General features: G+C 66.6%; 57 protein-coding genes and 4 tRNA genes (2 of these 61 running past the window's edge). 18 read left to right on the top strand and 43 right to left on the bottom strand.

The features are described from left to right. Window positions 1-860: the 5' portion of an alpha,alpha-trehalose-phosphate synthase (UDP-forming) gene (gene otsA, locus ACPTTF_RS05875; protein WP_423370536.1), read on the bottom strand. 520 nt of this gene lie to the left of the window's left edge; the window shows 860 of its 1,380 coding nt (coding positions 1-860); it begins with the start codon at window positions 858-860; the stop codon falls past the left edge of the window. Then, window positions 857-1,609: a trehalose-phosphatase gene (gene otsB, locus ACPTTF_RS05870; RefSeq protein WP_423370535.1), complete on the bottom strand. Its 753-nt coding sequence runs from the start codon at window positions 1,607-1,609 to the stop codon at window positions 857-859. The genes otsA and otsB overlap by 4 nt, the downstream gene beginning before the upstream one ends. A gap of 282 nt (window positions 1,610-1,891) precedes the next feature. Between otsB and ACPTTF_RS05865 the strand changes: the two genes are divergently transcribed. Genes ACPTTF_RS05865 through ACPTTF_RS05855 form a run of 3 tightly spaced genes read left to right on the top strand, consistent with a single transcriptional unit; the run spans window position 1,892 to window position 3,868 of the window. Continuing rightward, window positions 1,892-2,527 (top strand): SCO family protein, encoded by a 636-nt coding sequence (locus ACPTTF_RS05865; protein ID WP_166957667.1) that lies wholly within the window; start codon window positions 1,892-1,894, stop codon window positions 2,525-2,527. A 14-nt stretch (window positions 2,528-2,541) separates the two neighbouring features. Then, window positions 2,542-2,988 (top strand): copper chaperone PCu(A)C, encoded by a 447-nt coding sequence (locus tag ACPTTF_RS05860; RefSeq protein WP_166957665.1) that lies wholly within the window; start codon window positions 2,542-2,544, stop codon window positions 2,986-2,988. A 10-nt stretch (window positions 2,989-2,998) separates the two neighbouring features. Continuing rightward, window positions 2,999-3,868: a cytochrome c oxidase assembly protein gene (locus ACPTTF_RS05855; protein WP_166957663.1), complete on the top strand. Its 870-nt coding sequence runs from the start codon at window positions 2,999-3,001 to the stop codon at window positions 3,866-3,868. Between the two features lie 22 nt (window positions 3,869-3,890). Here the strand turns inward: ACPTTF_RS05855 and ACPTTF_RS05850 are convergent, their stop codons facing one another. Continuing rightward, window positions 3,891-4,376 carry a GNAT family N-acetyltransferase gene (locus ACPTTF_RS05850; protein ID WP_423370534.1) on the bottom strand — a complete coding sequence of 162 codons (486 nt, stop codon included), beginning with the start codon at window positions 4,374-4,376 and terminating at the stop codon, window positions 3,891-3,893. A 128-nt stretch (window positions 4,377-4,504) separates the two neighbouring features. Further along, on the bottom strand, window positions 4,505-5,377 hold the full coding sequence (locus tag ACPTTF_RS05845; RefSeq protein WP_423370533.1) for a pirin family protein: 873 nt from the start codon (window positions 5,375-5,377) through the stop codon (window positions 4,505-4,507). 109 nt (window positions 5,378-5,486) lie between these two features. Between ACPTTF_RS05845 and ACPTTF_RS05840 the strand changes: the two genes are divergently transcribed. Together ACPTTF_RS05840 and ACPTTF_RS05835 are read left to right on the top strand one after the other, a co-directional pair. Further along, window positions 5,487-6,404, top strand: coding sequence for a LysR family transcriptional regulator (locus ACPTTF_RS05840; RefSeq protein ID WP_423370532.1), 918 nt, complete (start codon window positions 5,487-5,489; stop codon window positions 6,402-6,404). 102 nt (window positions 6,405-6,506) lie between these two features. Continuing rightward, window positions 6,507-7,010: a GAF domain-containing protein gene (locus ACPTTF_RS05835; protein ID WP_021163091.1), complete on the top strand. Its 504-nt coding sequence runs from the start codon at window positions 6,507-6,509 to the stop codon at window positions 7,008-7,010. Between the two features lie 147 nt (window positions 7,011-7,157). Here the strand turns inward: ACPTTF_RS05835 and map are convergent, their stop codons facing one another. Beyond that, on the bottom strand, window positions 7,158-7,964 hold the full coding sequence (map, locus tag ACPTTF_RS05830; protein WP_423370531.1) for a type I methionyl aminopeptidase: 807 nt from the start codon (window positions 7,962-7,964) through the stop codon (window positions 7,158-7,160). After that, complete coding sequence (locus ACPTTF_RS05825) at window positions 7,964-8,200, bottom strand: ParD-like family protein (RefSeq protein ID WP_046545260.1); 237 nt, start codon at window positions 8,198-8,200, stop codon at window positions 7,964-7,966. The genes map and ACPTTF_RS05825 overlap by 1 nt, the downstream gene beginning before the upstream one ends. 148 nt (window positions 8,201-8,348) lie before the next feature. Here ACPTTF_RS05825 and ACPTTF_RS05820 point away from each other — a divergent pair, with 148 nt between their 5' ends. Together ACPTTF_RS05820 and ACPTTF_RS05815 are read left to right on the top strand one after the other, a co-directional pair. Continuing rightward, entirely contained in the window at window positions 8,349-8,969 is a 621-nt protein-coding gene (locus tag ACPTTF_RS05820; RefSeq protein WP_423370530.1) for a helix-turn-helix domain-containing protein, read from the top strand. A 58-nt stretch (window positions 8,970-9,027) separates the two neighbouring features. Then, window positions 9,028-9,576: a GNAT family N-acetyltransferase gene (locus ACPTTF_RS05815; protein ID WP_423370529.1), complete on the top strand. Its 549-nt coding sequence runs from the start codon at window positions 9,028-9,030 to the stop codon at window positions 9,574-9,576. Between the two features lie 96 nt (window positions 9,577-9,672). Here the strand turns inward: ACPTTF_RS05815 and ACPTTF_RS05810 are convergent. From ACPTTF_RS05810 to uvrC, 6 genes are all read right to left on the bottom strand, one after another. Next, window positions 9,673-9,746: transfer RNA gene (locus tag ACPTTF_RS05810), tRNA-Cys, on the bottom strand. A gap of 100 nt (window positions 9,747-9,846) precedes the next feature. Beyond that, a tRNA-Gly gene (locus ACPTTF_RS05805) sits at window positions 9,847-9,922 on the bottom strand. A gap of 51 nt (window positions 9,923-9,973) precedes the next feature. Then, window positions 9,974-10,049: transfer RNA gene (locus tag ACPTTF_RS05800), tRNA-Gly, on the bottom strand. A gap of 53 nt (window positions 10,050-10,102) precedes the next feature. Then, window positions 10,103-10,178: transfer RNA gene (locus ACPTTF_RS05795), tRNA-Gly, on the bottom strand. A gap of 149 nt (window positions 10,179-10,327) precedes the next feature. Beyond that, window positions 10,328-10,915, bottom strand: a complete 588-nt coding sequence (gene pgsA / locus ACPTTF_RS05790) for a CDP-diacylglycerol--glycerol-3-phosphate 3-phosphatidyltransferase (protein ID WP_423370528.1) — start codon at window positions 10,913-10,915, stop codon at window positions 10,328-10,330. 90 nt (window positions 10,916-11,005) lie between these two features. Beyond that, window positions 11,006-13,054, bottom strand: a complete 2,049-nt coding sequence (gene uvrC, locus ACPTTF_RS05785; protein ID WP_423370527.1) for an excinuclease ABC subunit UvrC — start codon at window positions 13,052-13,054, stop codon at window positions 11,006-11,008. A gap of 76 nt (window positions 13,055-13,130) precedes the next feature. Here uvrC and earP point away from each other — a divergent pair, with 76 nt between their 5' ends. The 3 genes from earP to ACPTTF_RS05770 all read left to right on the top strand — a co-directional run bounded on the left by earP (window position 13,131) and on the right by ACPTTF_RS05770 (window position 16,665). After that, window positions 13,131-14,324, top strand: coding sequence for an elongation factor P maturation arginine rhamnosyltransferase EarP (earP, locus tag ACPTTF_RS05780; protein ID WP_423370526.1), 1,194 nt, complete (start codon window positions 13,131-13,133; stop codon window positions 14,322-14,324). Window positions 14,325-14,452: 128 nt separating this feature from the next. Further along, entirely contained in the window at window positions 14,453-15,010 is a 558-nt protein-coding gene (gene efp / locus ACPTTF_RS05775) for an elongation factor P (RefSeq protein ID WP_047900193.1), read from the top strand. A 269-nt stretch (window positions 15,011-15,279) separates the two neighbouring features. Continuing rightward, window positions 15,280-16,665 carry a sigma-54-dependent transcriptional regulator gene (locus ACPTTF_RS05770; RefSeq protein ID WP_027788001.1) on the top strand — a complete coding sequence of 462 codons (1,386 nt, stop codon included), beginning with the start codon at window positions 15,280-15,282 and terminating at the stop codon, window positions 16,663-16,665. 191 nt (window positions 16,666-16,856) lie between these two features. Here the strand turns inward: ACPTTF_RS05770 and nagZ are convergent, their stop codons facing one another. From nagZ to ACPTTF_RS05660, 22 genes are all read right to left on the bottom strand, one after another. Continuing rightward, window positions 16,857-17,885: a beta-N-acetylhexosaminidase gene (gene nagZ, locus ACPTTF_RS05765; protein WP_423370525.1), complete on the bottom strand. Its 1,029-nt coding sequence runs from the start codon at window positions 17,883-17,885 to the stop codon at window positions 16,857-16,859. Window positions 17,886-17,901: 16 nt separating this feature from the next. Further along, a complete protein-coding gene (acpS, locus tag ACPTTF_RS05760) occupies window positions 17,902-18,330 on the bottom strand; it encodes a holo-ACP synthase (protein WP_166957641.1) in 429 nt (142 codons plus the stop codon). Window positions 18,331-18,402: 72 nt separating this feature from the next. Then, window positions 18,403-19,179 carry a pyridoxine 5'-phosphate synthase gene (gene pdxJ / locus ACPTTF_RS05755; protein ID WP_166957639.1) on the bottom strand — a complete coding sequence of 259 codons (777 nt, stop codon included), beginning with the start codon at window positions 19,177-19,179 and terminating at the stop codon, window positions 18,403-18,405. Further along, on the bottom strand, window positions 19,176-20,012 hold the full coding sequence (gene recO / locus ACPTTF_RS05750) for a DNA repair protein RecO (RefSeq protein WP_166957637.1): 837 nt from the start codon (window positions 20,010-20,012) through the stop codon (window positions 19,176-19,178). The genes pdxJ and recO overlap by 4 nt, the downstream gene beginning before the upstream one ends. Beyond that, complete coding sequence (era, locus tag ACPTTF_RS05745) at window positions 19,999-20,898, bottom strand: GTPase Era (protein WP_166957635.1); 900 nt, start codon at window positions 20,896-20,898, stop codon at window positions 19,999-20,001. Before era ends, recO begins: the two co-directional genes overlap by 14 nt. A gap of 60 nt (window positions 20,899-20,958) precedes the next feature. Then, window positions 20,959-22,173, bottom strand: a complete 1,215-nt coding sequence (gene rnc, locus ACPTTF_RS05740) for a ribonuclease III (RefSeq protein WP_423370524.1) — start codon at window positions 22,171-22,173, stop codon at window positions 20,959-20,961. A gap of 153 nt (window positions 22,174-22,326) precedes the next feature. After that, the gene (gene lepB, locus ACPTTF_RS05735) at window positions 22,327-23,220 is read right to left on the bottom strand and encodes a signal peptidase I (protein ID WP_174983024.1); all 894 of its coding nucleotides are present in this window, start codon (window positions 23,218-23,220) and stop codon (window positions 22,327-22,329) included. A gap of 16 nt (window positions 23,221-23,236) precedes the next feature. Then, on the bottom strand, window positions 23,237-25,030 hold the full coding sequence (lepA, locus tag ACPTTF_RS05730; RefSeq protein ID WP_166957629.1) for a translation elongation factor 4: 1,794 nt from the start codon (window positions 25,028-25,030) through the stop codon (window positions 23,237-23,239). A 197-nt stretch (window positions 25,031-25,227) separates the two neighbouring features. Continuing rightward, complete coding sequence (locus ACPTTF_RS05725) at window positions 25,228-25,464, bottom strand: glutaredoxin family protein (RefSeq protein ID WP_166957627.1); 237 nt, start codon at window positions 25,462-25,464, stop codon at window positions 25,228-25,230. A gap of 7 nt (window positions 25,465-25,471) precedes the next feature. Beyond that, on the bottom strand, window positions 25,472-26,971 hold the full coding sequence (locus ACPTTF_RS05720; protein WP_423370523.1) for a DegQ family serine endoprotease: 1,500 nt from the start codon (window positions 26,969-26,971) through the stop codon (window positions 25,472-25,474). A gap of 16 nt (window positions 26,972-26,987) precedes the next feature. Further along, window positions 26,988-28,040 carry a MucB/RseB C-terminal domain-containing protein gene (locus tag ACPTTF_RS05715; RefSeq protein ID WP_166957623.1) on the bottom strand — a complete coding sequence of 351 codons (1,053 nt, stop codon included), beginning with the start codon at window positions 28,038-28,040 and terminating at the stop codon, window positions 26,988-26,990. 5 nt (window positions 28,041-28,045) lie between these two features. Then, the gene (locus ACPTTF_RS05710) at window positions 28,046-28,663 is read right to left on the bottom strand and encodes a sigma-E factor negative regulatory protein (RefSeq protein ID WP_423370522.1); all 618 of its coding nucleotides are present in this window, start codon (window positions 28,661-28,663) and stop codon (window positions 28,046-28,048) included. An 86-nt stretch (window positions 28,664-28,749) separates the two neighbouring features. Next, the gene (gene rpoE / locus ACPTTF_RS05705; RefSeq protein WP_006490873.1) at window positions 28,750-29,349 is read right to left on the bottom strand and encodes an RNA polymerase sigma factor RpoE; all 600 of its coding nucleotides are present in this window, start codon (window positions 29,347-29,349) and stop codon (window positions 28,750-28,752) included. Between the two features lie 91 nt (window positions 29,350-29,440). Continuing rightward, the gene (locus ACPTTF_RS05700; protein WP_166957619.1) at window positions 29,441-29,905 is read right to left on the bottom strand and encodes a protein YgfX; all 465 of its coding nucleotides are present in this window, start codon (window positions 29,903-29,905) and stop codon (window positions 29,441-29,443) included. 11 nt (window positions 29,906-29,916) lie between these two features. Continuing rightward, window positions 29,917-31,149 carry a beta-ketoacyl-ACP synthase II gene (fabF, locus tag ACPTTF_RS05695; RefSeq protein WP_166957617.1) on the bottom strand — a complete coding sequence of 411 codons (1,233 nt, stop codon included), beginning with the start codon at window positions 31,147-31,149 and terminating at the stop codon, window positions 29,917-29,919. 167 nt (window positions 31,150-31,316) lie between these two features. Beyond that, window positions 31,317-31,556 carry an acyl carrier protein gene (acpP, locus tag ACPTTF_RS05690; RefSeq protein ID WP_004197638.1) on the bottom strand — a complete coding sequence of 80 codons (240 nt, stop codon included), beginning with the start codon at window positions 31,554-31,556 and terminating at the stop codon, window positions 31,317-31,319. A 144-nt stretch (window positions 31,557-31,700) separates the two neighbouring features. Continuing rightward, window positions 31,701-32,450 carry a 3-oxoacyl-ACP reductase FabG gene (gene fabG / locus ACPTTF_RS05685; protein ID WP_006476504.1) on the bottom strand — a complete coding sequence of 250 codons (750 nt, stop codon included), beginning with the start codon at window positions 32,448-32,450 and terminating at the stop codon, window positions 31,701-31,703. 36 nt (window positions 32,451-32,486) lie between these two features. Further along, window positions 32,487-33,419, bottom strand: coding sequence for an ACP S-malonyltransferase (gene fabD / locus ACPTTF_RS05680; RefSeq protein ID WP_166957613.1), 933 nt, complete (start codon window positions 33,417-33,419; stop codon window positions 32,487-32,489). 83 nt (window positions 33,420-33,502) lie between these two features. Beyond that, complete coding sequence (locus ACPTTF_RS05675; RefSeq protein WP_048249554.1) at window positions 33,503-34,492, bottom strand: beta-ketoacyl-ACP synthase III; 990 nt, start codon at window positions 34,490-34,492, stop codon at window positions 33,503-33,505. Next, the gene (gene plsX / locus ACPTTF_RS05670; protein WP_042975164.1) at window positions 34,493-35,599 is read right to left on the bottom strand and encodes a phosphate acyltransferase PlsX; all 1,107 of its coding nucleotides are present in this window, start codon (window positions 35,597-35,599) and stop codon (window positions 34,493-34,495) included. A gap of 128 nt (window positions 35,600-35,727) precedes the next feature. After that, window positions 35,728-35,907 (bottom strand): 50S ribosomal protein L32, encoded by a 180-nt coding sequence (rpmF, locus tag ACPTTF_RS05665; RefSeq protein ID WP_047900174.1) that lies wholly within the window; start codon window positions 35,905-35,907, stop codon window positions 35,728-35,730. Between the two features lie 98 nt (window positions 35,908-36,005). Continuing rightward, window positions 36,006-36,641: a DUF177 domain-containing protein gene (locus tag ACPTTF_RS05660; RefSeq protein ID WP_423370521.1), complete on the bottom strand. Its 636-nt coding sequence runs from the start codon at window positions 36,639-36,641 to the stop codon at window positions 36,006-36,008. A gap of 230 nt (window positions 36,642-36,871) precedes the next feature. Between ACPTTF_RS05660 and ACPTTF_RS05655 the strand changes: the two genes are divergently transcribed. Together ACPTTF_RS05655 and ACPTTF_RS05650 are read left to right on the top strand one after the other, a co-directional pair. After that, a complete protein-coding gene (locus ACPTTF_RS05655; protein ID WP_423370520.1) occupies window positions 36,872-37,504 on the top strand; it encodes a Maf-like protein in 633 nt (210 codons plus the stop codon). Continuing rightward, a complete protein-coding gene (locus ACPTTF_RS05650) occupies window positions 37,501-38,223 on the top strand; it encodes an SAM-dependent methyltransferase (RefSeq protein WP_423370519.1) in 723 nt (240 codons plus the stop codon). The genes ACPTTF_RS05655 and ACPTTF_RS05650 overlap by 4 nt, the downstream gene beginning before the upstream one ends. A gap of 59 nt (window positions 38,224-38,282) precedes the next feature. Here the strand turns inward: ACPTTF_RS05650 and ACPTTF_RS05645 are convergent, their stop codons facing one another. The 4 genes from ACPTTF_RS05645 to ACPTTF_RS05630 are packed head-to-tail and all read right to left on the bottom strand — an operon-like array spanning window position 38,283 to window position 41,355. Further along, the gene (locus ACPTTF_RS05645) at window positions 38,283-39,275 is read right to left on the bottom strand and encodes a S49 family peptidase (RefSeq protein ID WP_166957607.1); all 993 of its coding nucleotides are present in this window, start codon (window positions 39,273-39,275) and stop codon (window positions 38,283-38,285) included. Between the two features lie 12 nt (window positions 39,276-39,287). Beyond that, complete coding sequence (locus tag ACPTTF_RS05640) at window positions 39,288-39,689, bottom strand: Rieske (2Fe-2S) protein (RefSeq protein ID WP_423370518.1); 402 nt, start codon at window positions 39,687-39,689, stop codon at window positions 39,288-39,290. Next, the gene (locus ACPTTF_RS05635; protein WP_423370517.1) at window positions 39,686-40,345 is read right to left on the bottom strand and encodes an HAD-IA family hydrolase; all 660 of its coding nucleotides are present in this window, start codon (window positions 40,343-40,345) and stop codon (window positions 39,686-39,688) included. Before ACPTTF_RS05635 ends, ACPTTF_RS05640 begins: the two co-directional genes overlap by 4 nt. A gap of 5 nt (window positions 40,346-40,350) precedes the next feature. Further along, window positions 40,351-41,355, bottom strand: a complete 1,005-nt coding sequence (locus tag ACPTTF_RS05630; RefSeq protein ID WP_423370516.1) for an RluA family pseudouridine synthase — start codon at window positions 41,353-41,355, stop codon at window positions 40,351-40,353. Between the two features lie 722 nt (window positions 41,356-42,077). On the opposite strand from ACPTTF_RS05630, the gene ACPTTF_RS05625 reads away from it, so the two are divergent. From ACPTTF_RS05625 to ACPTTF_RS05600, 6 genes are all read left to right on the top strand, one after another. Beyond that, a complete protein-coding gene (locus ACPTTF_RS05625) occupies window positions 42,078-45,218 on the top strand; it encodes an Rne/Rng family ribonuclease (RefSeq protein ID WP_423370515.1) in 3,141 nt (1,046 codons plus the stop codon). A gap of 132 nt (window positions 45,219-45,350) precedes the next feature. After that, window positions 45,351-46,463 (top strand): GTP 3',8-cyclase MoaA, encoded by a 1,113-nt coding sequence (moaA, locus tag ACPTTF_RS05620; protein WP_423370514.1) that lies wholly within the window; start codon window positions 45,351-45,353, stop codon window positions 46,461-46,463. A gap of 28 nt (window positions 46,464-46,491) precedes the next feature. Then, window positions 46,492-47,109 (top strand): molybdenum cofactor guanylyltransferase MobA, encoded by a 618-nt coding sequence (gene mobA / locus ACPTTF_RS05615; RefSeq protein ID WP_423370513.1) that lies wholly within the window; start codon window positions 46,492-46,494, stop codon window positions 47,107-47,109. Window positions 47,110-47,214: 105 nt separating this feature from the next. Beyond that, window positions 47,215-48,513, top strand: a complete 1,299-nt coding sequence (gene glp / locus ACPTTF_RS05610) for a gephyrin-like molybdotransferase Glp (protein WP_423370512.1) — start codon at window positions 47,215-47,217, stop codon at window positions 48,511-48,513. 39 nt (window positions 48,514-48,552) lie between these two features. Beyond that, window positions 48,553-48,828, top strand: a complete 276-nt coding sequence (locus ACPTTF_RS05605; protein ID WP_006401288.1) for a hypothetical protein — start codon at window positions 48,553-48,555, stop codon at window positions 48,826-48,828. Then, the gene (locus ACPTTF_RS05600; RefSeq protein ID WP_423370511.1) at window positions 48,825-49,310 is read left to right on the top strand and encodes a GNAT family N-acetyltransferase; all 486 of its coding nucleotides are present in this window, start codon (window positions 48,825-48,827) and stop codon (window positions 49,308-49,310) included. The genes ACPTTF_RS05605 and ACPTTF_RS05600 overlap by 4 nt, the downstream gene beginning before the upstream one ends. Before the next feature lie 87 nt (window positions 49,311-49,397). Here the strand turns inward: ACPTTF_RS05600 and rmuC are convergent, their stop codons facing one another. From rmuC to pncB, 5 genes are all read right to left on the bottom strand, one after another. Further along, on the bottom strand, window positions 49,398-50,876 hold the full coding sequence (gene rmuC, locus ACPTTF_RS05595) for a DNA recombination protein RmuC (protein ID WP_423370510.1): 1,479 nt from the start codon (window positions 50,874-50,876) through the stop codon (window positions 49,398-49,400). Continuing rightward, window positions 50,873-51,862 carry a 2-hydroxyacid dehydrogenase gene (locus ACPTTF_RS05590; protein ID WP_423370509.1) on the bottom strand — a complete coding sequence of 330 codons (990 nt, stop codon included), beginning with the start codon at window positions 51,860-51,862 and terminating at the stop codon, window positions 50,873-50,875. The genes rmuC and ACPTTF_RS05590 overlap by 4 nt, the downstream gene beginning before the upstream one ends. An 81-nt stretch (window positions 51,863-51,943) precedes the next feature. Further along, window positions 51,944-53,374 carry a sodium:proton antiporter gene (locus tag ACPTTF_RS05585; protein WP_423370508.1) on the bottom strand — a complete coding sequence of 477 codons (1,431 nt, stop codon included), beginning with the start codon at window positions 53,372-53,374 and terminating at the stop codon, window positions 51,944-51,946. A gap of 43 nt (window positions 53,375-53,417) precedes the next feature. After that, the gene (locus tag ACPTTF_RS05580) at window positions 53,418-54,080 is read right to left on the bottom strand and encodes a LutC/YkgG family protein (protein WP_423370507.1); all 663 of its coding nucleotides are present in this window, start codon (window positions 54,078-54,080) and stop codon (window positions 53,418-53,420) included. Between the two features lie 88 nt (window positions 54,081-54,168). Next, window positions 54,169-54,621, bottom strand: partial view of a nicotinate phosphoribosyltransferase gene (gene pncB, locus ACPTTF_RS05575; protein WP_166957582.1) — the 3' end only. It continues 747 nt past the right edge of the window; only the last 453 of its 1,200 coding nucleotides appear in the window; its start codon lies off the right edge, out of view — the gene reads right to left on this strand; its stop codon occupies window positions 54,169-54,171.

Below are 54,621 nucleotides of genomic sequence, written 5' to 3'. Positions count from 1 at the left end.
TCGAGCAGCTTCTCGAACGCGCGGAAGCGCTCGACGAGCCCCTTCGAGTAATCGAGCCGGTCGACGCTCATGATCAGCTTGCGGCCGCGCAGCGATGTCGCAAGCGTGCGCACCGCCTTGCCGTGCTCGCCGGCCTGCGCGAGCGACGCGATTTCGTCCGGATGCACGCCGATCGGATACGCGGACGCGCGCAACGTCCGGCCGAATGCGCGCACCGTCGCCAGGTGGCCATCGCGCTCGATCACGCCGTCCGCTTCGGATTCGACGTAGTCGCAGAACGCGCGCAGGTCGGGTTCGGTCTGGAAACCTAGCAGGTCGAACGCACACAGCGACTCGACGAGATCACGATGCGGCGGCACGTTGACGAGCACCTGCGCGGCGGGAAACGGGATGTGCAGGAAGAAGCCGATGCGGTTCTTCACGCCGGCCGCGCGCAGTGCGCGCGCGAACGGGATCAGGTGATAGTCGTGCACCCAGATCACGTCGTCGTCCTGCAGCAGCGGCACGAGCTGCTGGGCGAGCCACACGTTCACGCGGCTGTAGCCTTCGAACTCGTGACGGTCGTACTGGATCAGGTCGGTGCGGTAGTGAAACGCGGGCCACAGCGTCGCGTTCGAGAAGCCGCGGTAATACTGGTCGTAATCGCGCCGCGACAGGCCGATGGTCGCGAACGTGACCGGCCCGTGCTCCTCGACGCGAATCTGCGGCGCGCCGGACGCGACGACCTCGCCGCTCCAGCCGAACCACATGCCGCCCGTCTCCTTCAGCGCATCGTAGACACCGATCGCGAGGCCGCCCGCCGCCGGTTCGCCTTCCGAAATCGGTGCGACGCGGTTTGAAACAATGATGAGGCGACTCATGCGTGCGGCTGCCCCGCACCGAGCCAGCGCGCGATCTGCTCGTGCAGTGCGTCGACCGACTCGAGCCGCATGCGGGCGGACGTCTCGCCCGCGCCGACCTTGATCGACAGGCCGCCGCGCGCATTGACCACCGCGAAGCCCTTCTCGTCGGTCAGGTCGTCGCCCGCGAACACCGGCAGGCGGCCCGCGAACGGCGGCTCGTCGAGGAAGGCCGCCAGCGCGCGCCCCTTGTCGACGCCTTTAGGCTTGATCTCGAACACCATCTTGCCGGGCTGCAGCACATACGCATCGGCATAGTCGGCGACGAGGCGCTCGGTTGCCGCACGCGCAGCCGCCTCGCGCTCGGGCGCGTTGCGGTAGTGCAGCGCGACGGCCGCGCCCTTGATTTCGAGCAGCATGCCCGGATGACGGTCGACGACGGCCGCCAGCTCGCGCTCGATGCGCAGCAGGCGTTCGTCGTTGAAGCCGATGCGCTGCGTGTCGCCGTTCGCATCGCGGCGCTCCGCGCCGTGCAGGCCGGCGATCGGCAGGCCGGGCATCTTCAGGAACGTGTCGAGGTTGTCGATGCCGCGCCCCGACACGATCGCGACCGCACCGTGCGAGCGGCGCTGCAGCTCGTCGAGCAGCGTCAGCAGCGACGGCGGAACGTGAATGCTGTCGGGCGTCGGCGCCAGCTCGACGAGCGTGCCGTCGAAGTCGAAGAAGAACGCGGTATCGGTCAGGGGCAGGGAAGCCGGAACGGATTGCATCGATTCGATAGTCTGAGGGTCGGCCGGCAAACGCCGCGCCGCCACTGCGCGAATGGAATTGTGCGCATCTTACCGCGCCTGCGCATCGAGATGGGCGAAACCGGCGCATCGCCGGCCTCGCGCCGCCGATTGCGTCAACTGCGACATATTGCCCCGCTCGCCCGCCCCGTACGAGTTTCGAAAGGACGCGGGCGCGCGAATTGCGCTACAGTCGCAACCGCCTGCCGCGCGACGCATGGCATCGCGCCGGCCGGTCACCTTTCCGTTCGATCGAGCCCCAGGATGTCGTCTGCCCGCCCAGCGCCGCACCGGCGCTTCTCCCGCTTCATCCGCACGGCCGCGGCCCTCGCCGCCGCCGTGGCGCTCGCCGCGTGCACGCACGACGAGCCGCGCTGGAACCTGACCAACGTCACCGGCCACCTGCCCGACCTGTCGTTCACGCTGACGGGCGGCGACGGCCATCCCGTCGACGCCGATGCGTTCCACGGCCAGGTCGCGCTCGTCTACTTCGGCTACACGCACTGCCCCGATGTCTGCCCCGAAACGATGGCGCGGCTGATGGAAGTGCTGGCGAAGCTCGGCCCGCAGGCCAACGACGTGCGCATCCTGTTCGTCTCGGTCGACCCGGCGCGCGACACACCGCAGGCAATGCAATCGTATGTCGCCGCGTTCGACGCCGCGCACGCGCGCGGCCTGACCGGCACCGACCGCCAGATCGAATCGCTCGCGAAACGCTATCGCGTCGCGTACCAGATGGAACAGCGCGACCCGTCCGGCGGCTACGAAGTCACCCACAGCTCGGCCGTCTACATCTTCGACGCAAGCGGCCGCGCCCGCCTGCTTGCGACCGACCGCGACTCGCCCGACGCCATCGCCGCCGATCTGCGCCGCATCATCGACACCGCCCCTACTACTTGAATTCATTTCACGACATGAAGACGAAGACGACACTCAAGACGCTCGCCCTCCTCGCCGCGCTGTGCGCCGGCGCCCACGCGTATGCCGCCGGCACGATCACCGCGCAGAACGCATGGGTGCGCTGGCTGCCGAACAAGCTGCCGGCCGGCGGCTACGTGACGCTCGTGAACACGGGCGACAAGCCGGTCGATCTCGTCGACGTCGACAGCCCCGACTATGGAATGGCGATGCTGCACCAGACCGTCTCGAACGGCTCGACGCAGAAGATGGAAATGGTCGACAAGCTGACGATCCCCGCGCGCGGCAAGGTCGACATCGCACCGGGCGGCTACCACTTCATGCTCGAGGAGCCGAAGCACGCGATCAAGCCGGGTGACACCGTGCACCTGCGCCTGAAATTCTCCGACGGCGAAACGGTCGATGCACCGTTCGCCGTGAAATCGCCGGCCCAGGCGAAGTGACGCGCGCGCGATGAACCTCCTGTACTGGCTCGATCCGTGGGAACCGTCGCCGACCGTGGTGATCGCGGTGCTCACCGCTGCCGTGCTGTTCGCGCGCGGCGTGAAGAAGGCGAAGGTGTCGCCGCTGCGGCAGTTCTCGTTCTGGTTCGGGTTGACGGCGCTCTACATCGCACTGCATACGCGGCTCGACTATTTCTTCGAGCACGAGTTCTTCCTGCACCGCGCGCAGCACCTCGTGCTGCACCACCTCGGGCCGTTCTTCATCGCGCTGTCGTATCCGGGCGCGGCGATCCGCGCGGGTATCCCGTTCCGCTGGCGGCAGCGTTTCGTGCGCCCCGCACTCGCGTGGGCGCCCGTGCGCGCGACGCTCGACGTGGTGTTCCATCCCGTCGTCGCGGTCGTGCTGTTCGTCGGGCTGATCTATTTCTGGCTGCTGTCGCCGATCCACTTCATCGCGATGCTCGACTGGCGTCTCTATCGTGTGATGAACTGGAGCATGGTGATCGACGGGCTGCTGTTCTGGTGGCTCGTCGTCGATCCGCGCCCAGCGCCGCCTGCGCGGCTGTCGCCGGGCCGCCGGATCCTGATCGTCGTTGCGGCGATCCCGCCGCAGATCGCACTCGGCGCGCTGATCTTCTTCACGCCGCACGAGCTGTATCCGATCTATTCGATCTGCGGCCGCGCGTTCACGTGGCTGAGCCCGTTGCGCGATCAGCAGATCGGCGGCCTGCTGCTGTGGATTCCCGGCTCGATGATGAGCGTGATCGGCGCGCTGATCGCGCTGCGGCACTGGCTGCGGCTGTCCGCCCGCGGCCGCCTGATCGATGAACGGGCCGCGCAGCGCGCGGCGCGGCCGTCGGTGGCGAACGCCGCGCACTGACTGCTGCGCGGCGCGGCGCGCATTACGCGCGTACGCTGCTCATCCACACGTGCGGGATGCCGTCCTCGTCGTGCACGTCCGAACTCGGCGTAAAGCCGAATGCCCCGTAAAAACGCTGTAGGTGGGCCTGCGCATGCAGGCTCACCGGCGTATCCGGCCACTGGGCGCGAATATGCTCGAGCGCGTGCGACAGCAGCCCGTTGCCGAGGCCCGCGCCGCGAAACGCGGCGGTCGTCAGCACGCGGCCGATGCGTACGTCGGTGTTCTGCGCATCGGGCAACAGCACGCGCAGATAGCCGGCGAGGCGCCCTGCCGGATCGAATGCGGCCAGGTGCCATGCGGCCTGGTCCGCGTCGTCGATGTCGCGATACACGCAGTTCTGCTCGACGACGAACACGGCGCTGCGGGCTTCGAGGATCGAATAGACTTCGCGCGCCGTCAGCGCGTCGAAGGATTTCCAGCGCCAGTCGAGATCGGCGGCGTTCGGGGATGCAGCGGATGCGTTCATGGTCGGTCCTGATTCGGGCGCGCCGGCCGGCGCGCGGGCAATCGCCGATTATGCCCCGAAGCGCACTCGCCGCGCGACCAGCTGCCCGTGCGCGCAAAAAAAGCCCCGCATTGCGCGGGGCTTGTCCATCATGCCGGCATCTGGCCGAAGCGGCCGCTGTTGAAGTCCTCGATCGCGGTGCGGATCTCCGCTTGCGAGTTCATCACGAACGGCCCGTAACCGACGACGGGCTCGTCGATCGGTTCGCCGCTCAGGATCAGCAGCTTCGCGTCGCCGTTCGCTTCGATCTCGACGTCGCTACCGTCGCGACCGAGCTGCACGAACTGAGCTTCGCGGGCGACCGTCTCGCCGTTCACCTGCACGGTACCGCTCAGCACGACCACCGCGAGCGTACGCCCTTCGACGACCGGGAACCGCGCATGGCCGCCGGCCACGAGCCGCACGTCCCACACATCGATCGGCGTATGCGTGCGGGCCGGGCCGCGCCGCCCGTCGAGCTCACCCGCGATAATCCGCGCACTGCCCGCGCCGTCCGGCAGCTCGACCACGGGGATGTCGGCGTTCAGCAGCGTCTGGTAGCCGGGCGCCCCCATCTTGTCCTTGGCGGGCAGGTTCACCCACAGCTGCACCATCTCGAGCGGGCCGCCACGCTTCGTGAACCCTTCCGAGTGGAATTCCTCGTGCAGGATCCCGCTCGCTGCCGTCATCCACTGCACGTCACCCGGGCCGATCACGCCGCCCGCGCCGGTCGAATCGCGGTGTGCGACCTCGCCGTCATAGACGATCGTCACCGTCTCGAACCCGCGGTGCGGATGCTGGCCGACACCGCGCGGCGCCGAGGCCGAGCCCGGCTCGAACGTGGCCGGGCCGGCGTAGTCGAGCAGCAGGAACGGGCTCAGGTGCGTGCCGTGAGACTGGTAGCTGAACATCGAACGCACCGGGAAACCGTCACCGACCCAATGGCCGCGCGGCGCACTGTACACACCCTGGATCTTCTTCATTGCCTTCTCCGAATTGCGGCGAAACACGTGTTTCGCATCCTGAACAGGAATATAGAGGTGGAACGATCGATCCGGTAGACTGCCAAAATCGCACTCAGCGTTCCATTACATGAACGATAAAGCGCGGGATCTGAACGATCTCTATTACTTCGTGCAGGTCGTCGAACACGGCGGCTTCGCCCCGGCCGGGCGTGCGCTGGACATGCCGAAATCGAAGCTGAGCCGCCGCATCGCGCTGCTCGAGGCGCGGCTCGGGATGCGGCTGATCCAGCGCTCGACGCGCCGCTTCACCGTCACCGACGTCGGCCAGACTTATTATGCGCATTGCCGCGCGATGCTCATCGAGGCCGATGCGGCAGACGAGGCGATCGCGCTGCTGCACGAGGAGCCACGCGGCATCGTGCGCGTCAGCTGCCCGATCGTGCTGCTCGATTCGCTGGTCGGCACGATGATCGCCGCGTTCATGGTCGCGTGCCCGCGTATCGAGATTCATCTGGAGGCGACCAACCGGCGCGTCGACGTGGTCGGCGAAGGAATCGACGTCGCGATCCGCGTACGCCCGCCGCCGCTCGAAGACAGCGATCTCGCGCTGCGCGTGCTGGCCGAGCGCGGCCAGTGCCTCGTCGCGAGCCCCGCGCTGCTGCGCGAACATGGCGCACCGGCCGTTCCCGCCGATCTCGCGCGCCTGCCGAGCCTCGATCACGGCGTCCCGCAGTCCACGCACGTGTGGCGGCTGCGCGGGCCCGACGGCGCTCATGCGGAAATCCATCACCAGCCGCGCTTCGTCACCGGCGGCATGCTCGCGTTGCGCGCGGCGGCCGTCGCAGGCGTCGGCATCGTCCAGCTGCCGACGATGATGGTGCGCGACGAGGTCGCGCGCGGCGAGCTGGCGACCGTGCTGCCCGACTGGGCGCCGCGCCGCGAGATCGTGCATGCGGTGTTCGCGTCGCGCCGCGGGTTGCTGCCCGCGGTGCGCGCGTTGCTCGATTTTCTGGCCGAGCGGTTTGCCGAACTCGAACCCGACTGAGCGCGCCGCGTCACCCGCAACCGGGCGCTGCAAACCGCGCGCGCGTGCCGTAGACTGCGGTACGCGCATCGCACACTCCACAATCCTGATCGCTTTCCCGCCATGTTCACGCTGTCCAACGACCCCAACGCCTCCAAGGCCGATCAATACGCGACGCTCGTCGAGCAGGCACGCGCGCTCGTCGAATCCGAACGCGACCTGACCGCGAACGCGGCCAACTTCGCCGCGCTGGTCTACCATTCGCTCGACCGTCTCAACTGGGCCGGCTTCTACTTCTTCGACGGGACGGAACTCGTGGTCGGGCCGTTCCAGGGCAAGCCCGCCTGCGTGCGGATCGCGCTCGGCAAGGGCGTGTGCGGCACGGCTGCGCAGACGCGCGAGACGCAGGTCGTGCGCGACGTGCATGACTTCCCCGGCCATATCGCGTGCGACGCCGCATCGGAATCGGAAATCGTCGTGCCGCTGGTGGCCGGCGACGGCACGCTGATCGGCGTGTGGGACGTCGACAGCCCGGTTGCGGCACGCTTCGACGAAGAAGACCGCCAGGGGATGGAGGCGCTGTGCCGCGTATTCGTCGAATCCGCATGGCAGAAGGCGCGCGGTTGAGCGGCGGCTAAGCCGCGTTCATCCACCGCGCAGCAGGTCGCCGCGTTCGCGCGTCGATCGCGCCGCACGACTTCGAACGAAACGGGCCCCGCAAAGGGGCCCGTTCCACTGTGCCGGTGCACCGCCCTTCGCGGCGCACGGCGGGCGTCAGGCGACGTGCGTGCCGGACAGCGCCGGGAACGCCTGCGGCTTCGCGTCCTCGGTCAGCACCTCGAAGCCCGTTTCCGTCACCACGACCATGTGCTCCCATTGCGCCGACAGCGAATGGTCCTTCGTGACGACCGTCCAGCCGTCCGCCAGCATGCGCGTGTCGCGCTTGCCCGCGTTGAGCATCGGCTCGATCGTGAAGATCATCCCCGGCCGCAGCGGCACGCCAGTACCCGGGCGGCCATAGTGAAGCACCTGCGGCTCGTCGTGATAGACGTCGCCGATGCCGTGCCCGCAGTACTCACGGACCACGCTGAATCCTTCGCGATGCGCGACCTGCTGGATCGCGTAGCCGACGTCGCCGAGCGTGGCGCCCGGACGCACCGCGCGGATGCCCGCGTGCATCGCCTCATAGGTCGTCGCGACGAGGCGCCGCGCGAGCTCGTTCGGTTCGCCGACGAAATACATGCGGCTCGTATCGCCAAACCAGCCGTCCTTGATCACCGCGATGTCGAGGTTCACGATATCGCCGTCGCGCAACGGCCGCGACGTCGGGATGCCGTGACACACCACGTGGTTGACCGACGTGCACAGCGTCTTCGGATAGCCGTGGTAGCCGATGTTCGCCGGGATCGCGCCGAGCACGTCGACGATGTATTCGCGGCAGCGTGCGTCCAGTTCGTCGGTGGAAACGCCCGGCTTCACGTGCTCGGTAATCATCGCCAGCACCTGCGACGCCAGCTTCGCGGCTTCGCGCGACTTGGCGATTTCCGCATTGCCGCGGATCGGGATTTCTCGCTTCGCCATTACGCCACCTGCTCGATGCCGTGTTCGACCGGTTCCGCCGGCCCCGCCTCGCCGCCCCGCGCTTCGGCCTCGATCAGCATCCGGCAGATGTCACCGTAGGACAGCGCCGGATTGAGTTCCGCCAGCATCCCGACGCGCAGCCAGTGTTCGGCCTGCGCGTTGATCGAGCGGCTCAGCGCCGTGCTGGTCGAGCGCAGCCGCTCGTGCATGTGCTCGGAAATCTTGATGATGCCCATATATCCCCAATTAAACGAAACGTAGTCGATTCGTATATTACGCTGCGCTCGGCTGGCAGGCAAGCCACGCGGATTCCGTCGAGCCATCGGTCGGCCGCCGTCAATGGCGTTGACATCGAATTCCAGTTTGCTGGAAAATAAATCCACCATGAAAGAATCCGTCACCGCCGTTGCCGACGACACCGGCATCAACGAACGCATCGCCCGGCGCGTACGCGACCTGCGCACCGTGCGAGGCTACACGCTCGATGCGCTGGCCGCGCGCTCCGGCGTCAGCCGTTCGATGATCTCGCTCATCGAACGCGCGTCGGCCAGCCCGACGGCCGTCGTGCTCGACAAACTCGCGGCCGGGCTCGGCGTGTCGCTGGCGGGGCTGTTCGGCGGCGATCAGGACGACACCCCCGCGCAGCCGCTGGCACGCCGCGCGCAGCAGGCCGAATGGCGGGATCCGGCGTCCGGCTATGTGCGCCGCAACCTTTCCCCGGCTGGCTGGCCGTCACCGATCCAGCTCGTCGAGGTGGATTTCCCGCCCGGCGCACGCGTCGCGTACGACAGTGGCGGACGTGAAAGCGCGCTGCATCAACAGGTGTGGATCATCAGCGGGCGCGTCGACGTCACGTTCGGCGAGGCGCTTCACGAACTTCACGCAGGCGACTGCCTGGCCATGCGGCTCGACCAGCCGCTGATTTTCAGCAATCCGTCGCCGCATGCCGCGCGCTATGTCGTCGTGATCTGCGATGCGTCCGCCGCCGGCGCGCGCAACCTCTGATGAACGAGTCGTCGCGCCAACTGCGCGCGCGACCTGCTTACTGCCCACAGGAGTCCATATGAATTCCCCGAAACAGCGCGACGACGTGCGCCTGATCGATTGCAGCGAAACCGAGCATGCGCCGGCCATCCTCGAGATCCTGAACGACGCGATCGCGAACTCGACCGCGCTGTACGACTACAAGCCGCGCCCGCCGGAAGCGATGGTCGCGTGGTTCGCAGCGAAGCGCTCGGGCGGCTTCCCGGTCATCGGCGCGGTCGACGCGTCGGGCACGCTGCTCGGCTTCGCGAGCTGGGGCACGTTCCGCGCGTTTCCCGCCTTCAAGTACACGGTCGAACACAGCGTGTACGTGCACCGCGACCAGCGCGGCCGCGGGCTTGGCGAGGTGCTGCTGCGCGAAGTCGTCCGGCGCGCACGGGAAGCGGAAGTACACGTGCTGGTCGGCTGCATCGATGCGACCAATGCGGGGAGCATCGCACTGCATGCGAAGCTGGGATTCGTGCACTCGGGCACGATCAAGGAGGCGGGCTTCAAGTTCGGCCGCTGGCTCGATGCGGCGTTCTATCAGTTGAAGCTCGAGACGCCGGCGCAACCGGTGGATGGCTGAGCGGATGGAGGCCGTCGCATGCACCCTGCTCGACGGCCGTGAAGCGACGCGAAAAAAAGAAAAGCCCCGCCGAAGCGGGGCTTTTCTCTTCCTACCTGGAGGCGCGAGCCGGAGTCGAACCGGCCTAAACGGCTTTGCAGGCCGCTGCATAACCGCTTTGCTATCGCGCCAAAAGCGGACTGTCCGGATGCCGTGAGGCAAGCGACAGATTCTTTATTCGAGGACCGGAAGTCCATCAAATAAAAAGGGAAGCTTGGCTTCCCCATTACTTGGAGCGGGAGACGAGTCTCGAACTCGCGACCTCAACCTTGGCAAGGTTGCGCTCTACCAACTGAGCTACTCCCGCATTGTCCTGCATCTGCAGCGCTTCGCCGACCAACACGCTGCCAGAAAAATCTGGAGCGGGAGACGAGTCTCGAACTCGCGACCTCAACCTTGGCAAGGTTGCGCTCTACCAACTGAGCTACTCCCGCATGTGTCCTGCATCTGCAGCGCTTTGCCGACCAACACGCTGCCAGAAAAATTCTGGAGCGGGAGACGAGTCTCGAACTCGCGACCTCAACCTTGGCAAGGTTGCGCTCTACCAACTGAGCTACTCCCGCATATTGCTGCGTTACTGCTTGCTTCCCCGTCACACACTTACTTCGTCGTGCAGCGGAGAAGCGAGATTATGTCGAAGGCACATTCGTGTGTCAAGGGCTTTTCCAGCCCTTTTTCCAAAAAACCCGCTTGGCCGGACGCGTGACGCGCATCATGCGCCGCCGCGCTCGCGAATTTGCGGCCATGCCAGCTTCATGTAGTACAGCATCGACCAGATCGTCAGCACCGCCGCGAGATACATCAACCACTGGCCCCACACGCGCGTGTCGATCGTGACGATGCCGAGCGGCAGCGGTCCGTAGAACAGCAGCATCGGAATCGCGATCATCTGGCATGCGGTCTTGAACTTGCCGAGCTGGTTCACCGCGACGCTCTTCGACGCGCCGATCTGTGCCATCCACTCGCGCAGCGCCGAAATCGCGATCTCGCGGCCGACGATCACGAGTGCGATCGCCGCGTCGACTCGCGAAATCTGCACGAGGATCAGCAGCGCGGCCGTCACCATCAGCTTGTCCGCCACCGGATCGAGAAACGCGCCGAACGACGACGTCTGGTTCCACTTGCGTGCGAGATAACCGTCGAACCAGTCGGTCAGCGCCGCGAGTATGAAGATCGCCGCCGCCGCGAGATTGCGGTGCGCGCCGCCCATCACCGTGTCCGGCAGATAGAACACGCCGACGACGAGCGGGATCAGCACGATCCGTACCCACGTCAGGAAAATCGGGAAATTGAACGGCATGGCATGCGGGACAGTAAAGGATTCGCAATTGTGCCGTGTCGACCGGCCTGCCACAAGAACGCTGGCAAGGCAGCCGGTCGCACGGCCGCGTCAGTGAAGCTGCTTGTAGATCTGCTCGGCGAGCGCATGCGAGATGCCCTCGACGCTCGCGAGTTCCTCGACGCTCGCGGCAACGACGCCGCGCAGCCCGCCGAATCGCGCGAGCAGCCGCTGCCGGCGCTTCGCGCCAACGCCCTCGAGCTCCTCGAGCCGCGACGTCTGGCGTGCCTTCGCCCGCTTCGCGCGCATGCCCGTGATCGCGAAGCGGTGCGCCTCGTCGCGGATCTGCGCGACGAGCATCAGCGCGGCGCTCTCCTTGCCGAGTTCGAGCGGCGTGCGGCCGTCCGCGAACACGAGCGTCTCGAGGCCGACCTTGCGCCCCTCGCCTTTCGCGACGCCGACCAGCATCGACGTGTCGAGCCCCAGCTCGGTGAACACCTGGCGCGCGATTTCGACCTGACCCTTGCCGCCGTCGATCAGCACGATGTTCGGCAGCAGGCTCGATGCCTCGGCCTGGCGCGTCGACTCGCCGTCGATGCCGGCCGCATCGTCGGCAGCCGCCGCCTGCGCCGCCTGCTCGACCATCTTCTCGTAGCGGCGCGTGAGCACCTGCCGCATCGCCGCATAGTCGTCGCCCGGCGTAATCCCGGTGATGTTGTAGCGACGGTACTCGCCCGACTGCATCTTGTGATGGTGGTAGACCACGCATGACGCCTGTGTCGCCTCGCCCATCGTATGACTGATGTCGAAGCACTCGATCCGTAGCGTCGCGAGATCGTCGCATTCGTAGCTGAGCGTTTCGGCCAGCGCACGCGTGCGCGCCTGCTGCGAGCCCTGCTCGGACAGCAGCCGCATGAGCGCGATCTGCGCGTTCTGTTCGGCCATCGAGAGCCACGCACGCCGCTGCCCCTGCGGCTGCCGCACCAGCGACACCTTGTGGCCGGCCTGCTCGGACAGCAGCTCGAGCAGGTCGCGGCTCGCGGGCGCATGGCTCACGACGAGCACGGGCGGCACGCGATTGCCGAGATAATGCTGCGCGATGAACGCGTCGAGCACCTCGGCCTCGACCGACGCCACCGCATCGCCGCGCGCGCGGCCGGTTTCTTCCGCCGGCAGGTCGGGCAATGCGCCGGCGTCGGCGGTCGCGTCGACCGCATCGGCCACCTCCGCCGGCTCGGACTCGTCGCCGAGACCGCCCTCGGCGAGGGTCAGCGCGCTTTCGACGTGCGTCGGGAAATAGGCCTTGTCGCCGAGATGCCGGCCGCCACGCACCATCGCGAGGTTCACGCACACGCGCCCGCCCTGCGCGACGACCGCGAGGATGTCGACGTCGCTGTCGCTGCCGACCTCGATCGCCTGCTGGTGCAGCACCGTCGCGAGCGAGCTCATCTGGTTGCGCACGGCCGCCGCCTGCTCGAATTTCAGCTCGGCCGCGAACGCGTGCATCTTCTGCTCGAGTTCCTTCATCACTTCGGACTGCCGGCCGAGCAGGAACCGCGCGGCGTTCGACACGTCGATTGCGTAATCCTCGCCGGAGATTGCACCGACGCACGGCGCCGTGCAGCGCCCGATCTGGTGCAGCAGGCACGGCCGCGTGCGGTTGCTGAACACCGAATCCTCGCAGGTGCGCAACTGGAACACGCGCTGCAGGATCTGGATGCTCTCGCGCACGGCCCAGGCGCTCGGGAACGGCCCGAAATACTGGTTCTGCTTGTCGACCGAGCCGCGGTAGTAGGCCATCCGCGGAAACCGGTGCGCAGTGAGCTTCAGGTACGGATACGACTTGTCGTCGCGAAACAGGATGTTGTAGCGCGGCGCGAGCGCCTTGATCAGGTTGTTCTCGAGCAGCAGCGCCTCGGCCTCCGAACGCGTGACGGTCGTCTCGATGCGCGCGATGCGCGTGACCATCATCGCGATGCGCGGCGACAGTTGCGTCTTCGTGAAATAGCTCGATACACGCTTCTTCAGGTCGCGCGCCTTGCCGACGTAGAGCACGGCGCCCGCCGTGTCGTAATAGCGATAGACGCCCGGCATGTGCGGCAGTTGCGCAAGGATCTTCTTCGGTTCGAACGGGGTATCGGCAGCTTCAGGGGATGTCATGCGTGATCCGGGCGCCTTGTAACGCGGAACGGGTCTATTAGAATCGCCAGTTTAGAGCATTCAACGGCCCGCTTCGATGCCACGCACCACCACTGCCCCCCTGCCCGCCGCGCCGCTCGCGCCGGGCGAACCGATCGCCTGCGACCTCTTCTGTACGGTGATCGACAATTTCGGCGACATCGGCGTGTGCTGGCGCCTCGCGCGCCAGCTCGCGCACGAGCACGGCTGGCAGGTTCGCCTGTTCGTCGACGACCTGCGCACGTTCGCGCGCCTGCTGCCCGGGGTCGATCCCGACGCAGGGCGGCAGACGGTCGACGCGATCGTGGTCGAGCACTGGCATGCGGAAGTCGGCGACTCGCTGGAAATCGCCGATGTCGTGATCGAAGCGTTCGCGTGCGAACTGCCCGGCGCGTATCTCGCGGCGATGGCGCGCCGCGCGCGCCGCCCCGTGTGGATCAACCTCGAATACCTGAGCGCCGAGGACTGGGTCGCGGATTTCCATCTGCGCCCGTCGCCGCATCCTCGCTACCCGCTGCTGAAGACGTTCTTCTTCCCCGGCCTGTCGGCCGGCACCGGCGGCGTCCTGAAGGAGCATGACCTCGATTCGCGCCGCATGGCCTTCGAAGCCGACGCGGCGGCACGCGACGCATGGTGGCGGCGCACGACCGGCGGCGCGCCGCCGGCCGCCGGCACGACGGTCGTCAGCCTGTTCGCGTACGAGAATCCGGCCGTCGACGCGCTGCTCGCGCAGTGGCGCGACGGACCGTCGCCGGTCGTCGCACTCGTGCCGGCCGGCCGCGTGTCGCCTGCCGTCGCGCGTTTTTTGGGGGTCGAGTCACTCGGCGCGGGCGCGCATGCGCGCAGCAGCAACCTGACGGCTCACGGGCTCGCGTTCGTCCCCCAGGCTGACTACGATCCGTTGCTGTGGGTGGCCGACATCAATTTCGTGCGCGGCGAGGATTCCTTCGTCCGGGCGCAGTGGGCACGCAAGCCGTTCGTGTGGCACATCTACCCGCAGGCCGACGACGTGCACCTGCCGAAACTCGACGCCGCGCTCGCGCACCTGTCGGCCGGCCTCGCCGACGCGCCGCGCGAGGCGCTCGAGCGGTTCTGGCACGCATGGAACGGCGCCGGCACGCCCGACTGGGCCGATTTCTGGCAGCACCGCGCCGCACTGGACGCCAACGCGGCCCGCTGGGCCGATACGCTCACGGCCGTCGGCGATCTCGCGGGAAAGCTGGCGGAATGCGCAAAATCTCAGTTAAAATAAGCGGTTATCCGACGGCCGACCACGCAAGCGCTTGCTTTTGGCGCCCACCGGAACGCGTCTGCTTGGCGCCTCACCCGTTGTGCAACGCTCAGGCACCTATTTATTTGATTTGATCAGGACAGTTTTTTATGAAAACCGCACAGGAACTCCGCGTAGGCAACGTCGTGCAGATCGGCAGCGACGCATGGGTCATCGCCAAGGCTGAATACAACAAGTCGGGCCGTAACTCCGCCGTCGTCAAGATGAAGATGAAGAACCTGCTGACGAATGCAGGCCAGGAATCGGTCTACAAGGCTGACGACAAGTTCGACGTCGTCGTGCTCGACCGCAAGGAAGTGACGTATTCGTACTTCGCCGATCCGATGTACGTGTTCATGGACGCCGACTACAACCAGTACGAAGTCGAAGCCGAAATGATGGGCGAAGCGCTGAACTACCTCGAAGACGGCATGGCTTGCGAAGTCGTGTTCTACAACGAGAAGGCGATCTCGGTCGACCTGCCGACGGTCCTCGTTCGCGAGATCACCTACACGGAACCGGCCGTCAAGGGCGACACGTCGTCGGGCAAGGTGCTGAAGAACGCCAAGCTCGCAACGGGCTTCGAACTGCAAGTGCCGCTGTTCTGCAACACCGGCGACAAGATCGAAATCGATACGCGTACGAACGAATACCGCAGCCGCGCGTAATCGCGAACGATGCCCGCATCGAACAAAGCGCCCTTCGGGGCGCTTTTTGTTTGTCCGGCGCCAACAAGCGAGCGCGGAGCGGTCTCATATAAAGCACAAAATCCACCGGTAAAGATATTCAATTTGTATCATCGGTAACTGTTTTATAGCGCCGGAGAAATAATGCTCGTTACGCGTTCAGCGGGGCATAAAATCAGTTTTTAATCTGACATGCGGCTGCGGCCCTGATGACCGACAGCCCGCCTCTCTTGACTCGACTCGCGTCCACCATGCCACACGCCCTGATTGTCGAAGACGATCCCAACAGTCTGTCCGGCCTCACCGCGCTGCTCGCCGCGGACGGCTTCTCGGTCGACACGGCCACGTCGCTCGCCGAAGCGCGCACGGCGCTCGGCCGCTCGATTCCCGATGTCGTGCTCGTCGACCTGAACCTGCCGGACGGCAGCGGGTTCGACCTGCTCCAGCACCTGCCGCAGCAACAGCCGAACGGCTCGCTGCCCGTCATCGTGCTGACGGGCAATGCGACGGTCGAGAGCGCCATCGAGGGCCTGCGTCACGGTATCTGGGACTACCTGCTGAAGCCGATCAACATTCCGCGCCTGCGCAGCCTGCTCGCGCGGATCCCCCGCCCCTACGAACTGATCGACGAAGTGCAGTCGTTGCGCGCATCGCTGCGCCATCTCGGCCGCTTCGGCGCGCTGGTCGGCCGCAGCGACGCGATGCAGCACGTGTACGACATGATCGAGCACAACGCACGCACCGAGACGGCCGTCCTGTTCTCGGGCGAAGCCGGTACCGGCAAGAAGCTGGCCGCGCGTACGCTGCATGACCTGAGCCGGCGCCGCAAGGGGCCGTTCGTGTCGTTCGACTGCAGGACGATCGCGCAGGCCGGCCGGCACGGCGCGTCGCTCGACAGCGTGCTGTTCGGCCATGAGCGCGGCGCATTCGACGGTGCCGAGCGCCGCGAATCGGGCCTGTTCGAGCAGGCCGGCGGCGGCACGCTGTTCCTCGACGAAATCACCGCGCTGCCGCTCGTGCTGCAGGAAGCGCTGCTGCATGCGCTCGATTCGCAGAACTTCATGCGGATCGGCGGCACGAGTTCGATCACGAGCGATTTCCGGCTGATCGCGACCACGCGCCGCCCGGCGCGCGAAGCGGTTGCGAACGGCACGCTGCGCGAGGATCTGTGGTTGCGCCTCGATGCGGCCTCCATCACGATGCCGCCGCTGCGCGAGCGCGACGGCGACGCACTCGCGATTGGCGACGCGCTGATCGACGAGCTGAACCGCGAAGCGCGCGCAACCGGCCGCAGCACGACCGACAAGCGCGCAGCGCCGGGCTTCGTGCGCGAATGCCTGTCCTACGAATGGCCGGGCAACGTGCGCGAGCTGCAGGAGCGCGTGCGCTTCGCATACGACGCATCGGGCGATTTCATCGAGACGCTGCGCGCGGGCGAGCCGAGCTTCTCGGCCGGCGCCGCGCTGAACGGCAGCAGCGTGCAGATCAAGGTCGGCACGCCGCTGTCGGACGTCGAGGATCTGCTGATCCGCGCGACGCTCGACGCCGTCGGCGGCACGCGCCACCGCGCGGCAACACTGCTCGGCATCAGCCCGAAGACGCTGTACAACAAGCTCCAGCGGATGAAGGTGAACTGAGCAGGCAGCGATGCTTTCAGGCACTGACGGAATCAGACCGTTAGTTGCGCCAAAAGAACCACGGTATCGGCCTGCTTGACGCCTGACGCTGCCCGGTTCGCGCCTGCCGTAACCCATGAAAAAGCCGCGCTATTGCGCGGCTTTTTGTTTCGGCGACCGGAATGGCGCATATCGCGCCATCCCCTCCCCGCTCAGGCCAGTGCGCTGCTCAACAGCGCCTGCGCCTGCAGATACTCGGGCTGCGCAATCAGCTTGTCCCACTTGAGCGCCTTGCCGCGCGCGCGCATCCGCTTGATGCGTCGCACCGACTCGTACGTTGCCCGCGCTTTCAGCCCGTTCAGCACGACCTCGGCCGCGTCCGGCTGGTTGCAGACGAGCACCATGTCGCAACCGGCAGCGAGCGCGGCGTCCGCCGCCTGCGTGAGCGTGCCGCCTTCGCGCGCGGCCTCCATCGACAGGTCGTCGCTGAAGATCGCGCCCGTGAAGCCGAGCCGCCCGCGCAGGATGTCCTGCAGCCACACGCGCGAGAAACCGGCCGGCCGCTTGTCGACCTGCGTGTAGATCACGTGCGCGGGAATCACCGCGGACAACGACAAGCCGAGCCAGTCATAAGGCGCGACGTCCTGCTTGAGGATCGCATCAAGCGTGCGGTCGTCGGTCGGCAGCGCGACGTGCGAGTCGGCCTCCGCGAAGCCGTGCCCCGGGAAATGCTTGCCGCAGTTCGCCATCCCGGCGAGCGACAGCCCGTGGTTCAGGCTCTTCGCGAGCAGCGTGACGACACGCGGATCGCGATGGAACGCGCGATCGCCGATCACCTTCGAGTGCCCGTAGTCGAGGTCGAGCACAGGCGTGAAGCTCATGTCGATCCCGCACGCACGCAGCTCGGCGGCCAGGATGTAGCCGACGGCCGTTGCGACCTTCGTCGCAAGCAGCACGTCGCGATCCCACAGCTCGCCGAGGCGGCGCATCGCGGGCAGCACCGTGAAACCATCGGTGCGGAAACGCTGCACGCGCCCGCCTTCGTGATCGACGGCGATCAGGATGTCTTCGCGCACCGCGCGGATCGAGTCGGTCAGCGCGGTCAGTTGCGCGCGGTTCTGGAAGTGCCGCGCGAACAGGATCACGCCGCCGGTATTCGGATGCGCGAGGCGCCGCGCATCGTCGCGCGACAGGGCCGTGCCGACGACGTCGAGCATGACCGGGCCGGGAGTCGTTTTCATCGAATCGGGAATTCCGTCAGGAGGAGGTTCGGGAAACAGGTGCCGGCGCGGCGTCCGTCTCGGCAACCACGAACGACACCGCGTAGTCGCGTTCGTCGCTGACCGTCACGCGCGCCGTGATGCCACGGGCGGCAAGCCAGTCGGCCAGCTCGCCCGACGCGACCACGTACGGCTCGCCGCTCGGGTGGTTGAGGGTCTGCAGCGCACGCCACGTCATCGGCCAGTGCATGCCGAGCCCGATCGCCTTCGAGAACGCTTCCTTCGCGGAAAAGCGTGTCGCGAGGAACGCGATGCCGCGCACCTCGGAGCGGGCGCGGCGCGCATGGAACACACGCAGCTCGTCGGGGCCCAGCACCTTCTCGGCAAACCGGCCGCCGGTGCGTTCGAGCACGGCCGCGATGCGGCTCACCTGGGCGATGTCGGTACCGATGCCGTAGATCGCCATGTCAGTACGCGCCGCTTTGCCCCGGCGGAGCCGGGTCAGCCATGACGCGCGACGCGCGGCAGCATTTCATCTTCAACGCGCGCCGCCATGCAGCGCGGCAACGCGTGCAGCGACCATGATCGCCTTCATTTCACGCACCGCGTTGTCCCAGCCTGCGAAAATCGCGTGCGCGACGATCGCATGACCGATGTTCAACTCGACGATGCCGTCGATCGCGGCGATCTGCTGCACGTTCGTGTAGTGCAGCCCATGACCGGCATTGACCTTCAGGCCGAGCTGCGCGCCCGCCTGTACACCCGCGACGATGCGCTCGTATTCGCGCTGCTGTTCCGCTTCGTCGTGCGCTTCCGCGTAACGGCCCGTGTGCAGCTCGATCACCGGCGCGCCCGCTTCGTGCGCGGCACGGATCTGCGTGTCGTCCGGGTCGATGAACAGCGACACGCGCACGCCCACGTCGGCAAGCTGCTTGCACGCCGCACGCACGGCCTCGAAGTGGCCGGCGACATCGAGGCCGCCTTCGGTCGTCAGTTCCTCACGCTTCTCGGGCACGAGGCACGCGTCGTGCGGGCGCACTTCGCAGGCGATATCGAGCATCTCGGCCGTCACCGCGCACTCGAGATTCATGCGGGTCTTCAGCAGCGGACGCAGCTTGCGCACATCCGCATCGACGATGTGGCGGCGATCCTCGCGCAGGTGCAGCGTGATCGCATCCGCACCGGCCTCTTCGGCGGCGAGCGCCGCGCGGATCGGATCGGGATAGGTCGTGCCGCGCGCATTGCGCAGCGTCGCGACGTGGTCGATGTTCACGCCGAGGTCGATGGCGGTGGGCGTTGTCAGGAAGAAGCTCATAGGTTTTGCAGGTCGATCAGGATCTGGCGCGTGGCAAGCGGCGTACCGCCGAGATAGGTGTTCAGCAGGAAGCGCATCAGCGTCTTGCTTTGCGCAACCGTCTGGGCTCGATGGTAATCGTCCTGCTCCATGTCGAGCAACGTCTGTCCGGAAATGACGGGCCAGTGCGACGGCACGTCGTCGTCCGCATTGCGCACGCCGCGCTCGGGATCGAACACGTAGCGGCGGTCGGGCTCGACCGCACGACGCGCGACCGTGCGGTTCAGCGCCACCGCGTAGCCGGTCTCGCGCAGCAGCACGCGCTCGAACGAGCGCAGCACCTGCACCGCGGGCTCGCCGTGCGCGAGGCGCGTGAGGGTCAGCACGTAATGATTGAAGAGCGGCGGCTGGGGATCCTCGCGCGCGCAGAATTTCACGAGCAGCTCGTTCGCATAGAAGCCGCACAGCAAGCCGTCGCCGCCGAGCGGCAGCATGCCGCCGACCCACTCGGCGCCGGTCAGGGTGCGCACCTCGGATTTGCCCGACCAGGACAGCAGCAGCGGCTGGAAGGTCTGCAGTACGCCGCGCAGCGCGGAGTGCGGGCGCTTCGCGCCCTTCGCGACGAGCGCGAGCCGGCCATGATCGCGCGTCAGCACGTCGATGATCAGGCTCGTTTCCCGGTACGGATAGCTGTGCAGCACGTACGCCGGCTGCTCGGCCACACGAAAATCGGACGTGCGAGACGTCGCACGCCGCGCCTTGCGCGGCGGTTCGGGCGGTGCCGGCAGCGGCGCGTCGTTCGCGCCGGCCGTCACCGCGTCTTCAGTCGACGTCAGCGCGTCATTCGTACCCATAGGCGCGCAGTCCGGCCTCGTTGTCGGCCCAGCCGCTCCTCACCTTCACGAAGGTCTCGAGGTACACGGGGCCGTCGAACAGCTTCTCCATGTCCATCCGCGCCTCGGTGCTGATCTGCTTGAGCTTCTCGCCCTTCTTGCCGATCACCATCGCCTTGTGCGAATCGCGTTCGACGAGGATCGTCGCGAAGATGCGCTTCAGCCGCCCTTCTTCCTCGAACTTGTCGATCACGACGGTGCTCGTGTACGGCAACTCGTCGCCGGTCCAGCGGAACACCTTCTCGCGCAGGATTTCAGCCGCGAGAAAGCGTGAGCTGCGGTCGGTCAGTTCGTCCTCGCCGTAGATCGGCTCGCCTTCCGGCAGGTACGGCTTGATCGTATCCAGCAGGCGCTTGATGTCTTCCGGCCGCTGCGCCGACAGCGGCACGAGCTCGGTGAATTCGCGCAGCGTGCTCATCTGCTGCATGAACGGGAACAGCGTCGCCTTGTCGGTCACGCGGTCGATCTTGTTCGCGATCAGCAGCGTCGGCATGCCCGGCGGGATCAGGTCGAGCACCTTCTGGTCGTCGGGCCCGAAGCGGCCGGCCTCGATCACGAACAGGATCACGTCGACCGATGTCAGCGTCGACGTGACCGCGCGGTTCAGCGAACGGTTCAGCGCGGTGCTGTGGCGGGTCTGGAAGCCCGGCGTGTCGACGAACACGAATTGCGCGTCGTCGAACGTATTGATGCCGGTGATGCGGTGGCGGGTCGTCTGCGCCTTGCGCGACGTGATGCTGATCTTCTGGCCGACGAGTGCGTTCATCAACGTCGACTTGCCGACGTTCGGGCGGCCCACGATCGCGATCATGCCGCAACGGAAACCGGTAGGAGCGGGAGTGTTCATATCGTTTGGGAGACAGGTTCGGAAACGGCCGCGCGGCGCGCGGCACGATCGATGGGCAATTCAGTGGTCGGCATCGGCCACGCGCGCCTGCGCGGCAGCGAGGCTCACGCCGCCCGGCGGCGTCTCGGAGTCCGGTGCCGCGGTGTCGCGTGCGCGCCCAGCCGCGCGCGAAGCGGGGTCGGTACCGGCGGAAGATTTGTCGACGGACGCGGGTGCCGGATCGGCTGCCTGGCCAGCCGGCTTGTCGGCGGCGCGTGCAGCGGGCACGGCTTCCGCGGGCCTGTCAGGCCGCTCGACCGGCTTCTCGGCAGCCTTGTCGGCCGCCGGCTTTGCCGCCCGTTCAACCTTCTCCGCAGCCGCGTCGACATGCGCCGCGCGAATCGCGGCCATCGGCGCCACGGCCGCCTCGGTACCGGCGGCAGCGGTTGCCGCGGGCGCCGCACCGGCCGCCCTCGCCTCGCGTGCCGCCGCGCGTTCCTTCCGCTCCGGCGAGCGCAGGTCGAGCGCTTCCTGCACGCCCTTCACGCCCGGCACGATCTCGGGTTCGACATGCTTCGACCCGCGCGCGTTTTTCGAGCGCTTCGGCTTGGTAGCCAGCATCGGCGCGGCCGCCATCACCTCGTCGAGCGCCTTCTTCGCGGCAGCCTGCTCGGCCGCGCGCCGGCTCGCACCGGAGCCCGACACCTTCACGTCGAGCTTCGGCACCGTGCATTCGACTTCGAATTGCTGATTGTGCGCCGCACCATGCGTCGCGACCACCGTGTAAGTCGGCAGCGCGATCTTGTGCCCCTGCAGGTATTCCTGCAGCAGCGTCTTCGCGTCCTTGCCGAGCGTGCGCGGATCGATGTGGTCGAGAATCGGGATGTAGAGGCGCTTGATGACCCCTTGGGCGGCTTCGAAGCCGCCATCGAGGAACACGGCCCCGATGATGGCTTCGAACGCGTCCGCGAGGATCGACGGGCGGCGGAACCCGCCGCTGCGCAACTCGCCCTCGCCGAGCCGCAGCCCGTCCGAGATATTCAGGGCCTGAGCGATTTCGTACAGCGACTGCTGCTTGACGAGGTTGGCGCGTACGCGCGACAGATCGCCTTCGTCCAGCTTGCTGAAACGCTGGAACAAAAGGGCAGCCACCGCGCAATTCAGAACGGAATCGCCGAGAAACTCGAGCCGTTCGTTGTGCGTGGCACTGTGACTACGATGGGTCAAAGCCTGGCGCAACAATTCCGCATTGCGAAATTCGTAGCGCAGCCGGCTTTCCAACTGGGATAGGGGCATGTGCAGGAGTATAACGCGGGCGCCGGCCGGGCCGAAACGGCACGGTCGAACGCGAAAAGGCGTGACGAGGCGGTGTTGCCGCCGGTTCTTAAAGTAGTTCGGCAATACGCGACGCGGCCCGTGCGTCGCGTATTGCGAGTGACGCGGATACGATCAGTTGAAGGAACCGATGCGCTTCAGGTCGCTGAAGTTCATCCAGATGAAGAACGCGCGGCCGACGATGTTCTGGTCCGGCACGAAACCCCAGTAGCGGCTGTCCGCGCTGTTGTCGCGGTTGTCGCCCATCATGAAGTAGTGACCGGGCGGCACCTTGCAGATCACGCCGCGGCTGTTGTACGTGCAGTTGTCGCGATACGGGTAGTCGTATGCGCCCATCACGAACGGCGGCACGGCCGGGTTGTTGAGGATCGCGTTCTTCTTGTTGCCGATCGTTTCCTCGAACTGCTTCGCGTAATTCTGGCGCTCGTCGTCGAAGAAATCCGGCAGCGGCGTTTCGGGCACCGGCTGGCCGTTGATCGTGAGCTGCTTGTCCTGGTATGCGACGGTGTCGCCCGGCAGGCCGATCACGCGCTTGATGTAGTCGACCGACTCATCCTTCGGATAGCGGAACACGACGACGTCGCCGCGCGACAGCGGGCTGCCCTGCGTGATCTTCGTGTTCGTGACCGGCAGGCGCAGCCCGTATTCGAACTTGTTGACGAGGATGAAATCGCCGACGAGCAGCGTCGGCACCATCGAACCCGACGGAATCTTGAACGGCTCGACGACGAACGAACGCACGACGAACACCGCGAGGATCACCGGGAAGAAGCTCGCCGTGTACTCGAGCCACCACGGCTGGCGCAGCTTCTCGTCGCGCAGCTTCGAACGCGTCTGCACCGCGTTTTCATCCGCGAAACGCTTGTCGATGCGCGACTGCTGGCGATCGAACTCCTCGATCGCCGAGTCGGCCGCCTTGCGTCGCTGCGGCAGGAACACCAGTTTGTCCAGCACCCACGCTACGCCCGTCAAGACGACGAGCACAAAAAGAATCAGCGCAAAATTCATAAAAGGATCAGTCCTGTTATTTGTCTTCGACGCGCAAGATCGCAAGGAACGCTTCCTGCGGGATCTCGACCGAACCCACCTGCTTCATCCGTTTCTTGCCTGCTTTCTGCTTTTCGAGCAGCTTCTTCTTCCGCGTGATGTCGCCGCCGTAACACTTCGCCAACACGTTCTTGCGCAGCGCCTTGATGTTCTCGCGGGCGATGATGTGCGCGCCGATCGTAGCCTGGATCGCCACGTCGTACATCTGGCGCGGAATGATCTCGCGCATCTTCGCCGCCACTTCGCGGCCGCGATACTGCGATTGCGACCGGTGGACGATCACCGACAGCGCGTCGACCTTGTCGCCGTTGATCAGCATGTCGACCTTCACGACGTCGGCCGACCGGTATTCCTTGAACTCGTAATCCATCGACGCATAACCGCGCGACACCGACTTCAGGCGATCGAAGAAATCGAGCACGATCTCGGCCATCGGGATTTCGTAGGTCAGTTGCACCTGGCGGCCGTGATACTGCATGTTGATCTGTGAGCCGCGCTTCTGCTCGCACAACGTGATCACCGAGCCGACGTAGTCCTGCGGCATGTACAGGTTCACCGTGACGATCGGTTCGCGGATCTCCTCGATCTTCGGCGGCTCCGGCATCTTCGCCGGATTCTCGACCTTGACGATCGAGCCACCGTTCATCACGACCTCGTAGACAACCGTCGGTGCGGTCGTAATGAGGTCCATGTCGAATTCGCGTTCGAGACGCTCCTGCACGATCTCCATATGCAGGAGACCCAGGAAGCCGCACCGGAACCCGAAGCCGAGCGCCTGCGACACTTCCGGCTCGTACTGCAGCGATGCGTCATTGAGCTTCAGCTTCTCGAGCGATTCGCGCAGTGCGTCGTACTGGTTCGCTTCCACCGGATAGAGCCCGGCGAACACCTGCGGCTTCACTTCCTTGAAGCCCGGCAACGCTTCCTGCGCCGGCTTGGCCACCAGCGTGACGGTATCGCCGACCTTCGCGGCCGTCAGTTCCTTGATGCCGGCGATGATGAAGCCCACCTGCCCCGCAGACAGCGAATCGAGATTGCGCGACTTCGGCGTGAATACGCCGATATGCTCGACCGGATACTGGGCGCCGGTCGCCATCATCTTGATCTTGTCCTTCGGGCGCAGCGTGCCGTTGACGATACGCACGAGCATCACGACGCCGACGTAGTTGTCGAACCACGAATCGATGATGAGCGCCTGCAGCGGGGCGTCGGGATCGCCCTTCGGCGGCGGCACCTTCGCGATCAGCGACTCGAGCACGTCCTCGACGCCGAGCCCCGTCTTCGCGCTGCAACGCGTCGCGTCGGTCGCGTCGATGCCGATCACGTCCTCGATCTCCTCGATCGCGTTCTCGGGGTTCGCGGCCGGCAGGTCGATCTTGTTCAGCACGGGAACGACCTCGACGCCGAGCTCGATCGCCGTGTAGCAGTTCGCGACCGTCTGTGCCTCGACGCCCTGGCTGGCATCGACGACCAGCAACGCGCCTTCGCACGCGGACAGCGAACGGCTGACCTCGTACGAGAAGTCGACGTGCCCCGGCGTGTCGATCAGGTTCAGGTTGTACACCTTGCCGTCGCGCGCGCGATAGGACAATGCCGCCGTCTGCGCCTTGATCGTGATGCCGCGCTCGCGCTCGATATCCATCGAGTCGAGCACCTGCGCTTCCATTTCACGGTCGGCGAGGCCGCCGCATACCTGGATGATGCGATCCGCGAGTGTCGACTTGCCATGGTCGATGTGCGCGATGATCGAGAAATTGCGAATATGATCCATTCAGTGCCGATCAAGCGAAAAAGGCGCGCTCGACGACTGCGGAGCACGCCTTGTAAGTCGGTGAAAAAACAGCCTATTTTAGCTGAAAAGGCCTTCGCCGGGCGGTATTTCCAACGCCGGGCCGCGCGGCACCCTGCCGGGCCCGCCCGCCGGGCAAAGCCCGGTGCGAAGCACCGCCGTCATGCAGCAGGCCCGGCTCAGCGCCGGGCCGCGAGCGCGTCGTGCACCTTCGCGGCGTCGAACCGGTGGCGGCACACTTCCGCACCGTCCAGCAGCAGCACGGGCACGTCCTCGTCGTAGCGGGCGACGAGTGCCACATCGGTGTCGATGTCGATGTAATCGACCGCGACGCCGAATTCGGCCGCCACCGGCGCCAGTGCGTCGCGCATGTCGTCGCACAGGTGGCACCAGCCGCGGCCGTAGAGCGTGAACATCGGCGCGTTACTTCTGGCGCGGCCGCACGGGCACGAACTGCGTGTTGTCGCCGCGCCGCACGAGCACCGCGACCGCCTTCTGCGGATCGAGCTGCGCGGTCACTTCGGCGAATTGCTTCGCGTTCGTGATGTCGGTGTCGCCGACACGCAGCACGATGTCACCGCGCTGCAGGCCCGCACGGGCGGCCGGGCCGTCGACGCCGTCGATCTGCACGCCGCTCTTCAGCTTCAGCGTCTTCATTTGCTCTGCCGTCAGGTCGCTGACCGTCAGACCGAGCGAATTGGCCTGGCGCGGCTTCTGCGGCGCGTTCTTGCGCTGCTCGGCCTTCGCCGTCGATTCGGCCGGCGTCTCCGCGATCGTGATTGGCAGATCACGTGCCTGACCCTTGCGCCACACGCTGACTGTCGCCTTCGTGCCGGGCTTCGTGTCGCCGACCATGCGCGGCAGATCCGACGCCGTATCGACCGAACGGCCATTGAACTTCAGGATGATGTCGCCCGGCTGGATGCCCGCCTTGTCGGCCGGACCGCCCGGCTCGACGCTGCTGACGAGCGCCCCCTCGGCCTTCGGCAGCCCGATCGAATCGGCCACGTCCTTCGTCACTTCGCCGATCGCCACCGCGATCCGGCCGCGCGTGACTTTACCCGTCGCCTTCAGCTGGTCGGCCACGCGCATCGCCTCGTCGATCGGAATCGCGAACGAGATGCCCATGAAGCCGCCGGTACGGCTGTAGATCTGCGAGTTGATGCCGATCACCTCGCCCTGCATGTTGATCAGCGGGCCGCCCGAGTTGCCGGGGTTCACGGCGACGTCGGTCTGGATGAACGGCAGGTAGTCGCCCGTGTTGCGGCTCTTCGAGCTGACGATGCCGGCCGTCACCGTGTTGTCGAGACCGAACGGCGAACCGATCGCGACGACCCACTCGCCGACACGCACCTTGTTCGAATCGCCGATCGCGACGACCGGCAGGTTCGACGCCTGGATCTTGACGACCGCGACGTCCGTGCGATCGTCGACGCCGATCAGCTTCGCCTTGAATTCGCGCTTGTCGGTCAGCGTCACATAGATGGTGTCTGCGTCGTCGACGACATGCGCATTGGTCATCACGTAACCGTCGGCCGACACGATGAAGCCCGATCCGACACCGCGATTCTGCTCGGTGTCGGGCGGATTGTCCGGCGCAGGCGCGTTCTTCGGGTTACCGCCGCCATTGCCGCCACCGTTGCCGGGCGCCTGCGGAAGCGGAATGCCGAAGAAGCGACGAAAGAATTCCGACATGTCACCGTTGTCGAAGCCCGGCGGGAGCATGCCGCGCGGGCCGCCCGTCGGTACGTTGGCGGTGGTCCTGATGTTCACGACGGCCGGCCCGACCTTTTCGACCAGATCGGCGAAGTCGGGCAGGCTGGCAGCGGGAGGCGTCACCGCGAACGCGGTATGCGGCACGAGCGGCAGGCAGGCAGACAGCGCCGCCGCCGCGAGCCATTTGCGCAGCGTGAGTTTCATCATGTCGGAAGCCGTAGCGTTACTTGGAAGCCTTGTATTCTATGGCAGACGCGAACTGCTGCAACGTAGCCGGCGGCACTTCGCCGAGCACGGTGATCCAGTAGTCGCCGCGGCGCTTCACGAGAACGTTCGTTGCACCGGTGCTGCCCGCGCCTTCCTTGCGCGTATTCTTCTCGGCCGGCTCGATGAAAACCGAGATCGTCGCGAGACCGTCGGTGAAGACGGCCTGATCGACCGGAATCGGCGGCTCACCCGCGTCGCGCGCGGCCATCGGCCGGCGCACTTCACGAATCTTCTGGAACCCGGCGACACTCGGTGCGAGTTGCCAGCCCTGCGCTTCCATGTCGACCGTCGCGACCGGCGGGCGCACGACCGTCCAGCCGTTCAGGTTGCGCATGCCGGCCGCGATTGCGGCCTTGTCGCCGCTTGCGCCGCCCGTCTGCAATTGCGAGAACGCGATCTGCTCGAGCACGTGATCGTTCGCATCGAGCGTCTGCGAACGCAGCAGCAGCCCCGTACGCGCATCGACCCACAGCTTGTAGGTGAAGCGGTATGCATCCTTCGGCATCAGCTCGACGACCTGCGCGTCGATCCCCGCCACGCGATCCTTGCCGAGCGACTTCGCGTCGTAGACGGACATCACGTGCTCGCCGCTCGCGCCGAGCAGCGCGGGGAACGAGTCGCGCGTCTGACGGCGTTCGACCACGCACAGCTTGCGCTCGGGCACGAACGTGTACAGCTCGTCGTTGTGGCGCAGCAGCTTGCGCGGCTTGCCGTCGAGCGTCTCGATGCGCTCGAACTCGCCGTCGCGGGATGCAACGTGCGCGATGCGCGACGACTGCACATACCCGCCGCGCTGATAGACGAACGTGCCTTCGTAGCTCTGCTGCTGCGCCGCTTGCTGGACACGGTCGAGCCAGTCCGCGGCGCCCTTGCGGGTCGCGACGGGATCGTCCGGTTGCTGGGCGCTGGCAGGAAGGGATTGAACGGACAACAGGGCGGCTGCGCAAAGCAGGAGGGCCGGCAGCCGCTTCCATCCGGAGATGGCGTGATTCAACTGCAATGTCCGCATCGGGTTTATTGGCCTGGCGTGGTGGTCACGGCAGCGCGGATCAGCGGCATCGAACCCGTGACGACGGGCTGCTGCGCGAATTGCTGGTGCGCTTCGAGGTATTGGTCGAGGCTGGCGTCGCGAATGATGTTGACGTCCTGCAGCCCCGGCTGGGCCGATGCCTGTGCAACCGCCACGCGCTGCAGGTTGCCGCCTTGCGACTCACCTACCGATGCGACCTGGACGGCACCCGGCGTGCCTGCAGTCTGCATTTGCGGGACGACGATCCACGTCAGCGTGGCCGCCGCGGCGGCGATCGCGAACGCGGGCACGACGCGCCGGCGCAGCGACAGCAGCTTGCGCGCGACCGGCGCGGCCGCCGGCGCGAGCAGGTGCGGCTCGCTTTCGAGCGCAGCCGACATGCGCGCGGTGAACGCGACGCTCAGCGCGGGCGACAGCGCAAGCTCGTCCGAGCGCAGCGCATCGCCGATCAGGTGGTAATCGGCCCACACAGCGCGATCCGCGCGGTTGAACTCAGCCAGAAACTGCCCGTGATCCGGGCCATCGAACATTTCGCCGTCGACCAGCGCGGAAAGGCGCTCGCCGCGCGAACTCGCTTGCGACTGCGTATTGACCGACCCCATGATGCTCCCCATCTTGCACACCCCGTCGTGACTTCACGACTCTATCCGTAACTAGACCCCGACCCGCGTCGATTCGCCTGTCGCGCTTACCAGCGCTTGCCTTCGGGCGTATCGAGCAGCGGACGCAATTTAGCAGCGATTGCCTCGCGTGCGCGGAAGATCCGCGACCGGACCGTCCCGATCGGACAGCCCATCATTTCCGCGATCTCTTCGTAGCTCAAGCCCTCGATCTCGCGCAGCGTGATTGCCTGGCGCAGTTCTTCGGGCAGCAGAGCCATTGCAGCGTTGACCGTCTCGGCAATCTGCTTGCTCATCAACATCGACTCAGGCGTGTTGATATCCCTTAGTTGGTCTGCGTCGGAGAAAGTTTCCGCTTCCTCCGCATCGGCCTCGGTCGAGGTCGGCGCCCGGCGGCCTTGCGTCGCAAGGTAGTTCTTCGCCGTGTTGACGGCAATTCGGTACAACCACGTATAGAACGCCGATTCGCCGCGGAATTGCGGCAGCGCACGATACGCCTTGATGAACGCGTCCTGGGCCACATCCTCGACCTCGGCGGGATCCCGCACGAGGCGCGAGATCAGCCGAATGATCTTGCGGTGGTATTTGGAGACCAGGAGTTCGAACGCTGCCTTGTCGCCCTTCTGTACGCGTTCGACCAGAGCCTGATCGATTTCTTTTTCACTCACCTGACAAATCCATTAACTAGGGATGCAACGCGGAACGTCATTGTAACGTTCCCGCGCCGGACGCTGGTTACGGTACGTAACCGCGCCGTCGTCATGCCCGCCCCGCCGCGCCTGCCGTCCTCGCCAGCACGGAAAGCGCGCTGAACGACGCGGCGTCGAGCGCATCGGCCGGAATCAGCAACGGCCGGGCCCGCCGGGCGCCCTGCCCGACCGACAGCACCAGCAGCAGGCTGCTCCAGTGCGCATGGCCCGTCACGCGGCCGCGGGCCAGCAACCGCCCGGTGCGGCCAAACGCCGCAATTTCCCCGAATGCGTCGATCCGCAACTCGGCCGGCAGCCGGCGGGCGCAGGCCCGTGCGGCGCACACGGCAAGCAGCGCGGCCGTCACGGCCGACACGCACGCGCCTGCCGCAGCGCCCGCGCGCGGCGCCCAGAACAGGTAGGCCGACGCGGCAGCCGATGCGACGAACACGGCCAGCACGAGATACGACACGGCCGAGGTCCGCAACGCGAAGCGCTGCGGACGCCCGGCCGGAGCATCGAATGGACTCGTCAAGCGATTCAGCGTCAGACGCGCTTGAACACCAGCGTGCCGTTGGTACCGCCGAAGCCGAAGTTGTTCTTCACGGCAACGTCGATCTTCATGTCACGCGCGGTGTTCGCGCAATAATCGAGATCGCACTCGGGGTCCTGGTTGAAGATGTTGATGGTCGGCGGCGACACGCTGTTGTGCAGCGCGAGCACCGTGAACACCGATTCGAGGCCGCCCGCGCCACCCAGCAGGTGACCCGTCATCGACTTCGTCGAGTTCACGACGAGCTTGTACGCGTGCTCGCCGAAGGCCGCCTTCACCGCGTCGGACTCGTTCTTGTCGCCCAGCGGCGTCGACGTGCCGTGCGCGTTCAGGTAATGGACCTCATCCGCGTTCACGCCGGCGTCGCGCAGTGCCGCGACCATGCAGCGACGCGGGCCGTCCATGTTCGGCGCGGTCATGTGGTACGCGTCGCCCGTCATGCCGAAGCCCGACACTTCCGCGTAGATCTTCGCACCACGCGCCTTCGCCGCTTCGTACTCCTCGAGCACCATCACGCCGGCACCTTCGCCCAGCACGAAGCCGTCGCGGTCCTTGTCCCACGGTCGGGACGCGCTCGCCGGATCGTCGTTGCGGGTCGACAGCGCACGCGCTGCCGCAAAACCGCCGATACCGAGCGGCGACACCGTCGACTCGGCGCCGCCCGCGACCATCACGTCGGCGTCGCCAGCCTGGATCAGGCGCGCCGCGAGGCCGATGCTGTGCAGGCCCGTCGTGCAGGCCGTGACGGCTGCGAGGTTCGGGCCCTTCAGGCCGAACATGATGCTCAGGTGGCCCGAGATCATGTTGATGATCGAACCCGGCACGAAGAACGGCGAAATCCGGCGCGCGCCGCGATCGACGTAGGTCTGGTGCGTATCTTCGATCATCGGCAGGCCGCCGATGCCGGAACCGACCAGCACGCCGATGCGCTCGGCATTGGCTTCGTTCACTTCCAGCCCGCTGTCCTTGATGGCCTGGACGCCGGCGGCGATGCCGTAATGGATGAACGTATCCATGCTGCGGGCTTCCTTCGCCGGGATGTACTCCTCGGCGTTGAAACCCTTCACTTCGCCCGCGAAATGCACGGCGAGGTTCGACGGATCGAACTTCGTGACGGTGGCGATACCGGACTTGCCGGCAACGAGATTGGCCCAGCCGTCGGCAACATTATTGCCAACAGGCGAAATCAGCCCCAGGCCTGTAACAACAACACGACGGCGGCTCACGGTAACCTCTTTTCCATTATTGGATGACAAAAACAAAAGCCACAGTGGCCACAGGAACCAGCCCTGCGAGCCCTGTGGCTGTTAGTCCGTCCGGCGCGAGGCCGGCAGGATGGCGCGTCAATCGCGAAGATCGCGGCGACGTGGCGGACAAGCGCGAAAGGCGCCTGTTACGCCTTGACGTTTGCGCGAGCGTAGTCGATCGCTTGCTGAACGGTCGTGATCTTCTCTGCTTCTTCGTCCGGGATTTCCATGCCGAACTCGTCTTCGAGAGCCATCACCAGTTCGACGGTGTCGAGCGAGTCGGCGCCCAGGTCGTTCACGAACGAAGCTTCGTTCTTGATCTCGGCTTCCGCGACGCCCAGTTGTTCAGCGACGATCTTCTTGACACGTTGTTCGATGTTGTCCATTACCCCTCCGAGGGAAAGTTCAGATTTACAAGTGCGCGCATTTTATCAGGTTTGCTGACGCCAAAACGCGCGTTGGCTTGATGGTCGATCAAGCGCCGATCCGCCTGAAAAACGGGATACGGCGCGGATGGTAAACGAAAATCGTTACGACATGTACATGCCGCCGTTCACGTGCAGCGTCGTGCCGGTGATATAACCGGCCTGCGGCGATGCGAGGAACGCGACGGCATGGGCAATGTCCTCCGGGCTGCCGAGGCGGCCGAGCGGAATCTGGGTCTTGAGCGCGGCCTGCTGTTCTTCCGGCAGCGTCTTCGTCATGTCGGTATCGATGAAGCCCGGCGCCACGCAGTTCACGGTGATGCCGCGGCTGCCGATCTCGCGCGCGAGCGCACGGGTCATGCCCGCGACGCCGGCCTTCGCGGCGGCGTAGTTGACCTGACCCGGGTTGCCGGCCGAACCGACCACCGACGTGATGTTGATGATGCGGCCGCCACGCGCCTTCATCATCGGGCGCAGCACCGCGCGCGACAGGCGGAACACCGACTTCAGGTTGGTGTCGATCACCGCGTCCCAGTCCTCGTCCTTCATCCGCATCGCGAGCTGATCCTGCGTGATGCCCGCGTTGTTGACGAGCACGTTCAGCGCGCCGAATTCCTTCACGGTCGCGTCGATCAGCGCCTCGGCGGCGGCCGCGTCGTTGACGTTCAGCACCGCACCGCGACCCGTGACGCCCGCTTCCGCGAACGCCGCGGTGATTGCAGCGGCGCCGGATTCACTCGTCGCCGTGCCGATCACCGTCGCACCCAGGCGCGCGAGTTCGAGCGCGATCGAACGGCCGATACCGCGCGACGCGCCGGTGACGATCGCAACCTGTTTATCGAGAGTCTTGTCCATGAATCGAATATCCGTCTCTTGAGAAAAGGCGCCGCGTCAGGCGGTCACCAGCTTGAGCGCTTCGTCGAGCGACGCCGGATCGAACACCGACGCACCCGTCAGGTTGCCGTCGATGCGCTTCGTCAGGCCGGCGAGCACCTTGCCCGGACCGCATTCGATCACGTGCGTGACGCCCGTGCCGGCGATGTGCTGCACGCACTCGACCCAGCGCACCGGGCCCGCGGCCTGGCGCACCAGCGCTTCCTTGATCGCAGCCGGATCGCCGACCACGGCGACGTCGATGTTGTTGACGACCGGAATCTGCGGAGCCTTGACGTCGACGTTCACGAGGTAGTCGCGCAGCTGGTCCGACGCCGGCTTGAGCAGCGACGAATGGAAAGGTGCCGATACCGGCAGCGGCAGCGCGCGCTTCGCACCCTTCGCCTTCGCGATCTCGCAGGCCTTTTCGACCGCTGCCTTGTTGCCTGCGATAACGACCTGTGCGGGTGCATTGAAGTTCACCGCTTCGACGACGCCCGCTTCCGCGGCTTCGGCGCATACCGCACGCACCGTGTCGTCGTCGAGACCCAGGATCGCAGCCATGCCGCCCTGGCCGACCGGCACGGCCGTCTGCATCGCCTGCGCACGGAAGCGCACGAGCGGCACGGCGTCCTTGAACGCGAGCGCGCCGGCAGCGACGAGTGCCGTGTATTCGCCGAGGCTGTGGCCAGCGACGATCGACGGCGCCGGGCCGCCTGCCTGCTGCCACGCGCGGTAGCACGCGTAGGCGGCGGTCAGCATCACGGGCTGCGTGTTGGTGGTGAGGTTCAGCTCTTCGGCCGGGCCTTCGGCGATCAGCTTGCCGAGATCCTGATTGAGTGCATCGGACGCTTCCTGGAGCGTCTCGCGCACGACGGCCAGATCGGCGAATGCGTTGAGCATGCCGACCGCCTGCGAGCCCTGCCCCGGAAATACGAATGCAAATTTCATATCGTCCCCAATTGAATCGATTCGGACGGCGCGCACGAACGGCGCGCCGATGGGATCCGCGCGCAGCAATCGCGCGCCGCGGATCAGAAGCGGAAGACCGACGCGCCCCAGGTGAAGCCGCCGCCGACGCCTTCGATCAGCACGTGCTGGCCGCGCTTGATGCGGCCGTCGCGCACCGCGGTATCGAACGCCAGCGGGATCGACGCGGCCGACGTGTTGCCGTGCTGGTCGACCGTCACGACCATGCGCTCCTGCGGCAGGCCGAGCTTGCGGCAGGTGCTGGTCATGATGCGGATATTGGCCTGGTGCGGAATCAGCCAGTCGATCTGCTCGGGCGCGAGATTCGCCTTCGCGAGCGCCTCGATCGCGACCTTCTCGAGCACGTTGACCGCGAGCTTGAACACGGCCTGCCCGTCCATGTACAGGAACGCGCTGCCTTCGATCACGCCGCGATTGACGTTGCCCGGCGTGCAAAGGATATGCGAATAGCTGCCGTCCGCGTGCAGCGCACTGCCGAGGATGCCCGGCTCTTCCGATGCGGACAGGATCACCGCGCCCGCGCCGTCGCCGAACAGCACGCAGGTCGTCCGGTCCTTGAAGTCGAGAATGCGCGAAAACGTCTCCGCGCCGACCACGAGCGCGGTGCGGTGCTGGCCGCTGCGGATGAAGCTGTCGGCCGTCGCCATCGCGTACGCGAAGCCCGAACACACGGCCTGCACGTCGAATGCCGCGCCGCCGTTCTTGATGCCGAGCTTGTTCTGCAGCAGGCACGCGGTGCTCGGGAACACGAAATCGGGGGTCGAAGTCGCGACGATGATCAGGTCGATCGACTGCGGATCGATGCCGGCGGCTTCGATCGCTCGACGCGACGCCTCGAGCGCGAGGTCGCTCGTCGTGACGTCGGGTGCGGCGAAATGGCGCGCATGGATGCCCGTGCGCGCAACGATCCATTCATCGCTCGTCTCGATGCCTTCCTTCGCAAGGCGATCGGTCAACTGCTGGTTCGTGACGCGGTCAGGCGGCAGGTAGCTGCCCGTGCCGAGCACGCGGGAATAGAGAGTCGATTGGGCCATTTATGCTTTAGAGGATTGCGCAGCGGAAGGTTCGGCGTGATGGCCTGCGGCGGGGCTTGCATGGCCCGCGCCGCCCGCGTTGTGTTCGCCGTCGCCGAGCGACACCGAATTATCCGCCATCGCACGCGTGAGGCGCTCCAGCACGCCGTTTTTGACGGCATCATACCCGCGTTTGATTGCCCACTCAAACGCGTAGGCATCGGCCGAACCATGGCTCTTGATCACGAGGCTCTTCAGCCCCAGCAGCGCCGCGCCGTTGTACTGGCGGTGATCGACGCGCTTCTTGAAACGCATCAGGACAGGCAGCGCGAGCAGCGCCATCAGCTTCGACATCAGCGAACGGCCAAACTCCTCGCGGATGATGTCGGACAGCATCTGCGCGAGCCCCTCGGACGTCTTCAGCGCGACGTTGCCGACGAAGCCGTCGCACACGATCACGTCGACCGTGCCCTTGTAGATGTCGTTGCCTTCGACGTTGCCGCGGAAATTGAGCGTGCTGGCGCGCAGCAGTTCGCCTGCGCGCTTGATCGTCTCATTGCCCTTGATCACCTCTTCGCCGATGTTCAAGAGGCCGATCGTCGGGCGCTCCTTGCCTTCTAGCGCGGCCACGAGTGCGTGCCCCATTTCCGCGAACTGCAGCAGGTGTTGCGGTTCGCAGTCGACGTTCGCGCCGAGGTCCAGCATCATCGTGTAGCCGGTGGGGTTCGGCAGCGCGAACGCGATCGCGGGCCGCTCGATGCCGGGCAGCGTCTTGAGTACGTAACGGGAAACGGCCATCAGCGCGCCGGTATTGCCGGCGGAGATGCAGGCCTGCGCCGCGCCTTCCTTGACGTGGTTCAGTGCGACGCGCATCGAAGAATCCTTCTTCTTGCGCAGCGCCACTTCGACAGGATCGTCCATCGCCACGACTTCGGTGGCGGGAACGATGGTCAGCGCGGGATCGTCGAGGGCTTTCAGCTTCTTCAGCTGAGCGCGGATCGCGCTTTCGATGCCGACGAGCATCAGGTGCGCATCGGGATGCGCGCGGACGAACTTGACTGCTGCGGGAACGGTCACGGACGGGCCGTGGTCGCCTCCCATGCAATCGATAGTGAGCTTTACGGTCATGGAATGCGACGAATTTCAGGCACAAAAAAGCGGCAGTTGAATGCCGCCTTTTTGTTGCGCCAGGAAAGTGTCAAGCGACCAGTTGTCACGCGAACGACAAACGTAGCGCGCAACGCGTGACTTGACGCTTAGTCGTTCTTCGTCTTGACGACTTTCTTGCCGCGATAGTAGCCGTTCGGGCTGACGTGGTGACGCAGATGCACTTCACCCGTGCTCGGCTCGACTGCCAGCGGCGATGCCGTCAGGAAATCGTGCGAACGATGCATGCCGCGCTTCGACGGCGACTTCTTGTTTTGCTGGACTGCCATGACTAACTCCTAAATAATTTTCCGGATTCTAACACAGCCCGATCCGGCGCTTAACTACCCTGGCCCAAAGCCCTTACGCCTTCCCGCGCCACAACTGCTTAGTGTTTCTTGGTGCCGTCACCGCCCTTCTTCAACGCTTCCAGCGCTGCGAACGGATTCGGCCGTTTGCCTTCGCCCCCGGCTTCGTCGGACTCCTCGTCCGTCTCTTCCGCGGGACCGCTCGCACCCGACACGAGGCTTTCGTGGACTGCCGGGCAAACCTCGTGCCTGGGCACGAGCGGCAACGAAAGCAGCAATTCCTCTTCGATCAAGTCGACGAGATCGAACTGGCGTGAGCCCACGATCACATCGGCTTCATCGTCGTCGAGCGGAAATTCTTCAGCTTCTTCTTCGGTCGCGACGACACGGTACGTCATGTCGACGTCGAACGTCTGGTCGTACGGGGTCACGCAGCGCTGGCACGTGAGCCATGCATGGCCATGCACCGCGAGGCGCAGATACGGCTGCTGCCCATCGGCGCCGTCGTCCTGCAATTCCTTCTGCGTGAACCCTTCCGCCTGCCAAGTGAAGACCGTGTCGCGATCTGGCGCGTCCGCCGGCACTTCGTTTAACATGCGCGGCAGTTGCGAGAGGTGCACCGCTCCAGCTGCCTGCCGCCCGCTGCGGGCGAACTCGAACAGGTCGACCGCGCGCGGATCAAGCGCCGCAGCAGGTTTGCCAGAAGAAGTGTTCATGTGCGCTCCTGCCTACAGGCTGACTTGCGAATCCGGCTTGGTACCGCTCGCGTACGGCTCATCCATGGATGACGTACTTTACTTCCGAAGACCCGGCAGGCGCCACCACAACAGAAGCCTGCCGACGAAAAGCGGGAAAGCATACCTGTTTTACCTTTTGCGGTCAATCACTTAAGCTTGCGTCCGCGCAACGCCGCGCCACACCTGACGACTCACCGATCCAACCGACCATGCCGGATACCGTTTGCCGCCCGCCGCGGCTGATTCTCGCCTCCAGTTCCCGCTACCGCCGCGCGCTCCTCGAGCGCCTCGGCGTGCCATTCGACGTCGTGTCGCCCGACCTCGACGAAACCCCGCTCGACGGCGAAACGCCGGCCGCGACCGCGCTGCGCCTCGCCGGCGCGAAAGCAAGCGCCGTCGCCGCGACGATCGACGCGCCGGACGGCGTGCTCGTAATCGGGTCGGACCAGGTCGCGACCTTCGACGGGCACCAGATCGGCAAGCCCGGCACGCACGAGCGCGCACTCGCGCAACTCGTGTCGATGCAGGGCCGTGCCGTCGAATTCCACAGTGCGCTTTGCCTGTACGACAGCCGGACGGGCGAAGCACAGGTCGAGGACATCGTCACGCACGTGCGCTTCCGCTCGCTGCCCGAGGCCGAACTCGACGCATACCTGCGCGCGGAAACGCCGTACGACGTCGCCGGCAGCGCAAAATCCGAAGGGCTCGGCATCGCGCTGCTCGACGCGATCGACTCCGACGACCCGACCGCGCTCGTCGGCCTGCCGCTGATCGCGCTCACGCGGATGCTGCGCGCCGCCGAATACCCGCTGTTTGCAACTACCCGTGGAGACCGCGCATGACCGCCGGCACGCTTTACCTCGTCCCGAACACGCTCGGCGAAGGCGACGAATCGATGCTCGCCGCCGTGCTGCCCGCAGCCGTCCAGGCGCGCGCCGGCACGCTCGGCTATTACATCGGCGAGAACGCGAAAACGACGCGCGTGTTTCTGAAGAAGATCGGCACGACGCGCCCGATCCAGGAAATCGAGATCAGCGAACTGAACGTCAATACGCCGGCCGGCGCCATCGACCGGCTGCTCGCGCCCATACTGGCCGGCGCGGACGCCGGCCTCGTGTCGGAGGCCGGCTGCCCGGCCGTCGCCGATCCCGGCGCGCTGCTGGTGCGCCGCGCGCACGAGCGCGGCGTGAAGGTCGTGCCGCTCGTCGGGCCGAGTTCGATCCTGCTCGCGCTGATGGCGTCGGGCCTGAACGGCCAGAGCTTCGCGTTCAACGGCTACCTGCCGGTCGATGCGGCCGCGCGTGCGAAGCGCTTGCGCGAACTTGAGCAACTGTCACGCAAGGCGCGCCAGACGCAGATCTTCATCGAAACGCCGTACCGGAATCAAGCGATGCTCGACACGCTGGTCGCGACCTGCGCGCCGTCGACGCAGATTTGCGTCGCGGCCGACCTGACCCTCGCGACCGAGACGATCGCGAGCCGCACCGTGACCGACTGGAAAAAGGCGCCTGCGCCGAATTTGCACAAGCGCCCGGCGATCTTCCTGCTGCTCGCGAACTGAAGCCACGATCGGCGATCAGCCAACTGAAAGGCGGGCCATCGCGGCCCGCCGCCAGCCTGTCAGCGCAGGCTGACCGACGCGCCGCCGGCCGTCAGCGCCTTCATCGCGGCACCGCCGACGGCAGCGCCGAACTTGCGCGCGACACGGTTCGTCAGGCTTTCCTTCACCGTGTAATCGACGAGATCGGGCGCCTTCAGCACGTCGCGCGCGACCGTGTCGGTCGTGCCGAAGCCGTCGGCAAGCCCCAGCTCGACGCTCTTCTCGCCGGTCCAGAACAGGCCCGAGAACATGTCGGGCGTCTCGTGAAGCCGCTTGCCGCGGCCATCCTTCACAGCCTTGATGAACTGCGCGTGCACCTGGTCGAGCAATGCCTGCGCGTGCGCGTCCATCTTCGGCGTCTCCGGTGAGAACGGGTCGTAGAAGCCCTTGTTTTCGCCCGACGTATGCAGGCGCCGCTCGACGCCGAGCTTGCCCATCAGGCCAGTAAAGCCGAACCCGTCCATCAGTACGCCAATCGACCCGACGATACTCGCCTTGTCGACGAAGATCTTGTCGGCCGCGGACGCGATGTAATAGCCGCCCGATGCGCACATGTCGGTCACGACGACGTACAGCGGCTTGTCCGGATGCTTCGCGCGCAACCGCCGGATCTCGTCGTAGACCATCCCGGCCTGCACCGGGCTACCGCCCGGGCTGTTGATCCGCAGCACGACGCCGGCCGTGCCGTCGTCGTCGAACGCGGCGTCGAGCGCCGTGTTGATGTCGTCGGCGTTCGCGTTGACGCCGGCCGCGATCTCGCCGTCGATCGTCACGAGCGCCGTATGCCGGCCGCTCGACGAAAACTTCGAATCGCTCGAGAAATCGATCAGCGCAAACGCGAACAGCACGAACACGCCGAGGAACGCGAAGCGGAAGAAGATCTTCCAGCGCCGCGCCGCACGCTGCTCCTTGACGGCCGCGAGCGCGATCCGCTCGAGCGCCGCACGCTCCCAGTTCGGTTCACGGCTGTCGGGACGGGAGGAGGAATCCGGGGAATTCGGTTGGTCGGCCATGCAATGTTGTCGTCAGTCGGTCGTGGCGGGAACGGCGGGACGCAGGTCGGCGTCGGGCACCCAGAATACCGCACGCCCGTCGGCCGTGTCGCGCTCGTCGACCTCGACCGGCCGCAGGCGGCCGCCGCGGCACGGGCCGCCGACGCACTTGCCGGTGTTCGGCTCGTAGATCGCGCCATGCGTCGCACACATCAGGTAGAGGCCGGACGATTCGAAGAACTGCCCTTCTGCCCAGTCGAGCTCCATCGGCACATGCGCGCAGCGGTTCAGGTAACCGTACGCGCGCCCTTCGTAGCGCACGAAAAACACGACGGCCTGCTCGCCGCGCAGCGTCGCGTCGACGCGCACGCCGGCACCGCCGTCGGCCAGAGCGTCCGATGCGCACACGCGCATGGCGTCCGGCGCCGTACTCATGCGTGCTCCCGCAGCCACTCGGCCAGCGCGCCGACGTCCGGCGCGACGAAGCGCGGCGTGAGCGCAGCCAGCGCATCGGCCGTGTGCGCACCGTACGCGACGCCGACGCCGGCCGCTCCGGCACTCGCGGCCATCTGCAGGTCGTGTGTCGTGTCACCGATCATCACGGTGCGCGACAGGTCCTGCCCCAATTCCCGGCACAACTCCTGCAGCATCGCCGGATGGGGTTTCGAGAAGGTCTCGTCCGCGCAGCGCGTCGCATCGAACACGCTCGTCAGCTTCGACTGGTCGAGCACGCGGTTCAACCCGACCCGGCCCTTGCCGGTTGCCACGGCGAGCAGATAACCCGTGTCGCGCAGCTCGGTGAGCAGTTCGCGCACGCCGGCGAACAGCTCGATGCGCTGGTCGTCGAGCAGATAGTGATAGCGGTAGCGCTCGGCGAGCCGCGAATAGTCGGACGGATCGAGGGTCGGTGCCGTAATCTGCAGCGCATCGCGCAGGCCGAGGCCGATCACGTAGCGCGACGCCTCGTCGGACGGCGTGGGCAGGCCGAGATCGCGGCATGCCGCCTGGATGCTGTGCGCGATGTGCGCAGTCGAATCCATCAGCGTGCCGTCCCAGTCGAAGACGATCAGGTCAAATTGCTGTCGAGCCATGCGGTTCAGGCGGTATCGCGCAGTGCGCTGAGTTGGTCGAGGAAGCGCCGGCATTCGTCCGGCAGCGGCGCATCGAACTGCAGCGCCTCGCCGGTCAGCGGATGGGCGAGCCGCAGCCGGTACGCATGCAGGAACATCCGTTTCAACGACGGCTGCGCATTCGCGCGCGCCAGCGCCTTGTTCAATGCGAAATCGCCATACTTGGCGTCGCCGGCGATCGGCAGGCCGAGATGCGCGAGGTGCACACGGATCTGATGGGTCCGACCCGTTTTGAGTTCCGCTTCGACGAGCGCGTAGTCGGGCCAGCGGTCGACGAGGTTGAACACCGTATGCGACGGCTGCCCGTCGTCCTGCACGCGCACGCGGCGCTCGCCTTCCGGGGTCGAATACTTGAACAACGGCGCCTTCACCGCGCGCCGGCGGCCCCAGTCGGACTGCCATTCGCCGTGGACGCACGCGAAGTAGCGCTTGTCCATGCGGTTCTCGCGAATCTGCTCGTGCAGGCCCACCAGCGCCGTGCGCTTCTTCGCGAGCATCAGGATCCCGGACGTCTCGCGGTCGAGCCGGTGCACGAGTTCGAGGAATTTCGCGCGCGGGCGCGCCTGGCGCATCTGCTCGATCACGCCGAACGCGACGCCGCTGCCACCGTGGACGGCGACCCCGGCCGGCTTGTCGATGACGAGCATCGCGTCGTCCTCGTACAGCACGTTGAAATTCGCGGGCGGCACGATCGGCGTGTCGGCGCGCGCGAGGTCCGCCGCCGCCACACGCACGGGCGGCACGCGGACGACGTCGCCCAGGGCCAGGCGGTACTGCGCATCGATCCGGCCCTTGTTCACGCGCACTTCGCCGCTGCGGAGGATCCGGTAAATATGGCTTTTCGGCACGCCTTTACAGACGCGCAACAGGAAGTTGTCGATCCGCTGACCGGCCGAGTTTTCGTCGATCTCGATCATCGATACCTGGCCGCTTGCGACTGAATTCTGGGATATTTTGCCTAACTCATTCATACTGAATATAATTTTGCCCAGCCTGACGTTGAGGGTGGCCTGACCGGCCGGCCCCGACCGAGTCGGGCAAGGCGCAAGCGGAAACCGTTATTTTACTTGCGCCGGGGGTCTACTGCTCGCCCCTGATCAAAGAGATGCAGCAAGTTGCACGCACGGCGCTGCCCGTCGGCAAGGATCGCGCCCACAGGCGGATTCGGTCGGCAAGGCGCCGCGGTAACGGAAAGTTGGTTGAAAAGAATTTGATCGGCAGCCCGACGGCGCGAAGTGCGTCCGCAGGCTGCCGGTTGCGAAAATTACGGCGTTGCGCCCGATTTGGTTCCGCGAAGCGTGCGGGACTTGGCGACGTCAAACCAGGGAAGTACACCCCAAGCGGGAAAGTCGGGCTGGATTCGATACTCCCCGCTGCGGCCCAAGCCGCAGCATCTGCCGCCCGTCGGCGCGCGCGACGCATTGCGCGCGCCCGTGGCAATGCCCGGACTCAGGCTTAGCGCGCTTTTGCAGCGTGCGGTGTGTGAACGCCGTGCTTTGAAACCGTATTCGCAGGTGCCCTACGGCCGCCGGCCCCGTCTTTCGGGCCCAAGCGCCTCTTCAGGCAATTCTCCCCGCCATCGTTCCCGCTCCAGCGTGCTTGTGACAACACAACAAGGTGCGGCCTGCCGTCGTTCCCGCCCTCGCGACTGACAACCGCGAGGCACCGGCAGCGGAGCCGCCTGGAGTCGTTCATGAAACGCATGCTGTTCAATGCGACGCAGCAGGAGGAGCTGCGCGTCGCCATCGTTGACGGGCAGAAGCTCATCGACATCGACATCGAGACAGCCGGGCGCGAACAGCGCAAAGGCAATATCTACAAAGGTGTCATCACCCGCATCGAGCCGTCGCTCGAAGCGTGCTTCGTCAACTACGGCGAAGACCGCCACGGCTTCCTGCCGTTCAAGGAAGTCGCCCGCCAGTACTTCAAGGAAGGCATCGACATGCGCTCCGCGCGCATCCAGGATGCCCTGCGCGAAGGCCAGGAACTGATCGTTCAGGTCGAGAAGGAAGAGCGCGGCAACAAGGGCGCCGCCCTCACCACCTTCATCTCGCTCGCCGGCCGCTACCTGGTGCTGATGCCGAACAACCCGCGCGGCGGCGGCGTGTCGCGCCGGATCGAAGGCGACGAGCGCCAGGAACTGCGCGAAACGATGGCGCAACTGCAGATTCCGGACGGCATGAGCATGATCGCCCGTACCGCGGGCATCGGCCGCAGCGCCGAGGAACTGCAGTGGGACCTGAACTACCTGCTGCAACTGTGGCGCGCGATCGAAGCGGCATCGCAAAGCGGCAACGCCGGCCAGCCGATGCTGATCTACCTGGAATCGAGCCTCGTGATCCGCGCGATCCGGGACTATTTCCAGCCCGATATCGGCGAAATCCTGATCGATACGAACGAAATCCACGATCAGGCCCGTGCATTCATGGATATCGTGATGCCGGACAACGTCGCGAAGGTGAAGCGCTACCACGACGACGTGCCGCTGTTCTCCCGCTTCCAGATCGAGCACCAGATCGAGACCGCGTACTCGCGCACGGTGCCGCTGCCGTCGGGCGGCGCGATCGTGATCGACCACACCGAAGCGCTCGTCGCGATCGACGTGAACTCGGCGCGCGCGACCAAGGGCGCGGACATCGAGGAAACGGCGACCCGCACGAACCTCGAAGCGGCCGACGAAGTCGCCCGCCAGCTCCGCCTGCGTGACCTCGGCGGCCTGATCGTGATCGATTTCATCGACATGGAATCGGCGAAGAGCCAGCGCGAAGTCGAGCAGCGCCTGAAAGACGCGCTCAAGCATGACCGCGCGCGCGTGCAGATGGGCAAGATCTCCCGTTTCGGCCTGATGGAACTGTCGCGCCAGCGCCTGCGTCCGGCCCTGTCGGAAGGCAGCCACGTGACCTGCCCGCGTTGTAACGGCACCGGCCACATCCGCGATACCGAATCGTCCGCACTGCAGGTCCTGCGGATCATTCAGGAAGAAGCAATGAAGGAAAACACCGCGGCGATCCACTGTCAGGTGCCGGTCGAGGTGACTGCCTTCCTGCTCAACGAAAAGCGTCAGGAAATCAACAAGATCGAGTCGCGCTTCAAGGTCGGCATCGTGCTGATCCCGAACAAGCACCTCGATACGCCGCACTACAAGCTCGAGCGCCTGCGCCACGACGACGCACGTCTCGACGATCCGCGCGCGTCCTGGAAGATGGCCGAGGAAGCGGCACGCGAACTCGAGTCGGAAACCGGCTACAGCAAGCGCACGGCGGAAGTGAAGCCGAAGCAGGAAGCCGCGGTCAAGGGCATCACGCCCGAGCGTCCGGCCCCGAGCCCGGCACCACAGCGCCCGGTCGAACCCGTTGCCGCGCCCGTGCCTGTCGCGCCGGCAAGCGGTGGCTTCATCGGCTGGCTGAAGGGCCTGTTCGGCGTGGCGCCGGCTCCGGCGCCCGCACCGGTTGCTCCGGCACCGGCGAAGGAACAGGCAGCCCGTCCGGCCCGTGGCGAACGCGCCGAGAAGTCCGAGCAACGCGGCGAGCGCGGCGGCGATCGCAATCGCAACCGTCGTGGCGGCGCGCAGCAGGCGCAAGGCGGCCGCGACCAGGCAGCAGTAGGCCGTGGCCAGCCGCAACGCCAGGAACGCGAAGGCAAGGAAGTACGCGAACCGCGTGAAGGCCGTGAGCCGCGCGAGGGTCGCGAGCCGCGTGAAGGTCGCGAAAACCGCGAAGGTCGTGAGGGCCGCGAAGGTCGCGAGGGCCGTGGCCCGCGCGAAGGCCGCGAACCGCGCGAGCCGCGTGAAAGCCGTGAACCGCGCGAGAACCGCGAACCGCGCGAGCGTGCCGAGCAGCCGGAAGCCGTCGAGGCAACCGGCCGTGGCGAGCGCCAGGAACGCGGCGAGCGTCGCGAGCGCGGCGAGCGCCGCAAGCCGACCCAGCATGCGGCCACGCTCGAGACCGTCAACCGCGGTGAAAACCATCCGGAACCGGAAGACGACAAGGCCGTTGCAGAGGCCCTGCCCGGCGCCGACCTGGCAGCCGATGCGGAAGCCGGCGCGCGTGACGGCGAAGAGCGTCGCCGCCGCCGCCGCGGCCGCCGCGGCGGTCGTCGCGAGCGCGACGAAGACGGTGCACTCATCGACCAGGCCGAGCAAGGCGCGGACGGCGAAGCAGCTGTACAAGCCGTGACGCCGGAAGCACCGGCTGCTGTCGAACCGGCCCACACGGCGGCACCGGCAGTCGTCGCGGCCGTAGCAAGCGCCGTCGTCGTGGAAGCAGTCGTCGAGCAGCATGCTGCACCGGCCGCTGTCGAAACCCAGCCGGCACCGGCCCCTGTCGAAGCTGCTCCGGTCGAGCCGGCCGTCGCCGTCCAGGCAGTGGAACCGGCACCGGTTGCACCGGCCGTCGTCACCGAAGCCGGCCCGGCCCCGGTTGAGGTTTCGCCGACCGACGCGTTCGAAGTGCCGGCAGCCCCGGCTGCGGCCCCGGCCGTTGTCGAGGCACCGCAGTCCGCGACCGTCGCGCAAGCCGCACCGGCCGTGGCGATCGAAGCCGCTCCGGTGGCTGTCGCGTCGGCACCGGTCGAAGCTGCGCCGGTCGAGGCCGTCGCAGCACCGGCACCGGCAGCAGCTCCCGCGCAACCGGCAGCCGCGCCCGCTTCGGCGAGCCTGGATGTCGTGCTGGAGCAAGCCGGCCTCGTCTGGGTGAACACGGACGCCAACAAGTTCGCCGCTGCGCAGGAAGCCGCGTCGCAACTCCCGCGTCAGGCCCGCGTGCCGCGTGAACGCAAGGCGCTGCCGCCGGCCGATACGGCCCCGATGCAGCAGGTCGAAACGACGCACCAATAAAACGGCGCATCGCCCGACCAGGAAAAGCCCGCCTCCGGCGGGCTTTTTCATGTCCGCGCTGCGGGTTTCCGCCCACCGGACCAGCCGGCCGCTTGCGGCTAAAATAGAGGTCTGGTCCGCACTTCTTTCAACATGTCCCGACGCATCATTCCTCTCGCCGACGTCAGCGGGATGCCGGACGTCTCCGGCGTCGCGCAAGCCCCGGACGGCACGCTGGCCGACACGTTCGCCAGGCCGCTGCGCGACCTGCGCATTTCGGTGACGGATCGCTGCAACTTCCGCTGCGTGTACTGCATGCCGCGCGCGGTCTTCGACAAGGACTACCCATTCCTGCCGCACAGCGCGCTGCTCACGCACGAGGAAATCGAACGCGTGGCGCGACTCTTTGTCGCACACGGCGTCGAGAAGATCCGCATCACCGGCGGCGAGCCGCTGCTTCGCAAGAATCTCGAATTCCTGATCGAGCGCCTCGCACGCCTGACCACGCATGACGGCCGCCCGCTCGACCTGACGCTCACGACCAACGGTTCGCTGCTCGCACGCAAGGCGCGCGCCCTGAAGGACGCCGGGCTCACGCGCGTGACGGTCAGTCTCGACGCGCTCGACGATACGTTGTTCAAGCGCATGAACGATGCCGAGTTCGCGAGCGCCGACGTGCTCGACGGCATCTTCGCCGCCCAGGCCGCGGGCCTCGCGCCGGTCAAGGTGAACATGGTCGTGAAGCGCGGCACCAACGACAGCGAGATCCTGCCGATGGCCGAGCGTTTCCGCGGCACCGGCGTGGTCCTGCGCTTCATCGAATACATGGACGTCGGCACGTCGAACGGCTGGAACATGACCGAGGTGCTGCCGTCGGCGGAAGTCGTCGCGCGGATCGCCGAACATTTCCCGCTCGTCCCGCTCGAGCCGCACACGGCGGCAGAAACCGCGCAGCGCTGGGGCTATGCGGACGGCAGCGGCGAGATCGGCGTGATTTCGAGCGTCACGCAGGCATTCTGCGGCGACTGCACGCGCGCGCGGCTGTCGACCGAAGGCAAGCTGTACCTGTGCCTGTTCGCGTCGACGGGCCACGACCTGCGCGCGCTCGTGCGCGGCGGCGCGAGCGACGCCGAGATCGCGACCGCGATCGCCCGCATCTGGCAGGCTCGCACCGACCGTTATTCGCAACTGCGCGGCAGTGCGTCTGCCGACGCCGCACCCGACAGCGCCGGCAAGCGTGTCGAGATGTCGTATATCGGCGGCTGACGCACGCTGCCCCTCCCGCTTCCTCACGATGCCCGCTTCCGCCTCTCCCTCGATCGCCGGCCTGCTGCTCGCAGGCGGACGTGCCACGCGCATGGACGGTGTCGACAAGGGCCTGCAGTTGCTCGACGGCACGCCGCTCGCGCTGCACGTGCTGCGCCGGCTCTCGCCACAGGTCGACGAAACGCTGATCAGCGCGAATCGCCATGCCGATCGCTATGCCGACCTCGGCGCGCCGTTCGACGCGCGCATCGTCGCGGACGAAACGCCCGACTTCCCCGGCCCGCTCGCGGGCCTGCTCGCCGGCATGCGGGCGGCACGCGCGCCGCTCGTCGCATGCTCGCCATGCGATACGCCCTTTCTGCCCACCGACCTCGTCGCGCGGCTGCACTCGGCGCTCGACGCGCAGCAGGCCGACATCGCAATGGCGGTGACGGTCGACGCGCAACAGGCGCGCTCGCCGCAGCCGACGTTCGCGCTGCTGCGCACGTCGCTGGCCGACGATCTCGCCGCCCGGCTCGCGGCCGGCGACCGCAAGGTGCGTGCGTGGTACGCACGCCACAAGACGGTCGAAGTCGAGTTTCACGACGAGCGTGCGTTTTACAATGCCAACTCCTGGCAGGAACTCGCCGCACTGGCCCGTCGCTGACGGCACCCGCGCGGTTCCCGCCCGCCGCACGCGAAACCCGCGCCCAGGCACCCTCCTCGCGCCACCGGCCACGAACCCGATACGCCTTGCGGCGCAGTCCGACTGATGATCACGCAATCCTCGCCCGCCTCCCGAACCGCACCCGATTCCGATGCCCCGCTGTCGCTCGCCGACGCGCAGGCACTCGCGTGCCGCTTCGCGGTGCCGGTCGATGCGTGCGACACGGTGACGCTGCGCGATGCACTCGACCGCGTGCTCGCGGCCGACGTGAACGCGCCGTTCGACATTCCCGCGTATGACAACTCGGCGATGGACGGCTATGCGTTCGACGGCAGCGCCAGTACGCACGCATCACCGCGAGCCGACGTCGCGCTGACGGTCACCGGTATCGCGCTCGCCGGCCATCCGTTCGACGGCGTCGTGGCGGCTGGATCATGCGTGCGCATCATGACGGGCGCGCCGATGCCGGTGGGATGCGACACGGTGATTCCGCAGGAACGCGTGCGCGTCGACGGCGACACGATCCGCTTCGCCGCGCACGACATCGCGCGCGGTGCAAACTGCCGCAAGGCCGGCGAGGATCTGGCGCACGGTGCCTGCGCGCTCGCCGCGGGCCGCATCCTGCGTCCGTCCGATCTCGGGCTGCTTGCGTCGTTCGGCATCACCGAGGTCTCGGTGCGCCGACGCGTGCGCGTCGCCGTGTTCTCCACCGGCGACGAACTGCGCGAGCCCGGCGAGCCGCTCGGCCCCGGCACACTGTACGACAGCAATCGCGGGATGCTGATCGCGATGCTCGAAAGACTGCATGCGGACGCGATCGACCTCGGGATCGTCCGCGACGACCCGGCCGCGCTCGAAGCCGCATTGCGCGCCGCCGTCGCCGCGCAGGCCGATGCGGTGATCACGTCCGGCGGCGTCTCGGTCGGCGAAGCCGACTTCACGCGCGACGTGATGTCAAAACTCGGCGACGTGACGTTCGCGAGCCTCGCGCTGCGTCCCGGCCGGCCGCTCGCGTGCGGCACGCTCGCACGCGCGGCCGATGGCGCCGGTCACACGCTGTTCTTCGGGCTGCCCGGCAATCCGGTCGCGTCGGCTGTCACGTTCTACGCGATCGTGCGCCCGGCACTGCTGACGCTGGCCGGTGCGCAGACGCCGACGCCGGCGATGTACTCGGCACTCAGCACGCAGGCATTGAAGAAGCGCCCCGGCCGCACCGAATACCTGCGCGGCATCGCGACGCGCGCCGCCGACGGCCGCTGGCACGTCACGCCGGCCGGTTCGCAGAGTTCCGCATCGTTGAGCGGCCTCGCGGCTGCCAACTGTTTCATCGTCCTGGGCCACGATACCGCGGCAGTCGACGCGGGCACCCCGGTCGACATCCTGCCGCTCGACGGCCTGATCTGAATTCCACTATCGGTATATCTCTACGGGGGCAATCCGCACATGAAGAAACAAATTTCGTCGATCGCCGCGGGGCAGACCGCAAAGGCGCTGATCCTCGTCTACCTGACATTCAGCGTGCCGATCGTGCTGCTCGGCATTCTCGTCGCGTACGTCCGCTACGGGATGGTCGAACTGAGCACGATCCTGAGCGCGCTGCTGCTGAACGCCATCCTCGGCTTCGTGCTGCTGTGGATCGCGTGCCACGCGTACAACTGGGTCGCGTCGCGCTTCGGCGGCATCGAGATCGTGCTGTCCGATCCGCCGGAGGAAGCGTGAGCGGCACGCCGCAGATCCGCGCGGCCGAAACGCGCGACGTCGGCGCGATCCTCGCGCTGATGCGCGAGCTGGCCGAGTTCGAGAAGCTCACGGATCTGTTCGTCGCGACTGAAGCCGATCTCGCCGACGCGCTGTTCGGCGCGCACCCCGCCGCCGAAGCGCGGGTAGCCGAACATGACGGCGCGATCGTCGCGTATGCGCTGTTCTTCCACAACTATTCGACGTTCCTCGGCCGTCGCGGCCTCTATCTCGAGGATCTGTACGTGCAGCCGTCGCAACGCGGCACGGGCCTCGGCACCGCGATGCTGCGTCACCTCGCGGCGCTGGCCGTCGAGCGCCGCTGCGGGCGCTTCGAATGGTCGGTCCTCGACTGGAACCAGCCGGCGATCGATTTCTATGAAAAGATGGGCGCCACCGTGCTGCCCGACTGGCGCATCGTCCGAGTGACGGGCACCGCGCTGGATACGCTCGCCGGACATTGAGCGCACGGCGGCCGCACCGGCAATCGCTTCATGAAAAAACGGGCGCCGCGGCGCCCGTTTTCGTTCCGGCCGGTGCGGCCGCGCGCGTCACGCGTCGTCCGCATCGGCGCCGTCGCTACCTTCCGCGCCGAGCAGCCCGGCCGCCGCATCGCCCGGCAGCGCCTCGACCTGCTTCAGCTTGCGGCTCATCACGCGCGTACGCTGCTCGGCGGACTCGATCGAGCGCGTGACCGTTTCGAGCTGCGCCTTCGTGCGCGCGAGCACGTCGCCGAACTTGCCGAATTCCGTTTTTACCGCGCCGAGCACTTGCCACACCTCGCTCGAGCGCTGCTCGATCGCGAGCGTGCGGAACCCCATCTGCAGGCTGTTCAGCAGCGCGGTGAGCGTCGTCGGCCCCGCGACCGTCACGCGATAGTCGCGCTGCAGCAGGTCAGTCAGCCCCGGGCGACGCAGGATCTCCGCATAGAGCCCTTCAGTCGGCAGGAACAACAGCGCGAAATCGGTCGTATGCGGCGGCGCGACGTACTTCTCGGCGATCGTGCGCGCCTCCAGCCGCACGCGCGCTTCGAGCGCGCGGGCCGCCTCCTCGACCGCCGGCGCATCGGCACGCTCCTGGGCGTCGATCAGCCGCTCGTAGTCCTCGCGCGGAAATTTCGCGTCGATCGGCAGCCACACGGGCGGCGCGTCGCGCGTGCCGGCATCGCGCCCCGGCAGCCGGATCGCGAACTCGACGCGCTCGCTGCTCTTCGGCACCGTCGCGACGTTCTTCGCGTACTGCTCGGGCGTCAGCATCTGCTCGAGCAGCGCCTCGAGCTGCACTTCACCCCAGGTGCCGCGCGTCTTCACGTTGGTCAGCACTTTCTTCAGATCGCCGACGCCCGCCGCGAGCGTCTGCATCTCGCCGAGCCCGCGATGCACCTGCTCGAGCCGGTCCGACACGAGCTTGAACGATTCGCCGAGCCGCTGCTCGAGCGTCGCGTGCAGTTTCTCGTCGACGGTGCGGCGCATCTCCTCGAGCTTCGCCGCGTTGTTCGTCTCGATTTCCTTCAGCCGCTGCTCGAGCGTCGCGCGCACTTCGCCGATCCGGCGGTCGTTCGCCTCGGTCAGTTGCGTGAGCTGCCGGTTCAACGTGTCGCCGAACAGCCTGAGCGCGCCCGTCTGCTCCTCGCGCGCCTGCTGCGCCTGACGCTGCAGGCTCTCGCGCATCGCGTCGAACTGCTGCGCATTGCCGGCGACGAGCTTGCCGAGCTGCTGCGCGAAGCCCTCGATCTGGTTGTTCTGCACCGTCGCCACGCTCGTCAGTTGCGCGGCGAGCGTCTGCTGAAGTTGCGCAAAACTGCCGGCCAGCTCGGTGCGCGAACCGCGCGCGTTCTCGACGATTTCACCGCGCAATTCGCGTTCTAGCCGCTCGACAGCACGCGCCTGCGCATGCGCGGCGTCCTCGATCTGGTCGCCAAGTACCGCCACATCGTCGTGGCGGCCACCGCCACGAACGAGCGCGACGATCGCCACCACAAGCGCGACGGCCAGCACGACGACCGCCGCAAGCAACAACGTCGTCGTCATGCGCGCGGCTTCCCGATCACGTCTGGGTTGATCGGATTCGGCGGCCGCCCCGCGCGCGGCCCCTCGCCCAGCGCGGCGATCAGGTTGTCGGCGGCGAGGTTCGCCATCGCGCGGCGCGTTTTTTCGGTCGCGCTCGCGATATGCGGCGTCAGCACGACGTTCGGCACCTCGAGCAGCGCCGGATGCACGGTCGGCTCGCCTTCGTATACGTCGAGGCCGGCCGCGGCGATCGTCCCGTCGCGCAGCGCGGCGGCCAGCGCCGCGTCGTCGACTATCCCGCCGCGCGCGATGTTGGTCAGCGTCGCGGTAGGCTTCATCTTCGCGAGTTCGGCTGCGCCGATCGTGTGGTGGTTCTCCTGCGTGTACGGCAGCACGAGCACGACGTGATCGGCACGTGCGAGCAGCGCATCCTTCGACACGTATTCGGCGTTCAGCTCGGCCTCGATCTCGGGCGCGACCCGCGACCGGTTGTGATAGATCACCTGCATCCCGAAGCCGCGTGCGCGGCGCGCGAGCGCCTGGCCGATGCGGCCCATCCCGATCACGCCGAGCGTCGAGCCGTGAATGTCGGTGCCGAGGAAACCGTCGTACGCCCACTTCTGCCAGTGTCCGGCCCGCAGCCAGTGCTCGGATTCGGCGATCCGGCGGGCTGCGGCCATCATCAGCGCCCAGCCGAAATCGGCGGTCGACTCGTTCAGCACGTCGGGCGTGTTGGTGCCGAGCACGTTCGCCGCATTGAACGCGGCCATGTCGAAGTTGTTGTAGCCGACCGCCATGTTCGCCACGACGCGCAGGCGCGGGGCCGCCGCGAGCACCGCCGCGCCGACCGGGTCGCCAGCCGTCAGCGCACCGTCCTTGTCGGCGAGACGAGCGGCGAGCGCATCGGGCGCAAGCGCGTCGCCGTTGTTCCAGTCGACTTCGAAATACTGCTCGAGCCGTTCGATCACGTCCGGGAAGATCGGACGCGCGACCAGGATCTTCTGCATCGCCATCTCCGTATGCCGCGAGCCGATCGCGGTGCGCGTCGCGCCGCCGGGATCGCCCGCGCTGGGTTGAAAGTTGTCAGGTTACGCCGGGAAGAAGATCAGCGACGTCAGCAGGAACACGGGGACCAGTATCACGAGTGCCCAGCCGAGGTACGCGAAGAAGCTCGGCATCTTCACGCCGCGCGACTCCGCGATCGCCTTCACCATGAAGTTCGGCGCGTTGCCGATATAGCTGTTCGCGCCCATGAACACCGCGCCCGCGGAAATTGCGGCAAGTGTCGATGCACCCGTCGTCATCAGCGCCTGCGCGTCGCCGCCCGCGAGGTTGAAGAACACCAGATAGGTCGGCGCGTTGTCGAGGAACGAGGACAGGATGCCCGTCGCCCAGAAGTACATCGCGTCGATCGGCTTGCCGTCCGGCCCCGTGACGAGATGGACGATCTGCGCGAACGCACCGTCCGCGCCCGCGCGCAGGATCACGATCACCGGCGCGATCGTCACGAAGATCCCCGCGAACAGCTTCGCGACTTCCTCGATCGGTGCCCAGTTGAATGCATTGCCTTCACGCGCGGAACGCGGCGTCAGCGCGAGCGACGCGAGCGTCACGCCCGCGAGCGCGACGTCGCGCACGAGATTCTGCAGCGCCACGTGCGTGCCCCACACGTCGAACGTGATGCCCGGCTTCCAGATGCCGCTCATCAGCACGAGCGCGATCACGGCCGCGAGCAGCACGAAGTTGATCTTGCCGTCGATCGACAGCGCCGCGCCGTCGGGTGTCGGGTCGAGCGCGGCCGGCCGCTCCTCGCCGCCCTTCCGGTAGAAGTACGTATCGAGCACGAAGAACAGTGTCAGCAGCACGACGCAGATGAACAGCATCGGCAGCGCGAGGTGCGTGGTCGTCCAGAAGAAGCTCACGCCGTTCAGGAAACCGAGGAACAGCGGCGGATCGCCGAGCGGCGACAGCGAGCCGCCCGCGTTCGCGACGAGGAAGATGAAGAAGATCACGACGTGCACGACATGCTTGCGGTTGTCGTTGGCGCGCAGCAGCGGCCGGATCAGCAGCATCGCGGCGCCCGTCGTACCCATCACGCTCGCAAGCAGCGTGCCGAGCGCGAGGATCGCGGTATTGAGCTTCGGCGATCCATGCAGGTTGCCGTTCACGCAGATGCCGCCCGCGACCGTATAGAGCGCGGTGAGCAGCACGATGAACGGAATGTATTCCTCGAGCAGCGCATGCACGAGCGTGCCGAACGCGGTGCCCGCGCCGAACGCGAACGCGAACGGAATCAGGAACAGCACCGCCCACCCGGCCGCAATCTTGCCGAAGTGGTGATGCCAGAAGACGGGGGCGACGAGCGGGAACAGTGCGATGGACAGCAGGATCCCGGCGAACGGGATACCCCAGAGTGCAGACAGCGTGGCACCGTCGAGCGTTGCGGCCGATGCAAGCGCGGGAACGGCGCCAAGCGCGATCCCCGACGCCGTGCCCGCCCAGGCGGCATGTCGTTTCATGCAGAACTTCCTTGTTCGAATGGTAGTGGATGCAGCGGGCGCGTCATGCGCCCCGTACGACGATCACGTGAACGCGGTACGGGCCGTGCGCGCCCAGTACGATGGTCTGCTCGATATCGCCCGTGCGCGACGGGCCCGACACGAAATTGACCGCGCGCGGCAATTCGCCGCGCTCCGAGCGGATCAGCGCAAATGCGTCTTCATGACCGGCGACGATCCGCGACGCGGGAACGATCGCGATGTGCGTTTCCGGCAGCAGGCCGGCCGACGCATAGGTGTCGGGGCCGGACAGCAGCACCAGCGAGCCCGTTTCGGCGGTTGCGCAAAAACAGCCCGTGAGGCCGACCAGATCACCGTCGCGCGGCTTGCGGCATTCGACCGACAGGCCTGCGCCCGCCCAGTCGAAATCGGCCAGCGTGCGCCACGCGACGGCCTGCGTCGGCAGGCCGTGAGCGGAAAGGTAGCGGGCCGCGGCGGCCGGCACATCGGCAAGCGTCGCGACTTCGTCGACCGTCGTCGACAGGCGTGCGGCTTCGTCGACGAATGCCGCGACGAGGTCGGCCGGCACCGGCGGGCGCGGGCCCTCGGGATGACGGGCGAGATAGTCGGCAACGCCGTCGCGCTCGGCCGCATCGGGTTCGGCCGCACGCCCCTGCGCCGCGCGAATGCGCGCGAGGATCTGGCGACGGGCAGCGGAAGTGTCCATGAACGGTCCTCGTGACGTTGGCGGGCGATACCGTCGGATTATACCGGCCGACCTCACCGCGACGCAGCTTTGGCCGTTCGGCCGACGCTTACTTCGACGCGTCTTCCTCGACCGGCTGCGCGATGCCGAACACCTGGCGCAGGTACGCGAGATACGCCTTGTCGTCGCACATGCTCTTGCCCGGCGTATCCGACAGCTTCGCGACCGGCTGCCCGTTGCAGCGAACCATCTTGATCACGATCTGCAGCGGCACGTAGCCGAGGTCGTTCGTGAGGTTGGTGCCGACGCCGAACGCGAGCTTGCAGCGGCCGCGGAACCGTTCGTACAACTGCATGACCTTCGGGATGTCGAGCGCGTCCGAGAACACGAGCACCTTGGTGCGCGGGTCGCAGCGATTCGCCTCGTAGTGGCGCAGCATGCGCTCGCCCCACTCGAACGGATCGCCCGAATCGTGGCGCGCACCGTCGAACAGCTTGCAGAAGTACATGTCGAAGTCGTTCAGGAATGCATCCATCCCGTAGACGTCCGACAGCGCGATCCC

It is taken from the genome of Burkholderia crassaminum (assembly GCF_964265005.1).
GTDB lineage: Bacteria > Pseudomonadota > Gammaproteobacteria > Burkholderiales > Burkholderiaceae > Burkholderia.
The sequence above is the reverse complement of the archived record's forward strand: the minus strand, read 5'-3'. Positions and strand labels throughout refer to the sequence as shown.

Excerpts from the sequence above, each read along its gene's own strand:
- otsB (WP_423370535.1), bottom strand. The coding sequence starts at position 1,609 with ATGCAATCCGTTCCGGCTTCCCTGCCCCTGACCGATACCGCGTTCTTC.
- ACPTTF_RS05865 (WP_166957667.1), top strand. The coding sequence starts at position 1,892 with ATGTCGTCTGCCCGCCCAGCGCCGCACCGGCGCTTCTCCCGCTTCATC.
- ACPTTF_RS05860 (WP_166957665.1), top strand. The coding sequence starts at position 2,542 with ATGAAGACGAAGACGACACTCAAGACGCTCGCCCTCCTCGCCGCGCTG.
- ACPTTF_RS05855 (WP_166957663.1), top strand. The coding sequence starts at position 2,999 with ATGAACCTCCTGTACTGGCTCGATCCGTGGGAACCGTCGCCGACCGTG.
- ACPTTF_RS05850 (WP_423370534.1), bottom strand. The coding sequence starts at position 4,376 with ATGAACGCATCCGCTGCATCCCCGAACGCCGCCGATCTCGACTGGCGC.
- ACPTTF_RS05845 (WP_423370533.1), bottom strand. The coding sequence starts at position 5,377 with ATGAAGAAGATCCAGGGTGTGTACAGTGCGCCGCGCGGCCATTGGGTC.
- ACPTTF_RS05840 (WP_423370532.1), top strand. The coding sequence starts at position 5,487 with ATGAACGATAAAGCGCGGGATCTGAACGATCTCTATTACTTCGTGCAG.
- ACPTTF_RS05835 (WP_021163091.1), top strand. The coding sequence starts at position 6,507 with ATGTTCACGCTGTCCAACGACCCCAACGCCTCCAAGGCCGATCAATAC.
- map (WP_423370531.1), bottom strand. The coding sequence starts at position 7,964 with ATGGCGAAGCGAGAAATCCCGATCCGCGGCAATGCGGAAATCGCCAAG.
- ACPTTF_RS05825 (WP_046545260.1), bottom strand. The coding sequence starts at position 8,200 with ATGGGCATCATCAAGATTTCCGAGCACATGCACGAGCGGCTGCGCTCG.
- ACPTTF_RS05820 (WP_423370530.1), top strand. The coding sequence starts at position 8,349 with ATGAAAGAATCCGTCACCGCCGTTGCCGACGACACCGGCATCAACGAA.
- ACPTTF_RS05815 (WP_423370529.1), top strand. The coding sequence starts at position 9,028 with ATGAATTCCCCGAAACAGCGCGACGACGTGCGCCTGATCGATTGCAGC.
- pgsA (WP_423370528.1), bottom strand. The coding sequence starts at position 10,915 with ATGCCGTTCAATTTCCCGATTTTCCTGACGTGGGTACGGATCGTGCTG.
- uvrC (WP_423370527.1), bottom strand. The coding sequence starts at position 13,054 with ATGACATCCCCTGAAGCTGCCGATACCCCGTTCGAACCGAAGAAGATC.
- earP (WP_423370526.1), top strand. The coding sequence starts at position 13,131 with ATGCCACGCACCACCACTGCCCCCCTGCCCGCCGCGCCGCTCGCGCCG.
- efp (WP_047900193.1), top strand. The coding sequence starts at position 14,453 with ATGAAAACCGCACAGGAACTCCGCGTAGGCAACGTCGTGCAGATCGGC.
- ACPTTF_RS05770 (WP_027788001.1), top strand. The coding sequence starts at position 15,280 with ATGCCACACGCCCTGATTGTCGAAGACGATCCCAACAGTCTGTCCGGC.
- nagZ (WP_423370525.1), bottom strand. The coding sequence starts at position 17,885 with ATGAAAACGACTCCCGGCCCGGTCATGCTCGACGTCGTCGGCACGGCC.
- acpS (WP_166957641.1), bottom strand. The coding sequence starts at position 18,330 with ATGGCGATCTACGGCATCGGTACCGACATCGCCCAGGTGAGCCGCATC.
- pdxJ (WP_166957639.1), bottom strand. The coding sequence starts at position 19,179 with ATGAGCTTCTTCCTGACAACGCCCACCGCCATCGACCTCGGCGTGAAC.
- recO (WP_166957637.1), bottom strand. The coding sequence starts at position 20,012 with ATGGGTACGAATGACGCGCTGACGTCGACTGAAGACGCGGTGACGGCC.
- era (WP_166957635.1), bottom strand. The coding sequence starts at position 20,898 with ATGAACACTCCCGCTCCTACCGGTTTCCGTTGCGGCATGATCGCGATC.
- rnc (WP_423370524.1), bottom strand. The coding sequence starts at position 22,173 with ATGCCCCTATCCCAGTTGGAAAGCCGGCTGCGCTACGAATTTCGCAAT.
- lepB (WP_174983024.1), bottom strand. The coding sequence starts at position 23,220 with ATGAATTTTGCGCTGATTCTTTTTGTGCTCGTCGTCTTGACGGGCGTA.
- lepA (WP_166957629.1), bottom strand. The coding sequence starts at position 25,030 with ATGGATCATATTCGCAATTTCTCGATCATCGCGCACATCGACCATGGC.
- ACPTTF_RS05725 (WP_166957627.1), bottom strand. The coding sequence starts at position 25,464 with ATGTTCACGCTCTACGGCCGCGGCTGGTGCCACCTGTGCGACGACATG.
- ACPTTF_RS05720 (WP_423370523.1), bottom strand. The coding sequence starts at position 26,971 with ATGATGAAACTCACGCTGCGCAAATGGCTCGCGGCGGCGGCGCTGTCT.
- ACPTTF_RS05715 (WP_166957623.1), bottom strand. The coding sequence starts at position 28,040 with ATGCGGACATTGCAGTTGAATCACGCCATCTCCGGATGGAAGCGGCTG.
- ACPTTF_RS05710 (WP_423370522.1), bottom strand. The coding sequence starts at position 28,663 with ATGGGGTCGGTCAATACGCAGTCGCAAGCGAGTTCGCGCGGCGAGCGC.
- acpP (WP_004197638.1), bottom strand. The coding sequence starts at position 31,556 with ATGGACAACATCGAACAACGTGTCAAGAAGATCGTCGCTGAACAACTG.
- fabG (WP_006476504.1), bottom strand. The coding sequence starts at position 32,450 with ATGGACAAGACTCTCGATAAACAGGTTGCGATCGTCACCGGCGCGTCG.
- fabD (WP_166957613.1), bottom strand. The coding sequence starts at position 33,419 with ATGAAATTTGCATTCGTATTTCCGGGGCAGGGCTCGCAGGCGGTCGGC.
- ACPTTF_RS05675 (WP_048249554.1), bottom strand. The coding sequence starts at position 34,492 with ATGGCCCAATCGACTCTCTATTCCCGCGTGCTCGGCACGGGCAGCTAC.
- plsX (WP_042975164.1), bottom strand. The coding sequence starts at position 35,599 with ATGACCGTAAAGCTCACTATCGATTGCATGGGAGGCGACCACGGCCCG.
- rpmF (WP_047900174.1), bottom strand. The coding sequence starts at position 35,907 with ATGGCAGTCCAGCAAAACAAGAAGTCGCCGTCGAAGCGCGGCATGCAT.
- ACPTTF_RS05660 (WP_423370521.1), bottom strand. The coding sequence starts at position 36,641 with ATGAACACTTCTTCTGGCAAACCTGCTGCGGCGCTTGATCCGCGCGCG.
- ACPTTF_RS05655 (WP_423370520.1), top strand. The coding sequence starts at position 36,872 with ATGCCGGATACCGTTTGCCGCCCGCCGCGGCTGATTCTCGCCTCCAGT.
- ACPTTF_RS05650 (WP_423370519.1), top strand. The coding sequence starts at position 37,501 with ATGACCGCCGGCACGCTTTACCTCGTCCCGAACACGCTCGGCGAAGGC.
- ACPTTF_RS05645 (WP_166957607.1), bottom strand. The coding sequence starts at position 39,275 with ATGGCCGACCAACCGAATTCCCCGGATTCCTCCTCCCGTCCCGACAGC.
- ACPTTF_RS05640 (WP_423370518.1), bottom strand. The coding sequence starts at position 39,689 with ATGAGTACGGCGCCGGACGCCATGCGCGTGTGCGCATCGGACGCTCTG.
- ACPTTF_RS05635 (WP_423370517.1), bottom strand. The coding sequence starts at position 40,345 with ATGGCTCGACAGCAATTTGACCTGATCGTCTTCGACTGGGACGGCACG.
- ACPTTF_RS05630 (WP_423370516.1), bottom strand. The coding sequence starts at position 41,355 with ATGAATGAGTTAGGCAAAATATCCCAGAATTCAGTCGCAAGCGGCCAG.
- ACPTTF_RS05625 (WP_423370515.1), top strand. The coding sequence starts at position 42,078 with ATGAAACGCATGCTGTTCAATGCGACGCAGCAGGAGGAGCTGCGCGTC.
- moaA (WP_423370514.1), top strand. The coding sequence starts at position 45,351 with ATGTCCCGACGCATCATTCCTCTCGCCGACGTCAGCGGGATGCCGGAC.
- mobA (WP_423370513.1), top strand. The coding sequence starts at position 46,492 with ATGCCCGCTTCCGCCTCTCCCTCGATCGCCGGCCTGCTGCTCGCAGGC.
- glp (WP_423370512.1), top strand. The coding sequence starts at position 47,215 with ATGATCACGCAATCCTCGCCCGCCTCCCGAACCGCACCCGATTCCGAT.
- ACPTTF_RS05605 (WP_006401288.1), top strand. The coding sequence starts at position 48,553 with ATGAAGAAACAAATTTCGTCGATCGCCGCGGGGCAGACCGCAAAGGCG.
- rmuC (WP_423370510.1), bottom strand. The coding sequence starts at position 50,876 with ATGACGACGACGTTGTTGCTTGCGGCGGTCGTCGTGCTGGCCGTCGCG.
- ACPTTF_RS05590 (WP_423370509.1), bottom strand. The coding sequence starts at position 51,862 with ATGCAGAAGATCCTGGTCGCGCGTCCGATCTTCCCGGACGTGATCGAA.
- ACPTTF_RS05585 (WP_423370508.1), bottom strand. The coding sequence starts at position 53,374 with ATGAAACGACATGCCGCCTGGGCGGGCACGGCGTCGGGGATCGCGCTT.
- ACPTTF_RS05580 (WP_423370507.1), bottom strand. The coding sequence starts at position 54,080 with ATGGACACTTCCGCTGCCCGTCGCCAGATCCTCGCGCGCATTCGCGCG.